Source organism: Aeromicrobium piscarium (assembly GCF_007421815.1).
In the GTDB taxonomy this organism is placed as follows: domain Bacteria; phylum Actinomycetota; class Actinomycetes; order Propionibacteriales; family Nocardioidaceae; genus Aeromicrobium; species Aeromicrobium piscarium.
The window spans coordinates 1-46,032 of sequence record NZ_VLNT01000019.1 but is presented as its reverse complement, the minus strand read 5'-3'; the positions used below and the strand labels follow the sequence as shown (position 1 = coordinate 46,032).

Genomic DNA, 46,032 nt, shown 5'->3' with positions numbered 1-46,032 from the left:
CTCGCCCACGAGCGACCGCGACCACGTCATCGCGGAACTCTTGCGGATAGGGAGCAGGCATAGCGACATCCTCTCCTCTGATGCTGCGCACCAGAAGTCAGTTGTCACCTACGGCTGCATCACGCCCCCCGGACCTGCCCATGCAGGTCCGGGTGTCTCCGATCTCTTGAGAGATCACACGGTGCTCCCGGTGGGATTCGAACCCACACTGGGACGGGTTTAAGCCGTCTGCCTCTGCCGTTGGGCTACGGGAGCGTGGCCTCGTCAGGTACGGACGGCCACGTTGATCGGCTTCTCCCCCGCAGCCAGGGCACGCACCTGACGATGCACCACCTTCTCGATGCGCGGACGCATCGCCGAGGTCATCCCGCCGACATGCGGGGTGACGATGACGTTCTTCGCGGCCCATAGCGGATGATCGTCCGGCAGGGGCTCGGGATCGAAGACATCGCTGGCGAACCGGATACGCGGCAGCGCCCGCAGCACGGCGTCGGTGTCGGCCACCTTGCCGCGCGCCACATTGACGACGATCGCGTCATCGGGCAGCGCCCCGAGGAAGTCGTCGTCGATGAGCCCCGTGGTCTGCTCGGTCAGCGGCACCGCCGCGATCACCACATCGGCACGCGGCAGCAGCTGCGGCAGCTCGCTAGTGGCGTGCACGTGACCCCGCTCATCGTCGCGGGCGGACGTGCCGACCCGGGTCAGCTCGCAGCCGAAACCGTCGAGCCGCTTGACGATCTCTCCGCCGATACCGCCGATACCCAGCAGGAGGACACGCTTGTCGATGAGACTCGAGGTGAAGGCCTTGACCCACTCCCCCCGCGACTGCTGATCGGCGAAGACATCGAGCCTGCGCGCCGACGCCAGCGCGAGCGTCACGGCCAGCTCGGCCGTCGACTCCTCATGCACACCGATCGCATTGCAGAACACCCCGCCGGCAGGCAGATTCTCCGCGACACCGTCGAAGCCGAGGGACTGCCCCTGGATGACGCCGACACGGCTCGTGTCAACCGACGCCATCGCGGACGGATCGAGGGTGTACGGCCAGACCACGAGGTCCAGATCGCCATCGGGCTGCGGGCCCTGCGTATCCCATACGAGCAGATCGAGCCCGAGCCCCAGATCGTTGAGGCTGTCGAGCCAGCTCGCGTCCGGCACGCTCACGCGCATCGCCATCAGTCACCCCTCCTAGTCGTGGCACCCCAGGCGATGCCATCGAGAATGTCGTGTTCGCTGACTGTCAGTGTGTCCGTCGAGAGGGGAAGAAGCTCGATGAGCCGGTCCAGGATCAACGCCCCCGCCCCGATGACGTCCGCACGCCCCGGGTGCATGAACGGCAGCGCCCGGCGATCGGCCACCGACATCGAGGCCAGCGACAGACAGGCCTCACGGACATCGTCGACGTGCAACCTCGCCCCGTGGATCGCCTCGGAGTCGTACGAGCCGAGACCCAGCGAGTGCGCGGCGATCGTGGTGACGGTGCCGGCCACGCCGACGAACAGATCGGCCGGCTCCAGGCGATCCACGATCGGCACGACGAGCGCGTCGATCGCCGTCATGCACTCGGTCATCTCGCCCACGGAGGGCGGATCCCCCGGAAGATAGCGTTCGGTCAGCCGGACGGAGCCGATGTCCAGCGAGGTGGCGAACTGGATGTCCTCCCCCTCGCCGACGACGATCTCCGTGGATCCTCCGCCGAGATCGACCAGCAATGTCCGTGCGCCGTCGAGCTCGCGCGTCGCGCCGTCGAAAGAGGCACGCGCCTCGCGGTCCCCCGACAGGATCTCCGGACGCACTCCGAGCACCGACTCGACGGCCGACGAGAACTCGTCGGCGTTCGCGGCATCGCGGACGGCCGATGTGGCACAGAACCGGATCGCCGTGGCGTCGAGCATCGCGATGAACTCGGCGTACTCGCGGGTGGCCGCCAGCGTGCGATCGATGGCCTCGGGACTGAGCCGACCAGACGTGTCGACTCCCTGGCCCAGCCGCACGATGCGCATCTCGCGCAAGAGATCGGTCTTGGACTCGCCGTCGACATCGCAGACGAGCAGGCGGATCGAATTGGTCCCACAGTCGATGGCGGCGACGCGCTCCGGCATGTCAACACCCTAGCGATGACCTTCGCCCAGGACACGCTCCCCCTAGAGTGTGGAGGTGTCGTCGCCGCAGTCTCGTATCGTCACCGTGCTCTCCCTGGTGCAGGTCATCGGTGGCATCGGCAACGGCGCCGGTCTCGCGATCGGTGCCCTGCTGATCGGTGATATCAGCGGATCGGACGCCTGGGCCGGCACCGCCACCGTCGCCCTGACCCTCGGCGCGGCGCTCTTCACGATCCCGTTGTCGACACTGGCCGCCCGTCGCGGCCGGCGGCCGGCCCTGACGGCCGGATGGTGGCTCGGGGCGGTCGGAGCGGGCGTCACCATCGGCGCGGCCGTGCTCGCATCCCTACCGCTCGCGCTGGCCGGACTCGTGTTGTTCGGCGCGAGCACGGCCGCCAACCTGCAATCGCGGTTCGCCGCCGCCGATCGCGCCGAGCCCGATCAGGTCGGACGGGCGATCTCGATCGTGGTCTGGTCCACCACGATCGGGGCGGTGACGGGACCCAATCTCACCGGCCCCGGCGCCGCCGTCGCCGAGTGGTTCGATATCCCGTCCCTCGCCGGCCCGATGGTGTTCTCGCTGGTCGCGTACGGCCTCGCCGGTCTCGCCACGTTCCTCTTCCTACGACCCGAGCCGTTGGCCCGGGCCACCGCGGCGACGCCCGAGCGAGGTGTCATCGCCCGCGCGCTGCCCCATGTGCGCGGGCGCGCCGCCGTCGCGGTGCTGACCGTCGCCATCGCGCACGCCATCATGGTCTCGGTCATGGCCCTCACGCCCGTGCACATGCAGGGACACGGGGCGGCGCTCGAGGTCATCGGGCTCACGATCAGCCTGCACATCGCCGGCATGTACGCCCTCTCGCCGGTCATGGGCTGGCTCACCGACCGGATCGGCGCGGACACGACGATCCTGCTGGGCATGTCCGTCCTCGTGGGCGCGACGGCGCTCGCCGGGACGGCCGGGCACTCCGAACCCCAGATCACCGCCGGTCTGATCCTGTTGGGTGTCGGCTGGTCCGCCTCGGTCATCGCGGGAGCCGCGCTGTTGACACGCAGCGTGGAGCGCGACGTCCGGCCCCTGGTGCAGGGGTTCAGCGACCTGACGATGAACCTCGCCGGCGCGGCCGGTGGCCTACTCGCCGGACTCATCGTCGCGACCCTCGGCTTCGGCATCCTCAATCTCGCGACCGCCCTGCTCACGCTCCCGGTGATCGTCGCCGTGCTCACCTCGCGACGAGTCTCCACCTCGCCCGGCGGCGGTAGCTGATCAACCTCATCAGCACCTCATGACGTTGCTGGCCTACCGCTGCCGGCGGGGAAAGGTTGATGGTCTACCGCCCCGGGGTAGGTGGAGTGACGACCAGCAGGTCGCCGACCTCGCAGCCGAGGACATCGCAGATCGCCGTCAAGGTGGAGAAGCGGATCGCCTTGGCCCGGTCGTTCTTGAGGATCGACAGGTTGACCACCGTGACGCCCACGAGCTCGGCGAGCCGGCTGAGCGTCATGCCGCGCTCGGCGAGCAGCTCGTCCAAGCGGCAGTGCACGCGCCCCGCCTCGTCCTCCGGTGGCATCAGACGAGCCCTTCGGTGTCCCGCTGCATCCGCTCACCGGCATGGAAGGCGGCGCCGAGCGCACCGACAGCCATCGCCGCGAGGACGGCGTACCAGTCGAGGTGGAACTGCACCGACTCGTAGACCGGCCTCGCCTCGATCTGCGCGAGCGCGCCGTTGCTGGCCATCACCGTGAACAGGAGCGTGATCACCCAGCCGAAGGCGATGACCATCGAGGTCGTGATGACCAGCCGCGTGTTGGTCCGGCTGAAGAACTCCCCCCGCAACAGATTGCGGCAGAGCAGCAGCACGCACACGGCCACCGCGATCACCGCGAGGCTCGGCACGATCGCCGCACCCATAGCCGAGACATGGGATGCCACGGGCAGGTCGCTCACGTGCACCGTGATCTCGTCGACCCCGGCCTCGACCGGTGCTCCGTCAGGACCGATCGGCAGGTCGAAGGTCTCCCCGACCAGCTGGACGCGAACCGGGACATCGCTATTGGGCACGATCTCGATGAGGCTCATGATGATCGACCACACCGACCCGAGCGCCACGGCCGCGCCCACGACGATCACCGCCCACAGATCGCCGCGCTCGGTGTTCCACAGTCCGTTGCTCCTCACGACAACTCCCTTCATATCGTTTCTCGATATTATCGAAACACGATATGGCGAGGAGGTCAAGCCGCCCGGCGGTAGGACATCGGCATCGCTCACCGGGCACCGGGACGGGCCCACCAGCAACCTTTGGCCGTGGAGAGAGGTAGGCCAGCAACGTTATCGGGGTGGCATGAGGTTGCTGGCGTACCGCCCGGGCGCGGGAAAGGTTGATGTTCTACCGCCCCGCGGTGAAAGTGCGGTCAAGTCGCATGCCGGCGGGGCATCGCCTTGGGCACCACACCCACGGCGAAGGCGACGACGACGGCCGCGATCAACGCGACCGTGTTGCTCGGCACCACGGCACCGCCCAGGACGCCGATCCCGACGTAGAGCACCGCCCACGCCCCCGCCGAGAACACGCAGGTCACGGCGAAACGATGCCACGGGTAGCCGCTCAACGCCGCCGCGATGAGCACCGGCAAGCGCCCCGCCGGGATCAGCCGCGAGACCGTCATCGCCGCAACGTCGTTCTCCTCGATACGCGTCCTCATCCGGGTGACCGCGGGGCGATCGGCACGCAGCCACGGGACCTTGTCGGCCACCCTCCCACCGGTCGCGCTGAAGACCACGAAGACGACGCAGTCGCCGAGATACGCACCGAGCCAGCCGGCCGCCAGCACCAGCAGCAGCTCCCACGGCGCCTCGTCGTGGGCGAGCACGGCGGCCGCGGCGAGGGTCGGACCGGTCGGCACGACCGGCACGACGGCGCCGAAGGCGATCACCGCCACCAGGACGACGAGATGCACCCATCCCAGGTCGTCAGCCACGATCGCCTCCCACGCGGATGGTCGCGCCGTGCCCCATCGACTCGACCTGAGCGGTCGTCACGGCCTCGGCGAACCGCTCCCCCGGCGTCCGGAACAACCGCTCGTAGACCCGCCCGCACCGGCGCACCCCGAGCGGCCAGAACGTGCCCCAGTGCACGGGAACGGCCCATCGCGCACCGACACGGCGTACCGCCTCGGCCGCGTCCCGGGGCCCCATGTGACCGGCACCCAGGGTCGGGCCCCAGCCCCCGATCGGCACGAGCGCCACATCGACCTCACCCACGTCGTCGACGTGATCGGACAGCTCCGTGTCGCCGGGGTACCAGAGCGAGCTCCCTCCCTGACGAACCACGAAACCCAGTGGGTCACCACTCAGCCGCGACACCACATGGCGCCGGTGCGGATGCACCGCGGGGGTGGCGCGCACCTCGATACCCGATGCCGAACCGGTATCGCCGGGGGCCAGCTCGTCGACATCCAGGCCGGCACCGCGCAGCAGATGCCCTCCCCCGCGCGGCACCAGCACCGTGGTGCCGCGACGCAGCCGGCGCAACGTCGGGACGTGGAAGTGGTCGGGGTGCAGGTGGGAGACGACCACGAGATCGGCGGTCAGCGCCTCCTCCTCGCGCACCGACGGCGCGAACCGGCGCAGGTGCGCGAGTCGATCGGTCACCACGGGATCGGTCAACAGCCGAACCCCGCCGGTCTCGACAGATGCCGTCGAGTGACCCCACCAGGTGATCTCCGTGGCACTCATGACGACCTCAGCCCCTGCTCCGCGAGACGCCCGACCAGGACATCGTGGACATCGTGCCCGCGCAGCGCCGGACGGTCGACCCGCCAGCTCGACGGATGGACGAAGACCGCCTCGGTCTGACCGCCCCCCATCCCGCCGTGGGAGCCCACCAGCTCCTCGAAGGCCACGACCTCGTCGAGGTCGGCATCGTAGCGGCCCATCACCACCAGATCCCCGGCGTGCGCGCGGGTCGCCACATCGCGGACATCGTCCTCGGCAAAGGGCCCGTAGTCCAGCAACGGGTCGATGCCGGACCCGTCGAGCACCGACCCGGATCCCGGCCTGAGCAACCGCCACCCGGTAGCCCCGTCCACGCGCAGGCCACCGTCGACATGCGTGACGACCAGGCCGATATGCGGGTGCTGCGCCAGCCCCTGGACGAGCAGGGGGTATCGCGCGTCCACCGCCTCGCGCGAGGCGGTTCCCTCGACATCGCGCAGGTAGAGATGCGCGAGACTGCCCGAGGCCATCACCACGAGCGGCCGGTTCTCATCGACGCCTCCACCACGCGGGGAGCCCGAACCTCCCGACCCCACCGCGACCGTCCGGGCCGCGGCACCGATCAGCCGTCCCGTCCCGGGTGCGGACTCACTCAGCATGTTCGCCGGACCCCAGAGCTCAGCGGGCTCGTCATCGTGATGGGCCCGACGAGCGGGAAGAGCGGCCAGCAGATCGACGACCTCGGCCAAGGTCGCACCACTCAGCTGACGGAAGGTCGGACCCTGCGACTGGCCGTGGTCGGAGACGATCGCGATCTCGTAGTCACGCCCGACCTCGTCCGCGACCTCGGCGAGGAAGCCGATCACCCGATCGAGTCCCTCCATCGCCTTGAGCGACTCCGGTCGCGCCGGACCCGCGTGATGGGCGACCTCGTCGAAGTCCACGAAATCGACGAAGATCACCGGCGCCCCGCGTGCCATGTGCTCACTGACCAGCTGAACGTTGAGGTCACGCAGGACCACCGTCGTCAGCCCGCGCAACAGCACGAAATTGCCGCTGCGCCTGACCCGAGGGACGACGGCGCGCCGGCGCTGTCTGCGGCCCTGGTAGATCTCGGTGATCATCTGGCCGACCATCAGGACGACCGACCGGGCGAACCCGGCTGAGGTCGTCATGAAGGCGGCGAGCCCACGATCGCGCGGGATGCCCGCGCTGCTCATGGTCAACAAGGACGTCGGGGCGTCCCCGGAGTACTGATTGGAGACGCTCACACCGTCATCGGCGAGTAGGCCCCGCCCCGTGGAGATGCGTTCCTGCACGACGGCGACGTCCTCGGGCCGGCTGCTGACGAAGGAGCGCCCGGCGGCCTTGTCGTACCAGCGGAAGGCCGGCACCTCGTGCGCGTCGCCGTGCAACAGCACGGCCTGTCCCGCCGGGGTCGTGGCGGGTACGCCGGTGTGCCAGGTGCGGAACCGGTAATCGCCCGAACGGAGCCACCGGCCGATGGTCGGCGAGGACCCCGCCGTGACCGCCTGGCGCAGCGTGTCGGCGCCGACCCCGTCGAGCTGGATCACCAGCAACCCCGGCCCCGATGCCGACTCGCGCCGCGCGATACGGATGGCCCGCCCGAGCACCTGGCTGAAGAAGGCCTCGTCGGTGGAGGAATCGAACAGCCAGTTCAGCACCGCGGCGACCGCCACGGCACCCCACGCGGCCAAGACGAGCTCGCTGAAGGAGAAGGGAGCGACCCCGGGCACCACCGCGAGCGCGGCCCCCAGGATCGCGGCATCGACCAAGAGCCCGGCGACCAGCAGGCCGACCGGCCCGGTGAAGACGACGAGCTGGGTCAGGAACGGGCGCAGGAGCGCTCCGATCGCCAAGACGCTCGCGGCGACCAGCAACACCGTCTCGGCATCTGCTCCGACCTGCTCGCCCGGCAGCAGCCACAGGCTCACCGCCAGGGCAGCAGCGGAGGTGAGGAAGAGACGCAGTACACCGAACAGCCAACGCCACGACGGCGTCCACCGCCGTAGGCGGCGCCGCACCGCCGCACCGTATCGCCCGATCACGCTCGCCACATCGGACGACTCTAGTTCGTGACACTCAGCCACGACGCCTGAGCAGGGCCTAGGTCGATGATCTCGCCGGGGACACTCGGCCTCGTATCCTGAGCTGGTGGCTCCTCCCCTAGCCCTGCTCGACGCCGTGCGGTGGCACGGCCGCGATGTCGTCGGCGACCGTCCGCGCGTACTGCTCGCGTCGCTGGTGGAGGCACGTGGGGCGACCGTCGGCGACACCACCTTGATCGACGACCTGTGGCCCGACGAGCCGCCCGCGGACCCGCACAAGGCGTTGCAGGTGGTGGTCTCGCGCACCCGCCGCATCACCGGGACCGATGCCGTCGTCCGCACGGAGTCCGGCTACCGGCTGACCCTTCCGGCCGAGCACATCGACGCGCTCGTCGTGGTGGAACGCGGCCGTGAGGCGACACGGGCGATGAACGACGGCGACTGGACCCGGGCACGCGATATCGCCACCACGCTGGCGGACACCGAGATCGGGGTCGAGGACGACGGCCCGCTCGGTCGGTTGCGCGAGCAGGCCGCTCGGGCCATCCGCGAGGCCACCCGGGTCCTTGCGCTGAGCCTGTCCGCGCTCGGGGAACACCAGGCGGCGGTACCGCTCCTGGAAGCCGAGTACGCCCGAGACCACGGCGACGAACGGGTCCTGACCGCGCTGCTGCGCTCGGTCGCGACCGAGCACGGACCGCCCGCGGCACTCGAACGCTACGAGCAGTACCGCCGGGGCCTGGCGGAGCGACTCGGCACGGACCCGGGCGAGACGCTCCGCCGGCTCCACGGCGAGCTTCTCGCGGCCGATCGCCCCGTCCGCGACGGCCTCCTGTACGACGCCACCTCCCTCATCGGCCGCGACGCGGACGTGGCACGACTGCGGGAGCTGTTGCACGTCTCCCGGGTCACCACGATCCTGGGCGCCGGCGGACTGGGCAAGACACGGCTGGCGCACATCCTGGGCCACGGCGCCGAGCAGCCGGTCGTGCACTTCATCGAGCTCGTCGGTGTCGTCACCGAGGCAGGACTGCTGCCCACGCTGGGCGCCGCCCTGGGCATCCGCGAGACCTCCGGTGGCACCGGCACCCGCGGTATGGACCTGGCCGCCCGGGTACTGGAGAACCTCGGCTCGGCGCCCACCCTGCTGATCCTTGACAACTGCGAGCAGATCATCGGCGCGGTCGCCGACCTCGTCGCCACGCTGGTGGCCAATACCCGCGACCTCACCGTGCTCACCACCTCACGCTCGCCGCTGGGCATCCGCGCCGAGCGGGTCTACGCGCTCGGCGAGCTCTCACCTTCCGATGCGATCTCGTTGTTCAGCGAGCGTGCCCGCGCCGCACGACCCGGCGTCGTCCTCGACGGGGAGACGGTGACCCAGCTGGTGCGGCGTCTCGACGGCCTCCCCCTCGCCATCGAGCTGGCCGCGGCCCGTGTGCGGGCCATGTCGGTGCGGGACGTGTTGGACCGTCTCGACCACCGATTCGCGCTGCTGCGCGGCGGATCGACCGCGGCCCCGGAACGTCACCAGACCCTGCTCGCGGTCATCGACTGGTCGTGGAACCTGCTGGACGACCGCGAGCGCGCGGCCCTGCGAAGGCTCTCGGTCTTCCACGACGGGTTCACGCTCGACGGGGCCGAGCACCTGCTCGGCGACGACGCGGTGGCCGTCGTCGAGGCTCTCGTGGATCACTCGCTGCTGACCGTGCACGAGGACACCGGCGTGCGGTACCGGATGCTGGAGACCGTGCGCGAGTTCGGCCGGGACCGGCTCACCGAGAGCGGCGAGCGCGAGGTGACACAGGCGAGGCTGCGCGCCTGGGCAATCGGCCGCAGTCGCGAGCTGCAAGGACGACTGATCGGCCCAGGTCAGATCGAAGCGGTGGACGCGATGCGTGCCGAGGAGGCGAACCTCTCCAACGAGCTGCGCGTGGCGATCGACGCCGGGGACGTGCCCGCCGTGCTCGGTCTCGCGGCGAGCCTCATGAGGTACTGGGAGATCACCGACGGCTATCGCCGGCTCCTGGTCTACCTGGACCGGGTGGCTCCCCTCATGACCGAATACGACGAGACCCCGGCCGAGCAGCACGCCATGCGGCGGGTGCTCTCGGCGATCGTCCTGGCGGCCGCGATGCGCGGCGACGGCGCAACACACCCGGCGACCCTCAAACTGACGGCACTGGGCCCGGGCGACGACCCGCAGCTGGCCGGCGACGTCCACGCCGTCCTGGCCCTGGTCACGGCCACCGATGAGGACGCGTTGACGGTGCTGACCCGGTTGAGCGAGGACGCTGATCTCCACACCCGGCTACGTGCCCTCCGCTGGCTAGCTCACCTGCGCGAGAACTCCGGTGACCTCGACGGGGCGCTCCGGGCGGCGTCATCGGCCGTCGGTCTGTGCCCGGACACCGACGGCCCGTGGCTTCCAGCGACCATGCGTGCTTTCCGGTCCCAGTTGCTCATGCAGTTGGGACGACGCCAGGAGGCCGTGCTCGACGCCGAGCTCGCCGTCGGCCCACTGAGTCGGCTGTACGCCGAGGACGATGCCGCGCGGCTGCGGCTCAACATCGCGATCGCCCACGTCGCCGACGGCCGGATCGATCGGGCCGGGGCCGTCATCGACGAGCTCGCCGACACCGGCCACGGCCTGTTCGGCGGGGCCGCCGGCGTGGAGGGCATCCGCGCCGAGATCGCGGCACGGCGCGGGGACGGCGACGAGGCCAGGCGTCTCATGCGACGTGGGCTCGCGGTCAACCGCAGCGTCACGGTGCCCGGCAGGCGTGAGCTGTCCGGCTTCGAGCCGTGGAGCCTCGTGGCTCTCTCGCTCTGTGTCGTGACCTGCGCCCGCTTCGGCACCCCCGACGACGACCTCGATCTCGTCCACGAGGCGGCCGAGCGGCTCTCGGCCCTGCTCGCACGCGGCCGCACCCGCATCGACGTGCCCGTGCTGGGCTGCCTGGCCTTCAGCCTCGGGCTCTGGGGGGTTGCGCACGGTGGGCTCGACCGCGATATCGCCGTGCGACTGCTGGCCCTCGCGCGCCGCTTCGGCTACAACCAGGCCCACCCGTCGATGGACTGGTCGGTCGCCGAGGAGATGGCGGACCGTGAAGCCCTCGATGAGCAGCTCGCCGACTGCCGGAACCGACCGGTCGACGAGCTGCTCGACGAGCTCGGAACCCTCACGCTCCTCCCCTGACCCTGGCCACTCGGTGGTCGAGTAGCCCCGTCCGCTCTGCGGGCGCGGCAATGGAGCCAGCGCATCAGGGGCGTAGCCGCGCTGAAGCGAGACCACGGTGCGCCCTCGATCACCGATCCCGTTCAGATCTTGCGGCTATAGGAGCGGACGGAGAGTGGCGCGAAGATCGCGATCACCACCGCGCAGCCCAGCAGCGCCCATCCCACCTCACCGGTGATCGCGCCGTCATTGGCCAGGTCGCGCGCGGCCGAGACCACGTGCGACACCGGGTTGACCGTCACGAAGGCCTCCAGCCAGGACGGCATCGTCTCGGTCGGCACGAAGGCATTGGAGAGGAAGGTCAGCGGGAACATGATCATCATCGAGATGCCCTGCACGCTCTGCGCGGACCGGGCGATCGTGCCGACCCAGGTGAACACCCAGGCCAGCGACCATCCGGTGATGATGAGCAGCAGTCCCGCCGCGACGACGCCACCGAAGCCGCCGCCGGGCCGGTAGCCCATGACGATGCCCATCGTCAGTGTGAGCACTGTCGCGATGGTGTAGCGGACCAGATCCGCGACCATCGGCCCCGCCAGCGGCGCGATCCGAGCCATCGGGAGGGACCGGAACCGGTCGAAGACCCCCTTGTCCATGTCCTCGCGGAGCTGAACGCCGGTGGCCATGCACGCCGTCATGGTCGTCTGCGCGAGGATGCCGGGCACCATGAGCGGCAAATAGCTCTTGACATCGCCGGAGATCGCGCCGCCGAAGACGTACGCGAACATCAGGGTGAACAGGATCGGCTGGAACAGCACGTCGAAGAGCTGCTCGGGATTGCGCCGCATCTTCAGCAGGGCCCGCCAGGCCATGCTGAAAGTCTGGTCCACGGTCTCGCGCAGGCTGACCCGGGGGTGCAGCTCACGGGCCGGGTCGTGTTCTGCGAGTACGTCATCGGGACGGACGTCGAGCGTGGTCATCACGCAGCCTCCTCGTGATCATCGTCGGTAGCGGTGTCGTGGCCGGTGAGCGCGAGGAAGACCTCGTCCAAGGTGGGCTTCTGCACGGAGACCGATGTGATGCTCACGTCCGCCTGACGCAGCGCGATCAGCACCTCGGCGGCATCATCGGCATCCGAGAGCGGCACGTTCATCCGGGCCAGTTCCGGGGAGAGGACCGGGGTCTGGCGGGTCGTCTCCCCGACGATCCGGGCGGCTCGGTCGAGATCCTCACCGGATGTGAGGGCCAGCTGCAGCGTCGAGTCGCCCACCTGGGTCTTGAGCTGATCGGGCGTGCCCTCGGCGACCTTGCGTCCGCGGTCGATCACCGCGATGGTGTCGGCGAGCTGATCGGCCTCGTCGAGATACTGCGTGGTCAGCAACACCGTGCAGCCGTTCGCCACGAGATCGCGGATGGTCTCCCACATCTGGCCGCGGGTGCGCGGGTCGAGCCCGGTGGTCGGCTCGTCGAGGAAGATCAACGGCGGCCGGGTGATGAGGCTCGCGGCCAGGTCGAGCCGGCGGCGCATCCCGCCGGAGAACTGGGCGATCGGCCGGTCCGCGGCCTCGGTGAGGCCGAACTGCTCAAGGAGCTCCGCCGCCCGCGCGCGGGCCTGGCGGGAGCGGATGCCCTGCAGGCGCGCGAAGAGCCGGAGATTCTCGGTCGCGGTGAGATTCTCGTCGACCGATGCGTACTGGCCGGTGACGCCCAGCAGCTGACGGATGATGTGAGGCTCGCGGCGGACATCGTGGCCGAAGATCTCCGCTGCACCGCCGTCGATCGACAGCAGGGTGGCGAGCATCTTCATGGTCGTCGTCTTGCCGGCCCCGTTCGGGCCGAGGACACCGAAGATCTCGCCGCGCCGCACGTCGAGGTCGACGCCGTCGACGGCGCGCGTCGAGCCGAAGGTCTTCACGAGGCCGGTCGCGTGGACCGCGAGTTCGTGGGATGCGGTGGTCATGGACCGATCGTCGTGGACGGTGGTTTCACGGCGCCTTCACGTCGGTGACGGGCGGGCTGTCACACGATGGGCGCGGCGCGTCGCCATCGGTTAGCGTGTCCTGACAGCTCGTCGACGAGGAGGCGGATCGTGAGCGAGGTAAGGCGCGAGGCGTGGGGCGGCCGGACCGCCTTCATCGTCGCGGCAGTCAGTTCGGCCATCGGACTGGGCAATATCTGGCGATTCCCCGGAGTCGCCTATGAGAACGGAGGGGGCGCCTTCCTCCTCCCCTATGTGATCGCCTTCCTCACCGCCGGCCTGCCGATCCTGTTCCTCGACTACTCGATCGGGCATCGGTTCAAGGCGGCTCCCCCGCTGGCCTTCAAACGCCTCGACCGCCGGCTCGAGCCGCTCGGCTGGTGGCAGGTCGCCGTCTGCTATGTCATCGCGATCTACTACGCGGTCGTCATCGCCTGGGCCCTCGCCTTCACCGTGTTCTCCTTCACCCGGGCCTGGGGCGACGACGCGGCGGGCTTCTTCTTCGATGACTTCCTGAGCGCCGCGGACGCCGGGTTCTCCCTCGACCTCGTGGGCAAGGTGCTCTGGCCGCTGCTGATCGTCTGGATCGTGACGATCGCCGTGATGGCGCTGGGCATCCGCCGAGGGCTGGAACGCGCCAATCGCGTCACGCTCCCGCTCCTGGTGGTGCTGTTCATCGCCATCGTCATCTACGCCGTCACCCTCGACGGCGCCGCCGACGGCCTGAACGCCTTCTTCACGCCCAGCTGGGAGGCCCTCGGCGACCCGGCGGTGTGGATCGCCGCGTACGGCCACATCTTCTTCTCCTTCTCGATCGCCTTCGGCATCATGATCACCTACTCCTCGTACCTGCGGCGCAAGGCGGATCTCACCGGCTCGGGCACCGTCGTGGCCTTCGGCAACTGCGGCTTCGAGATCCTCGCCGGCATCGGCGTCTTCGCCACCCTCGGCTTCCTCGCGGCCCAGCAGGCGACCACGATCGACGAGTTGGAGGGCATCACCGGGGTCGGGCTGGCCTTCGTGACCTTCCCGACCCTGCTGGCGGAGATGCCCGGCGGCGCCGTCATCGGCGTCCTGTTCTTCCTCAGCCTGGTCTTCGCCGGTTTCACCTCGCTGCTGTCGATCCTGCAGGTCGTGTCGGGTGCCGTGCAGGACAAGACCGGGTGGACCCCCGCCAAGGCCGGGATCGTCGTCGGTATCGGCGCCGCGATCCCCTCGGTGCTGCTCTTCGCGACGACGACCGGCGTCAACACGCTCGACGTCATCGACGCCTTCATCAACAACATCGGCGTCGTCACCTCTGCGGTGCTGACGCTGCTGCTCGTCGCCTGGGTCGCCCGGTCGACACCCCGGCTGGCCGCCCATCTCAATGCCGGAGGCAGCCTGCACGTCGGGCCGCTGTGGAGCGTCATGATCCGCTTCGTCTCGCCCGTCATCCTGGCCGCCGTCCTGGTGACGGGAGCCTGGTCGTACGCCACCGACGGCTACGGCGGCTTCCCGGGCTGGTACCTGGGCGTCGCCGGCTGGGGCGTCATCGCCGCTGTCGCCGTCTTCTCCTTCGCGATGAGCTACCGGCGCTACCGGCGCGAGGACACCGAGGACTTCGCTCCCGACGACACGACCGAGCTCGCCCGCGAGGTCGAGAACGCCCGCAGCACCAGCCGCAACGGAGGCGCATCATGACCCCCATCGCCATCGTCGTCATGATCCTCGCGATCGTGTTCTTCTGGGGCGGTCTCGCGTGGAGTATCGTCCGATTGCGTCGCCACCCCGATCTCGGTGACTGACCGACCGCACCAGTGAGACATGGCCCGAACCGTAGCCCCCGGGCCATCACCGGCTGACTAGCCGGACGACTCCTTCGGATGGTTCTGCCCCTCGCCCCTGGGATTCCGCGTCCCTTCGGTGATATCACCGGTGGGAGGGGGCGTCTGGGGGTTCGATGTTCGAGCGGAGTGCCCCGGTGGCAGGGGCGAAGAGCCACGGTGTCACAGCGCTGAGTCCTGACGTCGCGGCGGAGCATCTCAGCAGCATCGTCGCGGACGAGACCGAGGGGGCCACACTGCTCGTCGGCGAGCACGGTCTCGGCAAGAGCCATATCCTGCGGACGCTGGCGCGCGACCACGAGGCGCTGTGGGTACGTGCCGTGGCCTCCGAGCACGAGTTCGCCTTGTCGGGGATCGACGCCGTCGTCAGCGCCCTGCACCCGGAGATGGCCCATCAGCTCGGTCACCATCTGTCGCTGCGGCATGTCACCGACGGCGGCCTCTACGCCGCGGCCCACGACGTACTCGACGTCCTCGGAGGTCTCCGTCTGCCGCCGACCCTCGTCCTCATCGACGACCTCGACGTCATGGACGACCAGAGCATCGCCATCCTGACGGTCCTGCTGGCTCACCTGGGCGGTACCGGCGTGCGGGTGATCGCCTCCGTCACCGCCGTTCCTGCGGGCATGGACAGCCTGTCCTCGATCCGGCTCGGGCAGTTGAGCGCCGACGCCGCGGAACGCCTCCTGCGCGAGACCGGCCCGGTCGACACGACGACGGGACGGCTGCTGCTCGACTATTCCGGCGGCCATCCCGCGGTCCTGCTGCATCAGTTGAGCACCCTCGACCACCACCAGCGCCAAGGACACCGCCCACTCTGCCTACCCATGCGGTGGTCACCAGAGCTCGACGATGTCGTCCCTCGTCTCACCGCCGCCGTGTCTCCGAGAGAACACGAGGTCCTGCTGACCACCGCGCTGGGACCGGCCTGTCCCCTGGACGCACTGGTGGAGATGACCGGTGCCGAGGAGCTCGTGGCGGAACTGATCGACGAGGGAGTGCTCACCTTGCACGGCGATCACGTGAGCATGGAGGATCAGAACCTCCGAGCCGCCCTCCTGCGTCGCTCGCGTCGCGCGGACCGCATCTCCCGCCACGCCACGCTCGCCGAGCGGCTCGGCCCGGTCTCGCCCGAGCTGGCGAGCTGGCACCGCGGGTTCCTCAGCTCATCGCCGGCTGTGGTCCCGGAGCTGCTCGAGGCCGCCGCTGACGCCGCCGAGGCCGGCCAGCTGCGGATGGCCGTCGAGCTCGCCGAGAGCGGGTACGCGCGGCTCCGTCAGCATCCGAACGGCTCCGAACAGGCCCAGGCTCGGCTCGTCTGGGTCCTGCAGCGCGCGGGTGAGAGCGCGCTCGCGGCTCGTTACACGCAGTGGGCCCGCGCCCAGCAGCTGAGCCCCACCACCGAGTTGGCGCTCGCCACCGCCGAGCTGACGGCGACGCTGGTCTCCGGTCAACGCATGTACGACGAGGAAGTGGAGGCGACCACCGCGCTCCACGGCGATGTCTATCCCGATGACGCCTCGCGGCTGAGTCTCATCCTCGCTGCCGGCCATCTCTCCAGGTTCGAGCTCGCTTCGGCGCGGTCGGCGCTCACGGCGAGCGAGCGGCTGACGATCCATCCGCGGCTCAGCGACATCCGGGACGCCCTGGAGGACGTCGCCGATGCCCTGGACGGCCGCCGCGGCCGTCCGGTCCGACCGAGGCGAACCACCGACCCTCCCGAGGCCCTCGTGCTGCGCGCCCATGCCGCGAGCCTGCGCGAGGAGTACACCCGTGCTCGTCGCCTGTTGACGACGATGCTGCACCACCCGGGCCTCCGGGAGCGGTCGCTGGTGACCGTGGCACATCTCATCGGCGTGCGCAACGAACTGTCCGCCGGGGATTTCACGGCGGCACGGCGCGCCATCGAGCTGTGGGCAGCGGACCCGCCCTGGATCCGGCACGACTCCTCGACGACCGATCTCGTCGCGGCCTGGCATCACTACATCACCGGCGATATCGGTGCCGCCCATGAGGCGATCGCCCGTTGCCTGGAGCTCGCGGCCCACGAGAGCCATCCGGCCAACCGCGCCACCGCCCTGGCACTGCGCGGCGCCATCCATCTGATGACCGGAGACCCCGAGTCGGCCGTCGCGGATCTGCGCGCGGTGACGGTCCTGAGCCATGAAGTGCCTCATCCGAGCCTGCTGCGCCACTGGGGCGACTACGTGGAGGCCTGTCTGCTCACGGGTCGAGCGAGCGAGGCTCGCCGCGCCGTCACCTCGTTGGAACGCCTGCTGGCCACCCATCCGAGTCGGTGGGGCGACCATGTGCTGGCCAGGGTCAAGGGGCTGGTGTCGGCCGAGGCGGCGGTGACGCTCCTGGCCGAGCACATCGCCTCCCTCGCCGAGTCCTCGCTGCACTCCTACGAAGGTGCCCGCAGCCTGGTCTGCCTCGCGGACCGCCAGGCCGAGGTCGGGCGCACGTCCGAGGCACAGCGGACCGCCGCGAATGCCGCGACGATCTTCGACGCGATCGGCGCCAGCGGCTGGGCGGCCCACCTGCGGCTGCGGCCGTACCGCGAACCTGCCGCTGCCGCCCCCGCCTCGCCCCTGGAGAGTCTGTCCGCGGCGGAGCGGGAGATCGTCTCGCTGGTGCGCGAAGGGCTGCGCAATCGCGAGATCGCCGAACGCCTCTACGTGTCGGTGCGCACCGTCGAGCTCCGGCTCACCCATGTCTACCGGGCTCTCGACGTGCGTTCGCGCACCGAGCTCACCGCGCTGCTCGGCGAACGCCATCAGGCGGCCTGACCCTCGATCCGACGCTCGGGACTCCGCCACACCCCGCTGGAGCGCCGGGTGAGCGCGTGCACGAGAGCACGGAGGCAGAGCGCGGCGTCCAACACGCGTAAGGCCGTATAGGCCGGAGCAAAGACGATGATCGACGCGCGGCGGGTGAGCATCGCGACATAGGTCGTCGCGATGAGATCCACGACGACGATCCCGGTGACGGCCGCCACCACCACGTCGCCGAAGGGGAACGACAGGGCGGACCATTCGTCGACCCGGATGAGTCGACCGAAGGCGAGCGCGATCGCGGACGCCGCGAGGGCCAGGACCAGGACGCTGCTGAGCACCACCTCGACAGCGAAGACCGTGACCGAGGCCCAGAAGACCCGCGCGCGCGGTCGATGCCGGCGCAGGGTCTGCCAGAAGCCCAGATTCCAACGCCCCACCTGCCGCACGTAGTCGGTGAGCGTGGCCGGGTCCTGCGTGTAGGCCCGCGCCGACCAGGGTTGGAAGGCGATCCGTCCGAGCGACTTGGCGTGGATCTCGAAGGTCATGTTGTAGTCCTCGATCGCCAGGCCGGGGGCAGCGATATCCACCGTGTCGAGCACGTCGGCCCGGTACATGCTCGCGAATCCCGGCACGATCGCGACGGCATCGAGTCCGCGCGCGGCCTGCCCGTACTTGAGCAGGGTCTGGAACAGCACGTACAGGCGTTCGCGGTGGGCGACCAGGACCCGTGTCATCCATCCTGCCCCGCCGGGCCATCGGGTGGAGGCACGGCCGGCGACCGCGGCCACCGCGGGATCGTCGAACAGCGGCAGACCGCTGTAGAGATAGTCGTCGCTCGGGACGGTGTCGGCGTCGAGGATCATGATCACCGCGAAGCGACGGGTCAGCCCGAAGTGGCGCAACCCGGCAACGAGCGCTCCCGCCTTGCCGTGGCTCGTCACGAGTTCCACCACGTTCGCGCCGCAGGAACGGACGATCTCAGCCGTGCGGTCGGTCGAGGCGTCCGATGCGACGAACACCTGACCGGCCGGCACGAGACGGCTGACCGCCGTGACGGTGTCCTCGATGACCGTCTCCTCGTTGTGCGCGGCGATGAGGACGCCCACCTGACCGGGCCGGATCCGCGACTCGCGGATCGGCAGGGGGTGGGTCCGGCCCAGCACCCAGCGCAGGCCGCCCACACACCCCCATACGGTCGTGCTGAGGCCCGCGAACAGCACGACCGTCGCGATGAAGACCGCGAGATCGCTCATCGTCCACCTCCCGGCCTGATGCAAGCGCGCCATCATGCTAAGCCAGCCCGGACCGTCCCGGGAACGCCTGGAACCGTAAGACATATGGCGGTCCATTGCGGGCCTTTGCGGATCGATTGCGGGAGTCCACAGCGTTCCGCCGATGCCGTTGACCGGGCCTTCGCTCCTCCCCGAGGTTGAGCCTCAGGCGGTGCTCGGCGACCCCATCCGCTCGACCGGGCGCCGCCGCCCGATCACCTGCGTAGGAGAGACGACGATGAGCACACTCGACCTTCCCGATCAGGGAGCCCTCACCCGCCGCCGTATCGGCCGTATCGAGGACCCGCCCCGACCAAAACCCTCCTTCGACGCGGATGTCGCGATCGTCGGCCTCGGCTATGTGGGACTGCCGACCGCGCTGGCCTACCACCACGCCGGCACCCGCGTCGTGGCCCTGGACATCGCCGCCCCGCGGCTGACCGCGATCCGCTCCGGTGAGGTCGACCTCGTGCCCGATGACCGCACGCGGCTGCGCCACGCCCTGGACGACCCGGGATTCGTCCTCACCGCAGACGTCTCCGCGCTCTCCCGGGCCCGTGCGGTGATCGTCTGCGTCCCCACGCCCGTCGACCGCTATCTCGTGCCGGACCTGAGCCTGCTGCGCGCGGCCTGCGCATCCGTCGTGGCCCACGCGGTGCCCGGCCAGCTGCTGATGCTGACCTCCACCACCTACGTGGGCTGCACGGAGGATCTGCTCGTCCGCCCGCTGCTGCGCCGCGGTCTCGTGGCCGGAGACGACGTGCACGTCGCCTTCAGCGCCGAGCGCATCGACCCCGGGTCCGCCGGCGTCAAGACCGAGACCGTGCCGCGCGTGGTCGCCGGAGCGACACCCGCCTGCACGGAGGCCGCCGCGAACGTGCTGGGCTCCTATGCCGAGAGCGTGCACCGCGTCTCGTCGCTCGCCGTGGCCGAGATGACCAAACTGCTGGAGAACACCTTTCGTGCGGTCAACATCGCGCTGATCAACGAGTTCGCCGATATCTGCCGGACCCTCGGGATGGAGGTCGGCGATGTCATCGACGCCGCCGCCACCAAGCCCTACGGATACATGGCCTTCCGCCCCGGGCCCGGAGTCGGCGGCCACTGCATCCCCTGCGATCCGCACTACCTGCTGTGGCAGCTGCGCCGCGAACGCATGGACGCCCCGATGATCGCCACCGCCATGCAGCAGATCGCCGGCCGGCCCGGACGCGTCGTCGATCGCATCCGCGACGTGCTCTCCGCCCGGAGGAGGGGACTGCCTGGCACCCGCGTTCTCGTCTCGGGCATCACCTACAAGCCCGATGTGGCCGATCTGCGGGAGTCCCCCGCGCTGGAGATCCTGCAGAGCCTGCTCGAGGCCGGTGCCATCGTCGGCTACACCGATCCGTATATCCCGGTGGCCACGCTGCCCGACGGTATCGAGCTGATCGGAGTCGACGAGCCCGGCGCCTTCGACCCCGAGGTGGTGCTGCTGCACACCGCGCACACCGGGGTCGACACCTCCTGGATCGGCGACGCCCTCGTCGTGGACGCCACCTACGGCGCCCGCGGGTTCGCGAATCGGGTGGCACTGTGAGCGCCGGCGCCCGGCGCAGCGTCGTCACCGGCGGTGCGGGCTTCATCGGCAGCCACCTGACCGAGTACCTGCTCGACCGAGGCGACCACGTCGTCGTGGTCGATGACTTCTCCACGGGACGCCGCGAGAACCTCGCGGCCCTCGCGGAGCATCCCCGCCTGACGGTCGTCGAGGGATCGATCCTCGACCGCGACCTGTTGCGCGGGGCGATGACCGGCGCCGACCGGGTGTTCCACCTGGCCGCCGCCGTCGGCGTGCACCTCATCATCGACGAACCCCTCCGCAGTCTGCGCACGAACATCCACGGAACCGAGAACGTGGTCGATCTGGCGCACGAGCTGGGGCTCACGATGCTGCTCGCCTCGACGAGCGAGGTGTACGGAAAGAACACCGCCGACCGGCTCGACGAGGGAGCCGACCGCATCCTGGGTTCCCCCCTACTCTCCCGGTGGACCTATGCTGCGGCGAAGGGCATCGACGAGGCCTACGCTCACGCGTACTGGTCGTCGCTCGGCCTGCCGGTCACCATCGTGCGGTTGTTCAACACCGTCGGGCCGCGGCAGACTGGCCGTTACGGCATGGTCCTGCCGCGGCTCGTCGGCCAGGCACTGCGCGGCGAGCCGATGACGGTGTACGGCGACGGGCGACAGACCCGCTGCTTCTCCTTCGTCGGCGATATCGTCCCCGCGCTGGTCGCCCTCGTCGAGAACCCGGCGACCCACGGACTCGCGGTGAACCTCGGCGGCGCCGAGGAGGTCTCCATCCTCGAGTTGGCTGAGCGGATCAAACACGTCACCGCCTCCGAGAGCCCGATCCGGCTGGTGCCCTATGCCGATGCCTACGCGCCTGGATACGAGGACATGCGCCGGCGCGTGCCGGACAACTCGCTGGCCGGATCGCTCATCGGATTCGTCCCCCGCACGCGCGTGGACGAGATCATCCGTCGGGTCGCCGGCCAACCGTCGCGATCCGCCACCACGATGGCGAGCCGGTGATGTGCGGGATCGTGGCGTGCTCGGGCGAGAGCCCGGTCGCGCCCCTGCTCGTCGAGGCACTCGAACGCCTCGAGTACCGCGGCTACGACTCCGCCGGGATCGCGGTACCGGCTGTCGACGGCCATGTGGAGGCCCTCCGTTCGATCGAGCGGGTCGACGACCTCGGACGTCGCGCGGCCGGGTGGGCTCCTGCCGTGAGCGCCACGACAGGCCTGGGTCACACGCGCTGGGCGACCCACGGAGAGGTCTCCGTGGTCAACGCGCATCCGCATCGCGACTGCTCAGGGCGCGTCGCGGTGGTCCACAACGGTGTCCTCGAGGACGTGACGGAACTGCGACGTGCCCTCACCGACGCAGGTCACATGATCGTCTCGCACACCGACTCCGAGCTGATCGCGCATCTGATCGAAGAGGCCATGAGCGAGGACACCGATCTCGCCGGGGCCGTCGAAAGGGTCGTGGGCGGGCTCCGGGGCTCCTGGGCGCTCGTGGTGCTCGACGCGCGCACCGATGAGCTGGTGGCGACATGTCACGGGTCGCCGCTCGTCGTCGCCGAAGGTCCCGAGGGCGTCTTCGCGGCGAGCGATATCGGCGCGATCGCGCCCTGGGTGGAGTGGTATCACGTGCTCGACGACGGGGATGTGGTGCGGCTGCGAGCTGGACTGCCGTGGCATCGCGGCGGCGTGCCGGTCGCTCCCCCGCCCGCTGTCGCCTGCTCCGTGGGGGTCGCCGACCTGTCGCTGGGCCTGTATCCGGACTTCATGGCCAAGGAGATCGAGCAACAGCCCGATGTGGCCGAGCGTCTCATCACCACCTGGTCGGGATCGATCCTGCACGGCCTGTGGCCCTCGTTCTCCCTGCCGGTCCCCCGCCACGTGACGGTGGTGGGCTGCGGCACGTCCCTCAACGCCGGGCGGGTCGTCGCCGATCTCCTCGCCCGGCTCGGGTCCATCCCCTTCGCTGCCGTGGAGGCGAGCGAGCTCACGTCGACGGCCACGGTCCCGGGCAGCCTCGCCCTGGTCCTCAGCCAGTCCGGCGAGACCGCCGACGTGCTGACGGCTCTCGACGTCCTGCACGGACGTGGCCATGCCGTCGTCGCGCTCACCAACAATCCCCACTCGGCGCTGGCTCGCCGCGCCGAGGCGGTCATGATGTGCCACGCGGGCCCGGAGATCGGGGTCGCGGCCACCAAGACCTTCGTCGCCCAGGTACTCGGGGGCACCTGTGTCGTGCTGTCCCTCCTCGGGTGCAGCGGCGCGGTCGAGCAGCAGCGGGCGCAACGCCTGGTCCGCGACCTCGACCGGGTCCCCGACGCCCTCGCCCAGGCGATCGGCGCGTCACGGCGCACCATCCCCCAGGTGCTCGAAGGACTCACGAAGGCCTCCGGCTACGTCTTCCTCGGCCGCGGGCCCGGACGGATCTACGCCGACGAGGGAGCCCTGAAGCTCAAGGAACTCACCTACCGCTGGGCCGAGAGTCACGCCGCGGGCGAGCTGAAGCACGGTCCGCTGGCACTCGTCGAACACGGCACCCCGGTGATCGTCGTCGACGACGGCAGCGCCCGGATGCACGCCACGATCGCCGAGGTGAGCGCTCGCGGAGCCGAGATCACCTCGATCGGCGGCCACGGGACCTCCGTGCCCGCGCTGGGCTCTCCGCTGGCCGTCGCCCTGGACACCACGGTCGACTGGCTCGGCCCCCTCGCCTCGGTCGTCGCCCTGCAGATCATCGCGCGTGAACTCGCTGTCGCTCTGGGCCGCGATGTCGACAAGCCGCGCAATCTCGCCAAGTCGGTCACGGTCGAATAGGAGACCACCATGCCCAGCTCCTCCCTCACACTCCCGAGAAGACGGCGTACGCCCACGCAGCTCGCCGCGCTGGTGCTCGCCGGCCTGACCGCCATCGCGACGGCCTGGCTGACCACGCCCGCGATGGAACCGGCCGATGCCGCGCCGCGCACGATCGTCAGCCTCACCTTCGACGACGGCAACGCCAACCAGCAGGCCGCGGTCGACCTGCTGGACAAGTACGGCATGAAAGGCACCTTCTACATCCCCTCGGGCTATCTCGGTGCTCCCGGCTATTTCACGATGGACCAGGTCACAGCGATCGCGGCCAAGGGCCACGAGATCGGCGGTCACACCGTCTCACATCCGGACCTCACGACGCTCTCGGCGGCCGAGGCCACCCGCCAGGTCTGCTACGACCGCGTCCGCCTGAGCGAGGCCGGCCTGTCCGTCCGCAGCTTCGCCTACCCCTTCGCGGCGGTCAACGACATCGCGAAGCAGGCGGTCGTCGACTGCGGCTACAACAGCGCCCGCGGCCTCGGCGACCTCGACATGAAGCGCGGCAAGAACAAGATCAACGCCGAGTCCGTGCCGCCACCGGACCCCTTCGAGCTCCGGGCCCCGCCGCAGGTGGAGACCTCGTGGAAGCTCGCCGACCTCAAGGGGCTCGTCACGCGCGCCGAACGCACGGGCGGCTGGGTGCCGATCACCTTCCACAATGTGTGCGCCTCCGGCTGTGAGATCTCGGTGACGCCGAAGGTGTTCGAGCAGTTCCTCAAGTGGCTGAAGCCGCGCGCGGCGCAGGGCACAGTCGTGCAGACCGTGGGCGACACCGTGGGCGGTGACGCGAAGCCGACCGTTCCCGGTCCGCCGATCGACCCCGTCCCGAGCGACGGCAACGGCGTCGTCAACGGCGGGGCCGAAGAGATCGGCGCCGACGGGACACCACGCTGCTGGATGCGCGGCGGATACGGCGCCAACACCGCCGAGCTCAGCACCGTCGATGCCGCACACACCGGCACGAAGGCGGCCCGGGTGACGGTGTCCGGCTATACCGACGGGGACGCGAAGTGGCTCCAGGCCTTCGACCTCGGCGAGTGCGCCCCCGGGGTCACACCAGGACACACCTACTCGCTGCGCAGCTGGTACACCTCCGATGCGGTCACCCAGTTCGCCGTCTACCTGCGTGACGCCGGCGGCGGCTGGCACTACTGGACCTCCAGCCCGTGGTTCGCCGCCTCGGCGACGTACGCCCAGGCCGTGTGGACGACGCCGGAGATCCCGGAGGGCATGAGCGGCATCAGCTTCGGACTAAACATGTTCGCCAACGGCACGATCACCACCGACGACGTCGAGATCTACGACACGCAGGACGCGCCACCTCCCGGCAAAGCGGCCACCGAGGCATCCGGGCTCCAGGAAGCGCCGGCGGTCAGCGCGCAGGTCGAGCCGCAAGGGGACACTGAAGGGTGAGAAGTCGCCGCGTGGGTGTGGCGGGCGCCGTGGTGGTGGTCCTCCTCGGACTGCTGCTGACGAGCCCGCCACGATCTCTGCTGGCCGACCCGGCGGCCCCTGAACCACCGGGTGTGTTCGTCGACCCGGGTCCGCTGCCCCGCAGCTACCCCTGGCATACCGATATCGTCGCGGCGACCTTCTGGGTCGGCGAGATCCTCGACCCGGACGCCCCCGACGGTTCGCAGCGTGTCTCCACCTACGACTCACGCTGGATCGAGCGCTATGGTGGTTGCGACGGCCGACAGGTCGGCCGTGAATGCCACACGGAGCAGAGACATGCCGCGGACGGCTACTGGCCTCGTTCGATGGAGCCGCGGATGAATCCCTTCTATCTCGACCTGCCCTATGACGACGTCAACGACGAGCTCGGCTTCGCCTGGCGCGGCGAGGTGGTGCCATGGGCGCACGATCCGGGGTACGCCGAGCACGTCGACGATCCCGCGTTCAGCCTGATGAAGAACCGCTGGGTCGAGATCCGTCACGGTGACCGGACCTGTTTCGGGCAGATCGCGGACGCCGGACCGGCGAAGTATCACGACACCGCCTATGTATTCGGCGCGGACGACACTCCGCCCTCGACCACCAAGTTCCGCGGCGCCGGCATGGACGTCTCCCCCGCCCTCAACGCCTGCCTGCACCTCGCCGGTCTGGACATGTTGCAGTCGCGCGTGGACTGGCGGTTCGTCGAGGCCGACGAGGTACCGGACGGCCCGTGGACCCGCCTCGTCGATGACGACCCGCGGGTCCGTTGACCCGTCTCACCTCGCCGACCCGCCGGGATCCGCTGCTCGCCGCGCTCCTCGCTCTGAGCGCGCCTGTGGATACTCGCAGCCGTCTTCTCCGCTGATGACTATCGTCGCGCCTATGCCGGCCCATTCTCAGCCCTACGATTGAGTGTCAACAGCTATTGACTTGATTCGTCTATGGGCATGGACGACACTATGAAACGACGAGAGTTGATGAAGAAGCTCGCCGCCCTCGCTCGCGCCGAAGGAAGTGCCATGCAGATCCTCGAGGGCGCGAAACACACCAAGGTCAGCATCGGCCAGCGGCAGGCCGTGGTCCCGCGCCACACTGACATCAACGAGCTGACCGCGCGGGCGATCCTGCGACAGATGGAGGCGAACTGATGGAGGTCACCGCCAGAGCCACCCGGGTGGGCGAGTGGTGGGCGATCGAAATCCCCGAGGTGCCGGGCGCTTTCACGCAGGCTCGACGTCTCGGCCAGATCCCCGGCATGGTGCGTGACGCCGTCTCGCTCCTGTGCGACGTGCGCCCGGACGACGTGGACGTGAGGCTCTCACCTGTCACGGACTACGACAGCAAGGTCGCCGAGGCGTTGGAGGCGAAGCGGGCCGCCGAGGCCGCTCAGGAACGGGCCTCGACTGCCATGCGGGCCGCCGCCTGGGCGCTCGTGCACGAGGGGCACCTCACCGTGCGCGATGCCGGGCAGGTGCTCGGCCTGACTCCGCAGCGCGTCTCTCAGCTCGCCAAGTAGGCAGGCCGCCACCCGTCCAGCCAGCCCCCGCGAGTGGTGAAAATTCGTCCCGAAGTCAGCCGCGCGAGGGCGAATGTGCACCACTCGCGGGCACGATTGCACCACTCGTGGAAGATGCGAGAGCACATCTCCAACTCATCACATCGCCACCGTCACGACGGGGCAGGACCAGGCTTGAATCAATACCCCATAGGGGTATAGCGTAGGATTCATCGCATCCACCGAGAGGAGCCGACCATGAGCACGACCGAGTACCAGGTGACCGGCATGAGCTGCGGACACTGCGAAGGAGCCGTCCGCGAGGAGGTCTCGCAGGTCCCCGGCGTCACCGGCATCGAGGTCAGCGCCGCCACGGGCCGACTGGCCGTGACCGCCGATCAACCGGTCGACGATGCCGCGGTGATCGCCGCGGTCGACGAGGCCGGCTACCAAGCGGCCCGGGCCTGACATGCGGGCCCCGGCACGACTCGGCCTGTACGGCGTCGGTCTCATCGCCGTGTTCGCCGTGGCCTTCGCCACCGCGAGCGCGGTCGTCCCCGACGATGCCGCAGAGGGCTGGGCGCAGGACACCGAGGGACACGGCGGCCACGACGCCCCGACGTCGCACGATGGCTCTGACGCCCACGAGACGGCGCCGGGGCTCGGCCTCGCCCAGGACGGCTACCGGCTCGCCGAGGTCACCTCACCGGGCACCGTGGGCGAGGAGGGCGAGCTGTCCCTCGTCGTCATCGATCCCCAAGGCGAACCGGTCACCGACTTCGACGTGGAGCACGAGAAGGAACTGCACCTGATCGTCGTGCGCGCCGACGGACAGCTGTTCCGCCACGTCCACCCCGAGCGCGCCGAGGACGGCACCTGGTCCCTCCCCTGGGAGTGGACCGCCGGCGGCACCTACCGGGTGATCGCCGACTTCGTCCCCGCCGCCACCGGCGACGGGCTCACCCTCTCGACCACTGCCCAGGTCGCGGGCGACTACTCTCCCGTCCCGGCCCAGCCCACGACCAGCACGACCGTCGACGGCTACACCGTGGAGGTCGCCGGCGAGCTGGTCGCCGGCGAGTCGACCGAGCTGACGATGACGATCACCCGCGACGACGAGGCCGTCACCGACCTGGAGCCCTATCTCGGCGCCTTCGGCCATCTGGTGGCGCTGCGCGAGGGCGACCTCGCCTATCTGCACGTCCATCCCCACGGGGATGTGCCCGAGACCGGTGAGACGTCCGGCCCGGAGATCGTCTTCGAGGCCACCGCGCCGACCCCGGGGCGCTACCTGCTCTACCTGGACTTCCGCATCGGCGGCGAGGTGCGTACCGCTCCCCTCGTGATCGACACGGCGGACCACACCGACGGCCATGACGACGACCACGCGAACGGAGGCGACCATGACCACTGAGGACATCGTCGACACCGGCAGCATCGAGCTGCGGATCGGCGGCATGACCTGCGCGTCCTGTGCCAACCGCATCGAGAAGAAGCTCAACAAGCTCGACGGGATCACCGCCAGCGTCAACTACGCGACCGAGAAGGCCAGCGTGACCGGGCCGGCCGGCCTGGACCCTCAGCTGCTGATCGCGGAGGTCGAGAAGACCGGCTACACCGCCGAGCTGCCCGCTCCCCCGCGCGATGAGGATGAACCCGGCGAGTCGCCGGAGGATGCCGAGCTGCGCGGCCTGCGCCAGCGGCTGATCGGATCGGCGATCCTCAGCGTCCCGGTCATCGCGATGGCGATGATCCCCGCGCTGCAGTTCGACTATTGGGGCTTCGCCTCCCTCGTGCTGGCCGCACCGGTCGTGGTCTGGGCCGGCTGGCCGTTCCACCGCGCGGCGTTCATGAACCTCCGGCACGGCGCGGCCACCATGGACACGCTCATCTCCGTCGGCACGACCGCGGCGATGCTGTGGTCGATCGTCGCACTGTTCTTCGGCACCGCCGGCGAACCCGGCGTGGTGCATCCCTTCGAGCTGACGATCTCGCGCACCGACGGACTCGGCCACATCTATCTCGAGGTCGCGGCGGGGGTCATCACCTTCATCCTGATGGGCCGCTACTTCGAGAAACGGTCCAAGCGCCGCGCCGGTGCCGCGCTGCGGGCGCTGCTGGAACTCGGCGCCAAGGAGGTCTCGATCCTGCGCGACGGCCGGGAGCAGCGGGTCCCCGTCGAGCAGCTGTCCGTCGGGGACGAGTTCGTCGTCCGGCCCGGCGAGAAGCTCGCCGCCGATGGCGTGATCGTCTCGGGCAACTCCGCGATCGACGCCTCGATGCTGACCGGCGAGTCGGTCCCCGTCGAGGTCGCTGAGGGCGACACGGTGACCGGCGCGACCGTCAACGCCGGGGGCAGGCTCGTGGTCGAGGCGACCCGTGTCGGGTCCGACACCCAGTTGGCGCAGATGGCCCGGATGGTCGAGGACGCCCAGTCGGGCAAGGCCGAGATCCAAAGGCTCGCCGACCGGGTGTCGGGCGTGTTCGTCCCCATCGCGATCGCTGTCGCCGTCGCCACGCTGGGCGCCTGGATCGGCGCCGGCTTCCCGCTCTCGGCGGGGTTCACGGCCGCCGTGGCGGTGCTGATCATCGCCTGCCCCTGCGCTCTCGGACTCGCGACGCCCACGGCCCTGCTGGTCGGGACCGGCCGGGGCGCACAGCTCGGCGTGCTCATCAAGGGCCCGGAGATCCTCGAGTCCACGCGCCGGGTGGACACGATCGTGCTGGACAAGACCGGCACGGTCACCGCCGGGAGGATGACGCTGACCGATGTCATCGCCGCAGCGGGGGTCGAGCGCGCCGACCTGCTGCGCCTGGCAGGTGCCATGGAGGACGCCTCGGAGCATCCCATCGCGCAGGCGATCGCCACGGGGGCGCGTGATGAGCTCGGCGACCTGCCGGTGCCCGAGTCCTTCGAGAACATCGAGGGTCGCGGCGTGCAGGGCGTCGTCGAGGGCCATGCCGTGATCGTCGGGCGCGAGGCGCTCCTCGATGAGTGGGCACAGCCCCTCGACGAGGATCTGCGCCGGGCCAAGCAGGACGCCGAGGCTGAGGGCAGGACCGCGATCGCCGTCGGCTGGGACGGCCGCGCCCGTGGCGTGCTCGTCGTGTCCGATCAGATCAAGCCGACCAGCCCGGAGGCGGTCGCCCGGTTCAAGGAGCTGGGTCTGACCCCGGTGCTGTTGACCGGGGACAACCGGGCCGTCGCGGAGCAGGTCGCAGCCGAGGTCGGCATCGAGCGGGTCATCGCCGAGGTCATGCCGCAGGACAAGGTCGACCTCGTCGCGCGGCTGCAAGCCGAGGGCAAGGTCGTGGCGATGGTCGGCGACGGCGTCAACGACGCCCCCGCGCTCGCGCAGGCCGACCTGGGCCTCGCGATGGGGACGGGCACCGATGTCGCGATCGAGGCTGCCGACATCACGCTCGTCCGGGGCGACCTGCGGGCCGCCGCCGATGCGATCGCGCTCGCCCGCCGGACGTTGCGCACGATCAAGACCAATCTGTTCTGGGCCTTCGCCTATAACACCGCCGCGATCCCGCTGGCCGCCTTCGGGCTGCTCAATCCCATGCTCGCCGGAGCCGCCATGGCGCTCTCCAGCGTCTTCGTGGTGAGCAACAGCCTGCGCCTGCGCACGTTCACGGGCATCGCACGCTAGGAGGTCGACCCTATGACGATGACACACCACGACGAGCACGATCACACCCAGCACGACGATATGGGCCACGACGAGCACCACGATCATCACGACCACGTCGGCCAGTTCCGCCGGCTGTTCTGGATCATGGTCGTCCTGGCCGTGCCGGTCGTCGGCTTCAATGCGATGTTCGCCGACCTCATCGGCTACGAGCTCGCCGACGCCGGCTGGGTGCGGTGGGTCTCGCCCGTTCTCGGCACCGTCATGTACGTCTGGGGAGGCCGCCCGTTCCTCACCGGCGGCGTGAGCGAGATCCGCTCCCGGCAGCCCGGCATGATGCTGCTCATCGCCTTGGCGATCACGGTGGCGTTCGTGGCCTCGTGGGGCGCGAGCCTGCACCTGCTGCATCACGAGCTGGACTTCTGGTGGGAGTTGGCGCTGCTGGTCGTCATCATGCTGCTCGGACACTGGATCGAGATGCGCTCCCTGGCGCAGACCACCTCGGCGCTCGACTCACTGGCCGCGCTGCTGCCCGATGAGGCCGAGCGAGTGGACGGCGACGACATCGTCACCGTCGCGCCCGCTGACCTCGCGGTCGGCGACGTGGTCGTCGTCCGCCCCGGGGCCTCGGTGCCCGCCGACGGACGGATCGTCGACGGCAGCGCCAGCATGGACGAGTCGATGGTGACCGGCGAATCGGCTCCGGTGCGCCGGGAGACCGGCGATCAGGTGGTCGCCGGCACCGTCGCCACCGACTCCGGTCTCCGCGTCGAGGTCACCGCGATCGGAGACGACACGGCGCTGGCCGGCATCCGCCGGCTGGTGTCCGATGCCCAAGCGTCGTCCTCGCGGGCGCAGCGGATCGCGGACACCGCGGCCGCCTGGCTGTTCTGGTACGCGCTCGGTGCCGCGGCGATCACGGCGATCGTGTGGAGCCTCCTCGGCATGCCCGACTCCGCAGTGGTCCGCACGATCACCGTCCTGGTGATCGCCTGCCCGCACGCCCTCGGGCTCGCGATCCCGCTCGTCGTCTCCATCGCCACCGAACGGGCCGCGCGCGGAGGCGTGCTCATCAAGGACCGGCTCGCGTTGGAGTCCATGCGCACCGTCGACGCGGTGCTCTTCGACAAGACCGGCACCCTCACCAAGGGTGAGCCCACGGTGACGGCGGTCGAAGCGGTCTCCGGACGAGACGAGCACGGCGTGCTGGCTCTCGCCGCGGCAGCGGAGTCCGGCAGCGAGCACCCGCTGGCCGAGGCGATCGTCCGCGCCGCCGGCGACCGCGAGCTGGAGGTGCCCGCCGCACGTGACTTCTCCTCCTCCCCCGCCGTCGGCGTCGAGGCCACGGTCGGCGACACCGTGGTGCGCGTCGGCGGTCCGTACCTCCTCGACCAGCACCAGCTAGACGAGCTGCCGGTGGCCGAGACCTGGCGCGACGAGGGCGCGATCATCCTGCATGTGCTCGCTGGCGACGAGGTCATCGGCGCGCTGCGGCTGGCGGACGAGGTGCGCGAGGAGTCCCACGAGGCCGTCGACGCCTTGCACGCGATCGGGGCGCAGGTCGTCATGATCACCGGGGATGCGCAGGCCGTGGCCGATCAGGTGGCCGGTGAGCTCGGCATCGACCGGGTCTTCGCAGGCGTCCGTCCCGAGGACAAGGCGGCGAAGGTCGCCGAGCTGCAGCACGAAGGCCACCGGGTGGCCATGGTCGGCGACGGCGTCAACGACGCTCCCGCACTGGCGCAGGCCGATGTCGGCATCGCCATCGGTGCGGGCACCGACGTGGCGATCGGCTCCGCCGGCGTGGTGCTGGCCTCCTCCGATCCGCGCTCGGTGCTCTCGATCGTGGAGCTCTCGCGCGCCACCTACCGCAAGATGAAGCAGAACCTGTGGTGGGCGGCGGGATACAACCTGCTCGCCGTCCCCCTGGCAGCCGGCGTACTGGCTCCGGTCGGCTTCGTCCTGCCGATGAGCGTCGGTGCGATACTCATGTCGGCCTCCACCGTCGTGGTCGCACTGAACGCCCAGCTGTTGAGGCGACTCGACCTGCGCCCGCGGAGCAGCGCCGCCGCCTTCTTGACCTCTTCGAACCACCGTCCCGGAGGATGACATCATGACCGCTTCGCACGAGGGCGCTCACGCTCACGGCTATATCGACGACAAGGCTCGCTACCTTGCCCGCCTCAAGCGCATCGAGGGGCAGGCTCGCGGGATCCACCGGATGATCGACGAGGACACCTACTGCATCGACATCCTCACGCAGATCAGTGCGCTCACCAGCGCTCTGGAGAATGTCGCCCTCGGCCTGCTCGACGATCACCTCAAGCACTGCGTCGTGGACGCGGCGAAGGCCGGCGGTCCGGAGGCCGAGCAGAAGATCAAGGAGGCCTCGGCCGCCATCGCCCGGCTCGTCAAGTCCTGACCGGTCAGCCGGTCACCACGACCACGGTGTCGGCGGCGCCGTTCGAGCATCGCTGAGGGATCCCGCTGACAGCGGCGCGATCGACCGAGGCCGCCGTCAGCTCTACCGGCTCGCCGACCTGGACGGTGCCCAGGTCATCGGTGGTGACCGAGGGCCGGTCGCCACGGAGGGTGAACTCGGCACCGTCCTCGAAGACCACCAGCTCGGGCTGCCGGTCGGCCGTCATGGACAGACATCCCCCGGGCCCGACGATGAGCTTGCCGCTGACCGACGCGACCTCCCCGGCCGGAGTGCCGGCGGTCGTCAGGCCGATCGGGCCGTCGCCGGTCGGCTGCACCTCGATCGTGTCCGAAGCGTCCTGCGTCTCGGTGTTCTCCGTCTCCGTGGCCTCGTCCTGCGGGGTCGCGGCGCCGTCGTCGTCCGGATCGCCCCCGCATGCGGCGAGCAGCGTCACCATCGCGGTCGCGGTGACCAAGGACGCGGTCCCACGTCTGCTGGAAGTCATGGTCTCCTCTCTAACGGACGTCTGGTGACGGCCGGTCGATCTCGACATCGACACCGTGACGAAGGCGCGCGCCGCGACGCCCCAGGCGCTCCATACGCCGCATGGTCCGCGTCAGCGGAGCCGCTCTGTTCCAGCCGTCCCGTGAGGCGACGGCCGCCAGTTCCGCGATCTCGTGCACGGCCTCCAAGCGCGGGCCCGAGTCCAGGAACAGCAGGGCCATCCCCGCGTGATCGGCCGCCGCGACGAGCGACGCGTCGTCGGCACCGGTCTCACGTTCCTCGCGGGCGATCGCCTGCTCTCGCCGCAGCTCCGCCAGCGCCGGCTCAACCCTCGACCGCGCGGCGGCATACCAGCGCCGGGTCGCCCGGCGCAGCCACAGCCGCTTGCCGAGGACGATCAGCGATCCGAGCAGGCCGGCGATGGCCACAGCCGCCGCGGGCCCGGCAGCCGAGATCAGGTCGTTCCAGGAGCGGACGGTGGCGGCCACGTAGACGAGCGAACCGAGCATGCCCGCGACGAGGAGCGCGACCGCCAGCCGAGCGCGCCATCCCGTCCAGGTCTGATCCAGCGTCCCCGGGTCTCGGCGGGCCTCTCGCTCGCGTCGCAGCAGATAGCCGAGCGGGACCACTCCGCACCAGCTGAGACCCAGCAGTGGCTCGCCCTGGACGGCCAGCAGCGGGCCGACGAGCACGACGAGGGTCATGCCCATCAGGAGATCGCGGCGGGGACGATCCCGGCCTCGCATGCCGTAGGTCAGCACGATCGCCGCGGTGGCTATGGCACCCGCCCGCAGCGGAGACATCTCCAGCGCTACCGGTACGGCGATCGAGCCCAGGGCCACCGCGATCGCGGCGAGGATCTGCCAGCGGGGTGCCCGGGCGGACGAGCCCATGTCAGTGGCCCTCGCGCGGAACCGGTCGCACTGCGGCGACGGTATGGACGAGCGCGGAGGCCTGCGCCGTGCCCCGGCAGGTGAGCTGACGCGGTGGCGAGTTCGTGACGTCGATGTCGACCGCGAGCACGTCACGTCCGGGAACACGGCTGGCGACGTGGATGGTCCAGCGGCCGGCGTCGCGCGAGGCGGAGACGATGGAATAGTCGTCGCGTCCGGCGGGGCCTTGCGACTCCAGCGCGGCGGCGACCGCGACCTGCTCGACGGGAACGAGATCGGTGTAACCCCGCAGGTAGCGCGCGTCGATGCGGTCGGCCAGATGCCCCGCCACGACCTCGACGGCCGATGCAGCGTCGAGACGCCCGTAGTAGACACCGTCGGGCACCACGAGGATGTTCGCCGCGAAGCGGTCGCCCCCGACGTGCGTGCATTCCCACACCAGATCGGGCCATCGTCCGCTCAATGCCTCGGCCACCGGGCGTCCGCGGACCGCGCAGCAGACATCGTGCAGGCCGTGGGCACAGACCAGCACGACGGGATCGTGGGGCCCGTGGGCGGTGAGTTCGGCGGGCTCGTCCAATACGCGCACGATGCCCAGCAGATCACGTTCCTCACGCCAGGTGCCCCAGTGCTGCCGCAGACGGTCGTTCCCAGCGCGATGGAGCACCGCCCAACGCCCCGGCCCCTCGCGCCGGCGGCGTCCGTGACGGCGGATCAGCAGGATGCGGGCCCGGCGCGCCTGGGCCGCCGCGAACACGGCCGCGTGCACCTGCGGGTCGAGGTCGAGGCCGTCGAAACCGTTGACCGGCCAGCCTCCGCGATGCTCGATGAGGATCCAGTACGTGCCGCGCGGCGCCGTCCCCGCCATCGGGTCCCCGCGGTCGTCGGCAGCCTGTGCGCAGAAGAACTGGTCGGTCGTCACCGGCGCCTCAGGACTGGACGGGGACGACGACTCCGGCCCGTAGCAGCCGGCGGGTCAGGTGGGTGCCGAACTCGCCGCATGTCAGCACCTCGCCATCGAGGAGCCGTCGGACGGCGGTCAGCTCCTCATCGGTGAGATCCAGCCATCCGACGCGGGTCATCAGCCGGGATCCGGTGACGGTGGAGTCCAGTCCGCCCCGCCAGCTCACAAGCGTGTCGGGACCCAGATCGTTCACCGCCCGCAGCTGCGCGAGGGGCCCGAGGGGAGCCGGCCGTGCCTGCGACCGGCGAGTCCGATGGAAGGCGGGCCGGGGATCGGCCTGATCGAGGGCGTCGGCGAAGCGCTTCTTCACCAGGTCGACGATGTCCTGATCGAGCTCCTCCACGCCCAGCGGAAGGCTCGCTCTGATCTCGGGGTCGTCGCGAAGGATCGTGGTGACGGCCTGGGCGAGCTGTTCCGCGACCGCATGCCCGGTCCAGGTGTGCACGCCGAGGGTGAGGTGGATGGAGACCTCACCTTGTGCCGTGGCCGCGTGCAGCCAGCCGCGCGGGAGGTAGAGGACATCGCCGGGCTCGAGCACCGCGTCGATCGCCGGGGCGTCCGCGGCCGCCGCCGCCACCTCGTCGCGGCGATCGGTCCAGGGCTGGTCGCGTAGTGGATGGTCCACGACCGGCTCATGGATGATCCAGCGCTTGGTCCCGCTGATCTGCAGGACGAAGACGTCGTGCACGTCGTAGTGATCGTCGAAGCCCTGGTTCTGCGGCGGGGTGATGTACGCATTGGCCTGCACGGGGTGACCGAGCTCCTCGGCGAGGCGCGTGACGAAGTCGCCGATCGGCTCCCAGGTGCGTTGAAGGGCCTGCAGGACGAGCGTGGCGCCCGCGTCGAGGTGCCGCCACAGGGCGGTGTCGTCGAGCTGGTCGCCGATGGTCGCGCCCACTCCGCCGGGCGATGTGAAGGACGAGACGGGAAGCGTCTCGCCGTCCTTCGCGACGCGCAGGAACGGCGAGCGCAGGCCGCGCCGGGAGATCAGCTCATCGACGGCGGCCGGCGAGAAGAGATCGGCGAAGTCGCCGGCCCGGTGCGTGAGCAGAGCCTTGCGCCCCCAGTGCTCTTCGGCGAAGAGCTGCTGGGGGATGTCGATGAGACGCGATGTCAGTACCCCGGGGCCTGGGGCGGCTCCGGGGTACTGACCAGCGTCGTCAACTGGGCTCAAGAGCGGTCCGCGCCGCCGTCGGCACCACCGTCATGCACACCCGGCGTACCCGCCGCGCCACCGTCGGCCGGACCCTCAGCCCCGCCATCGGCACCACCATCGTGGACACCGGGCGTACCCGCCGCGCCACCGTCAGCGGGACCCTCAGCCCCGCCATCGGCACCACCATCGTGGACACCGGGCGTACCCGCCGCGCCACCGTCAGCGGGACCCTCCGCCCCGCCATCGGCACCACCGTCATGCACGCCCGGCGTGCCCGCGGCACCACCGTCGGCGGGTCCTTCAGTTTCGTTGGGATCGTTCGGATTGCTCATGCGTCCTCCTCGGTCTCGGCTGTCGAGTCCCACCTCTCCCATCAAAACAGCCCCGCCCCGCCGCCGCATGCCGAGAGAACGACCGTCTCGGCGCCCGCTTCCGGGACGGATGATGATGCGTTACGGCGGCCATAGCAGCCGTAACGCATCGTCATCGGCGCGGGACGCACTGGAACATGATGCGTTCAGGTCGCCCTGGCAACCGATACGCATCATCATCCGTCCGTTCAGCCGTCGGCGATGGAGTCCTCGCTCCAGCCGACCAGGTCGGCGACCTGCCGAGCCAGGCTCATCGGATCGAAGGGTTTGGCGATGACACCACGGATCGCCACGCCCGCCCACGGCGGGTCCTCGTCCCCGAAGGTCGGACGGGCGGTGAGCAAGACCACCGGGATGTCGGCGGTGGCCGCATCCCCGAGCAGGATGCGAGCGGCCTCCACGCCGTCCATCTCCGGCATCATGAGGTCCATCAAGATCACCGAGGGCCGATGCTCTCGGGCGAGCTCGATCGCCGTGCGTCCCCGTTCGGCCGTGATGACCCGCCAGCCGGCGAGCCGTGTCAGAGCGATCTCGGTGAGAGCACGGATGCTGGAGTCGTCTTCGACGACGAGAGCGAGGGGTGACGTCATCAGGTATCTCCGCGATCCAAGGTCCGGCGACAGCGCGAGCCGCTGTGCCAGATGTTCAGCCTACCGGCCGGAGCGCCGCGCGGCCGTTCCGCTCGATAGAGTCGCGCATGACAAGACTGCGTCGGCCCGTCGGGTTCGCCGCGATGCTAGGAGGAGTCCCGTGCCGGACGTACAACCTGATGAAGGACGCCTACGGATCACCGTACGCACCGCGACGGGCTCCGGGCGGACGCCGATCTCGGCATTCGACGATGCCTTGCACGGCGCGAACGTCGCCGACTTCAATCTGATCGCGCTGTCCTCGGTGGTACCGCCGCGCACTGATGTGGTGGTCGCCGATGAGCCGCTTCCCGCCGAGCACGGCGACAAGCTGTACTGCGTGATGGCGACCGCCAATGCGGAGCTGCGCGGAGAGTCGGCCTGGGCCGGGCTCGGCTGGGTGTACGACGAAGAGCTCGGCGGGCTCTTCGTCGAGCATCACAGCGGGAGCGAGGAGTCGGTGGAGGAGCTCATCGAGCTCTCGCTGCAGGACATGGCCCGGCGACGTGGTCGTGACTTCGGTCCCACGCACAAGATCGTGGTCGGAGCGCACTGCGTCGACAGCCCGGTGTGCGCGCTGGCCATCGCCACGTACGCGGTCGAGTCGTGGGGTACGGCTCGTGGGTGAGGACGTGACGGGCACGGAGCCGGTCGACCGTCGAGCCCCCGGCGTCAGGATCGAGCGGCGGACCGTCGTTCCCACGGCCGAGGCCGAGCAGCTCTATGCCTACTATGAGAGCTCCTTCGGCCCTCTCCGCGAGGCGGCCGCCGCACGGCATGTGGTGCCGCTGGAGGAGTTCGTCGAGGAGATGGCCGACCCGCGCATCGACAAGCTGGTGGCGCTGTCGGAGGCCGACGGCTCCTTCCTGGGCATGTCGACGCTCGCGCGCGATCTCGATGCCGTGCCGTGGGCCAGCCCGGAGTTCTACCTGGCTCGCTACCCCGAGCACGCCGCCCGCGGCGCGGTCTGGTATCTCGGCTTCACGATGACCGTGCCGGGTGTGCAGCGCAACGGGGTCTTCGCCACCATGCTCTCGGCGGTCGTCGAGGCAGCGCTCGCGGAGCGGGCGGTGGTCGGCTGGGATATGTGCGCCGCCAATGTCGGCGCGGGCTTCAACGAGGCCGTCAAGGCGCAGCTCGGCGGCGACGACGTTCCCGTGGCGCAGGTCGACGTGCAGACGTACTACAGCGCGGACTTCGCCGGCGGCCGCTGACCGGCATCGGGGGCGACCGGCAGGGTGAAGCGGAAGGTGCTGCCCTTGCCCCAGTCGCTCTCGGCCCAGACCCGGCCTCCGAGCTGGGTGACGATCGCCCGGGTGATCGCCAGGCCGAGTCCGGTTCCTCCCTCGAGACGGGCATCGGAGGAGTCGACCTGGCGAAACCTCTCGAAGATGTCCTCCAGACGGTCGGCCGGGATGCCACGGCCCTCGTCGGCGACAGCGAAGACCACCTCGTCACGCCCCGGAGCGGTGCTGATGCGCACAGTGTCTCCCGGCTCGGAGAATTTGATCGCATTGCCGATGAGGTTGCCGAGGACCTGCGCCACCCGGTCCGGGTCCGCGACGACCCATCCGCCGACGTCCCCGACTTCGAGTGTGACTCCGGCGCGCTGGGCGAGGGAGGCGAGCTCGGTCGCGCTGGTCTCGATCAGTGAGGCCGCGGAGTGGGGCACGGGACGGACCTCGAAGTTGCCCGAGGCGAGGCGTTCGACGTCGAGGATGTCGTTGACGAGTCGTCCCAGACGCTCGGCGCTCTCCTCCGCGCTGGCCGCGATCACCTCGATCTCGGGCGGCAGTGCGCCGAGGGCACCGCTGTTGATCAGGCCCAGGCCTCCGCGGATCGAAGTCAGCGGGGTGCGCAGTTCGTGGCTGACCACCGAGAGGAACCGGTCCTTCATCCGCTCCACCTCGCGTCGCTCGGTGACATCTCTGAACGCGACGACCGCTCCGGTGACCTCCGAGGTCGCCGGATCGACGATCGGGGACGCCACGATCTCGACGGCGACCTCTGTGCCGTCGCTGCGCAGGTAGACATCGTCCTCGCTGCGGGCGACGGACGCGTGCCGGATCGCCTCGGTGACGTAGCACTCCTCGATCGGATACGGGGTGCCGTCGGGGGCCGGCGCGTGGAACAGTTCATGCGGGTGCGCCGTCCCGATCACCCGGTCGTCGAGACCGAGCATCTCTCTGGCGGAGCGGTTGATGACGGTGACCCGGCCGGACACGTCGACCCCGTAGATGCCGTCGGCGACACTGTCGAGGAGCGCGCGCGTCTGCTCGGCCCAGTGCCGCAGGTCCGCGGTCTGGGCGGCGACCCGATGCTCGAGGTTCAGGCGCAGCTCGTAGCTGTCGCGACTGATGATCAACTCCCGACCGCAGGCGGCGGCCACGAGCACCATCCACAGGATGACGCGGCCAGGTGTCGTCGGTCCCCCGGAGTTGACCGTCTGCAGGACTCCGGCCGCCAACAGCACGGCGAAGATCGTGACCGTGCCGACGATCTCGGCGACACGGGGACGGGCGACCGCGGGATTGCCCTTTCGGACCGGCGCCCACGCGGCCAGTCCGATGAGGGCGTATCCGCTGACCCATCCCAGGTCGGTCCAGGTGCCGAACACATAGCCGCCCTCGGCCTGGCTGATGGCGTAGTTCAGGTCGCTCATCATGTAGAAGAGGTAGCCCGATGCGATCAGAGCGAGTGTCAACCGGTCGGCGGAGTTGGAGCGCACGAGCAGCAGCACGGCGATCATGGCCACGACGACGTCCAGTACCGGGATGACCAGGACCGTCAGCCCGCCCAGTCCGCCGCTGGTGGTGAGCAGCAGATTGTCATAGATCAGCGAGCTGGCGATGATCAATACGGCGGAGCCGGCCACGACACCGTCGAGGACCAGCACGGCGAGCCCTCGACGCGACCGGATGGCCGGGAACATGAGCAGCGCGATGATCGACAGCGTCAGAGCGGCAGCGATCGTGAGGTCGTTGAGCGGGATGGAGAGCCCGGCGGGGCCGCCCGAGGCGGCCCCGATCAGATTGCCGGACACGGCGACCAGAGCGGCGGTCCCGATCAGCCGCCATGAACCACGGCGACGCCGCTGTGACCGGCGCGACCGCAGGAAGCAGCTCACGGCGGTGGCGCCACCGGCGAGCAGCAGTCCCGCGGATGCCGCGACCGCGGCGGCGTCGGTCCCGGACTGCAGACCGAGGAAGACGGTGAGGGCGACGACCGCCGCGACGACCACGGCGGCCGCGCACGTGAACGCACGGAATCCCGAGGGCAAGACGGCTGTGGTGGGCGCTGCGCCGTTAATGGGAACCCTCCGATCGTGTCCTGACCGGGGCGATCCGTCGCATGAAGGCAGACCTCGATCCCCCGGTCACCACAGACGATAGCCAAGGCAGCGCTCATCCGGCGCCGGACCTGCCGGACGGGCCGGGACGTGGCGCGCGCTCGCTCGGAGCGGCGAGCGCGCACAGGAGCACGCCCACGCCGCACGCCGCGACCCAGACCCACCCCGGCAGAAGGCTCCCGGCGAGACCACCGGAGTCGCGAGCACTGGCGATCAGGCTGCCGGCCAGCGCGATACCGACGGCCGTAGCGACCTGGCGTGCGGTCGATGCCATGGCGCTGGCGACCCCCGCGCGGTCGGGCGGGAGACCGTCGATCGCGGTATTCGTGATCGGAGCGTTGGCGAAGCCGATACCGGCGCCGATCGCCACATAGGCGGCGAACAGCAGGGGCAGCCTCGTGTCGGCGACGAGGCTGGTCAGCAGGGCTCCGCCGACGATCAGGCAACCGCCGGCGATCAGCAGCAGCGGGCGAGCCCCCACCCTGCTCACGAGATGACCCGACAAAGGCGCGCAGGCGGTCGCGGCGGCTGCCATCGGTAACGTCGCCGCCCCCGCGGCGAGCGGCGACCAGCCCTCCTGCTGGAGGAGCGTGGTGGTGAGCAGCAGGGTCGTGCTGAAGGCGACGAAGACGATGATCGCACCGAGGATCGCGGCGGTGAAGCTCACGACCCGGAACAGGGCCGGCTCCACCAGAGGCACGGCGCGGCGCGATTCCACGATGCCGAGGCCGACGACGGCGGCGAGCAGGAGGACGTAGGCGATCCGCCATCGGTGGTGCTGACCAGCCGAGATGCGGTCCCTCGATCAAGATCCCCACGCCCGCGGCGAGAGAGACGGTCAGCAGCAGCTGACCCGGGCGGTCGAGTCGGCGTGGGACGGCGGACCGCGACTCCGGGACGAGCCACGCCGTGAGCAGCAACGCGGCCGCCACGACGGGAGCGCTGCTCCAGAACACGGCCCGCCAGTCGAAGAACGCGATGAGGGCGCCGCCGGCGATCGGCCCCGCGGCCATGCTGAGGCCGAAGACCGCACCCCAGACACCGATCGCCCGTGCTCGCTCGCGCGGGTCGGGCATCGCGTTGACCACGATCGACAGCGCCACCGGTGTCAGCATCGACGCGCCGACTCCCTGCACGGCCCGCGCCGCGATCAGGACCTCGAGCGAAGGCGCCGCGGCGCCCATGAGCGACGCGAGTCCGAACACGACCAGACCCGACTGGAAGACGCGTCGTCTGCCGTAGCGGTCGGCGAGTGCCCCCGAGGTGATGAGCAGGCTCGCGAACGGCAGCGTGTAGGCGTCGACGACCCAGGCCAGGCGGTTCGCCTCGACACCGAGAGCCTCACCGATCTGCGGCAGGCCGACGGTGACGATGGTGGGGTCCAGTCCCACGAGGAAGAGGGCGAGGGCGCAGATCGCGAGGATGGTCCAACGCCGTCTCCGGGTCGGGGCACAGCGTTGTGCCCCGACGCTCGTCGTGTCCGCTCTCACCGGTCGATCCCTTCACGCTCCCTGCGGGTCGGGACGATCCTCCCCGGCCCAGCACATCCCTTCCAGCAGGTTTTGCAGACTCTGCAAAAATCCGGGATGTGGAGGAGGACACACTCAAGACCGTGCGGGCCGTCGGACCACGACTCAGGTCACTGCGCACGAACCGGGGACTCACGCTGCGGGAGCTCGCCCAGGAGACCGGACTCTCGGTCAGTCTGCTGTCCAGACTCGAGACCGGCCATCGCCAACCCACCCTCGATGCCCTCATCCCGCTCGCCCGCGTGCACCGCGTCTCGCTCGACGAGCTCGTCGGCATGCCGCCGGCCGGCGACCCTCGGGTCCATCTGCGGCCCCAGCGGCTCACATCCGGCGGCGTCGCAGTGCCGCTGACCCGGCACCGCGGTCGCCTGCAGGTCTTCAAACACGTGCTCGGTCCGCGGGAGCCCCGCCTCGTGAGCCATGTGGGGCACGCCTGGCTCTATGTGCTCGCGGGACGGCTGCGCCTGGAACTCGACGGCGAGGAATACGAGCTGGTCGCGGGCGAGACCGCGGAGTTCGACTCGATGACACCGCACTGGTTCGGGCCCGTCGACGACGACACCGTGGAGATCCTGCACATCTTCGGCTCACAGGGCGACGCCCCGATCAGCCGCGTGACGGAGCCTTCGACGGGGACACCTCGACACTGAGCGATCTCGGTGGGAGCGTGTCCCCTTCCTGGAGATCCACCCGCTGCGTCCCGCAGTCGGCGCATCGCACATAGAGGACGTACCCGGCCGAGGTGGCGTGCCGGGACTCGACGCTCCAGCCGTGCTCGTGGGCTTCAGTCGGGGTGGTGCTCCACTCTCGGGAGCCGTGCGCTGCGGCGGTCATGGCTCCACAGTGATGTAATGACCTTATGCATCTCAACCCTTACGGTGAGTACGCGGTCCTCCTGGCCGCGTCACTGGCCAACGACTGGCCTGCCGACCGGGCCGGGATCGTGGCACGCACCCGGGATTTCGGCATGACGGTCGACTTCCCGGCGGCCAGCGAGGACCACCTGCGGGTCCGCGGCGTCATCGACGACTGGTTGACCGTGGTCGATGAGCCCGACCCCCATCGGCGAGCCGACATCCTGAACGATCACATGGCTACCGCCTCTGCCTACCCGCGACTGACCGACCACCATGACGAGGGCTGGCACCTGCATTACCGCTCCGATGACGCGCGGTCCTTGCCGCACGTGCTGTTCGCCGTCATCAGCGTCGGCACCGCCTTGCATGTCAGCACCCGGGGCATGCACCGCCTCCGCCGCTGCGCCGCGGGAGAGACCCCCGGCGACCCCTGCAGCGCCGTCGTCGTGGACATCACCCGCAACGGCCGACAGCGATACTGCTCGGTCCGCTGCGCGAACCGCGCCGCCGTCCGCCGGCACCGGGCCCGCGGGACCGCGGACGGCTGAGCACTGGCGGGCAGAGACGTATCGCCGGGTGGCACCTATTGACACTTTCCGATATGGGAATATGATGCTTCCATGGCACGGGCAGCAACCACCTCGGACGTGTTCAACGCGATCGCCGAGCCGCAACGGCGGGAGATCCTGACCCTTCTGCGCGACGGCGAACGAGCGGCCACGGAGGTGGCGCGGGAGCTGGGGTTCACCCAGCCCGGGGCATCCAAGCACCTGCGGGTGTTGCGCGAAGTCGGGCTCGTGCGGGACCGGAGGGCCGGCAAGCAGCGCCTCTACAGCCTGGACGCGCACGGACTCCGGCCGATCCACGAGTGGACGGGCGGGTTCGAGCAGTTCTGGAACGAGAGCTTCGAGCGACTCGATGCCTATGTACAGGACCTGAAGCACACACGAGAGAAGGAATAGCCGATGGGCGGAGCACGGCACGAGGATTCGACGACGGCCGACCGGGAGATCGTCGTCTCGCGAGTCATCGACGCACCCCGAGAGCTGGTGTTCGAGGCGTTCACCGAGGAGCGCCACCTCTCCCGCTGGTGGGGACCAGAAGGCTTCACCACGGTGACCAGGTCCTTCGCGTTCGACGTCGGCGGGGAGTGGGTCTTCACGATGCGGGGGCCGGACGAGACCATCTACCCCGAGTGGATCACCTGGACCGAGATCGTCCCGCCCGAGCGGATCGCCCTGGTGCACGGCGAGCACCGCGATGATCCGAACGCCTTCGACTCCTTCCTCACCTTCGAGACGGTCGGGTCGTCGACGCGGGTGGAGCTGCGCACCGTGTTCCCCACCGCGGAGCAACGCGACGAGGCCGCCGAGAAGTACCGCGCCGTCGAGGGCGGCCGGCAGACCTTGGCGGCCCTGGACGCCTATGTCATGGACGGGGCTCGCAAAGGGGTCGGGAACTGATGTCCGGGAAGGTCTTCTTCAGCGTCTCGATGTCCCTGGACGGGTACATCGCACCCGAGTCCCCTGAGGAGTTGATGGGCAAGCAGTGGATGGAGCTCCAGGCGTGGGTCTTCCCGCTGAGGTACATGCGGGAGCGCCTGCAGCTCGGCGAGGGCGGCGAGGAAGGTCGCGACGACGACCTCCTGCGCGCGACCTTCGAGCGCACCGGTGCGCAGGTGATGGGCAAGCACATGTTCGACGCCGGCGAGCACGCGTGGCCGGAGACGCCGCCCTTCCGCTCTCCGGTGTTCGTCGTGACCCAGGAGGAGCGTGACCCGTGGGAACGGCAGGGAGGGACCACGTTCCACTTCGTCAACGACGGGATACGCAGCGGGCTCGAGCAGGCCCGTGAAGCCGCCGGCGACCGCGACATCCGCATCTCCGGTGGGGGTGAGACGATCCTGAGCTACCTCAACGCCGGACTCGTCGACGAGTTCCACCTCGCCCTCTCCCCCGTGCTCTTCGGCGCCGGCGTCCGGCTCTTCGAGGGCATCGACGCGGGCAGCATCGCCCTGGAGCAGATCGGCTCCGAATCCTCCCCGCGGGCGACGCATCTGACCTATCGCGTGCGTCCGCGCGACTGACGCTCACGCACCGTCGAGGCGCTGCGCCCATTCGATGAAGAGTCGCGTCTCCGTGGGCCCCAGGACCTCTGGGCGGGAGGCCGCCCGCTCGATGAGGTCACGCACCGCGTCGGAGTCTCCGCCCAGGGCAGCCGCTCCCGTGATGGCGGCGATGACGCCTTCGCGGATCGCCACCGACAAGACGCGATCCTCCTCATCGAGCACGATCTGTCGCAATGTGACGCCGATATTCGCCACCAGCACATGGGCGGCCGCCTGCTCGGGCGTGACGACCAGGCGACCCCGTTCGGCGGCCTGCCGGGTGATCGAGCGCAGGATCTCACTGGGCCGCGACTGGGCGGCCGGTGAGTAGCCGGGCTGGACGGTGCCGTACATGAGCGTGTAGAAGCCCGGGTTCTCCAGGCCGAAGGCGACATGGCCGGCCCGAAGCGGAGAAGACGCTCGCGGCCGTCGAGGCCGCCGGCGCCCGCGGCGTGATCCTCTCGGGCGACCTGACCAGGCCCGCCAACATCGAGCGGCTCTTCAGCGATGCTGAGACAGCCCTCGGCACCATCGACATCGCCGTGAACACCGCCGGCAAGGTGCTGCGCAAGCCGATCATGGAGACCACCGAGGACGAGTACGACTCGATGTTCGACATCAATTCCAAGGCGGCCTACTTCTTCATCAAGGAGGCCGGCAAGCACGTCGCCGATGGCGGCAAGATCATCACGATCGTCACCTCGCTACTGGCCGCGTTCACCGACGGGTACTCCACCTACGCCGGTGGCAAGTCCCCGGTCGAGCACTTCACGCGGGCCGCGGCGAAGGAGTTCGCCGACCGAGGCATCTCCGTCACCGCGATCGCTCCCGGGCCGATGGACACCCCGTTCTTCTACGGCCAGGAGACCCCCGAGCGGGTCGAGTTCCACCAGTCGCAGGCCATGGGCGGCCAGCTCACTCAGATCGAGGACATCGTCCCGATCGTCCGTTTCCTCGCCACCGAGGGATGGTGGATCACCGGACAGACGATCTTCGCCAACGGCGGCTACACCACCCGCTGAGACACCGCAACGAAGCAAGGAGCAACACCATGGCAGACATCACCCTTCCCGAGCCCGTCGCCTCCTTCATCGATGCCGTCAACCGGCACGACGAGGCTGAACCGCCCCAGGTTTGATGCCGCATCCTTGTGAGTTGGAAGGATGCAGACCATGCCGAAGAAGATCGATCAGAAGGTCAAGGAGCGGTGCGTGCGCCAGGTGCTGGAGCATCTGCCGGAGTATCCGTCGCTGACCGCAGCTGCCGAGACCGTCGCGCGTCGCGAGGGGGTCGGGAAGGAGTCGGTGCGCCGCTGGGTTGTCCAGGCCCAGATCGACGGCGGCC

At 69.8% G+C, this 46,032-nt stretch carries 43 protein-coding genes, 1 tRNA gene and 3 pseudogenes; 26 read left to right on the top strand and 21 right to left on the bottom strand.

The annotated features are described in order from the left end of the window. Positions 1-182 precede the first annotated feature (182 nt). From FNM00_RS16155 to FNM00_RS16145, 3 genes are all read right to left on the bottom strand, one after another. Positions 183-255 (bottom strand) — tRNA-Leu (locus tag FNM00_RS16155). A 9-nt stretch (positions 256-264) separates the two neighbouring features. Then, a complete protein-coding gene (locus FNM00_RS16150; RefSeq protein WP_143914574.1) occupies positions 265-1,176 on the bottom strand; it encodes an NAD(P)-dependent oxidoreductase in 912 nt (303 codons plus the stop codon). Beyond that, positions 1,176-2,102 (bottom strand): Ppx/GppA phosphatase family protein, encoded by a 927-nt coding sequence (locus tag FNM00_RS16145; protein ID WP_143914573.1) that lies wholly within the window; start codon positions 2,100-2,102, stop codon positions 1,176-1,178. Before FNM00_RS16145 ends, FNM00_RS16150 begins: the two co-directional genes overlap by 1 nt. Positions 2,103-2,157: 55 nt before the next feature. Between FNM00_RS16145 and FNM00_RS16140 the strand changes: the two genes are divergently transcribed. Then, positions 2,158-3,369 (top strand): MFS transporter, encoded by a 1,212-nt coding sequence (locus FNM00_RS16140; RefSeq protein ID WP_246065204.1) that lies wholly within the window; start codon positions 2,158-2,160, stop codon positions 3,367-3,369. Between the two features lie 64 nt (positions 3,370-3,433). On the opposite strand, the gene FNM00_RS16135 is transcribed toward FNM00_RS16140, so the two are convergent. The 5 genes from FNM00_RS16135 to FNM00_RS16115 all read right to left on the bottom strand — a co-directional run bounded on the left by FNM00_RS16135 (position 3,434) and on the right by FNM00_RS16115 (position 7,898). Then, positions 3,434-3,673, bottom strand: a complete 240-nt coding sequence (locus FNM00_RS16135) for a helix-turn-helix domain-containing protein (RefSeq protein WP_143914571.1) — start codon at positions 3,671-3,673, stop codon at positions 3,434-3,436. Next, positions 3,673-4,281, bottom strand: a complete 609-nt coding sequence (locus FNM00_RS16130) for a DUF2975 domain-containing protein (protein WP_185973193.1) — start codon at positions 4,279-4,281, stop codon at positions 3,673-3,675. Before FNM00_RS16130 ends, FNM00_RS16135 begins: the two co-directional genes overlap by 1 nt. A 236-nt stretch (positions 4,282-4,517) precedes the next feature. Beyond that, positions 4,518-5,084: a DedA family protein gene (locus FNM00_RS16125; protein WP_185973192.1), complete on the bottom strand. Its 567-nt coding sequence runs from the start codon at positions 5,082-5,084 to the stop codon at positions 4,518-4,520. Next, complete coding sequence (locus tag FNM00_RS16120) at positions 5,077-5,841, bottom strand: MBL fold metallo-hydrolase (protein ID WP_143914568.1); 765 nt, start codon at positions 5,839-5,841, stop codon at positions 5,077-5,079. Before FNM00_RS16120 ends, FNM00_RS16125 begins: the two co-directional genes overlap by 8 nt. Continuing rightward, positions 5,838-7,898 carry a phage holin family protein gene (locus tag FNM00_RS16115; RefSeq protein WP_185973191.1) on the bottom strand — a complete coding sequence of 687 codons (2,061 nt, stop codon included), beginning with the start codon at positions 7,896-7,898 and terminating at the stop codon, positions 5,838-5,840. The genes FNM00_RS16120 and FNM00_RS16115 overlap by 4 nt, the downstream gene beginning before the upstream one ends. 97 nt (positions 7,899-7,995) lie before the next feature. On the opposite strand from FNM00_RS16115, the gene FNM00_RS16110 reads away from it, so the two are divergent. Next, positions 7,996-11,088 (top strand): ATP-binding protein, encoded by a 3,093-nt coding sequence (locus tag FNM00_RS16110; protein WP_185973190.1) that lies wholly within the window; start codon positions 7,996-7,998, stop codon positions 11,086-11,088. Between the two features lie 122 nt (positions 11,089-11,210). Here the strand turns inward: FNM00_RS16110 and FNM00_RS16105 are convergent, their stop codons facing one another. Continuing rightward, positions 11,211-12,047, bottom strand: a complete 837-nt coding sequence (locus tag FNM00_RS16105; protein WP_143914565.1) for an ABC transporter permease — start codon at positions 12,045-12,047, stop codon at positions 11,211-11,213. Next, positions 12,047-13,027: an ATP-binding cassette domain-containing protein gene (locus tag FNM00_RS16100; RefSeq protein ID WP_143914564.1), complete on the bottom strand. Its 981-nt coding sequence runs from the start codon at positions 13,025-13,027 to the stop codon at positions 12,047-12,049. Before FNM00_RS16100 ends, FNM00_RS16105 begins: the two co-directional genes overlap by 1 nt. Before the next feature lie 129 nt (positions 13,028-13,156). Between FNM00_RS16100 and FNM00_RS16095 the strand changes: the two genes are divergently transcribed. The 3 genes from FNM00_RS16095 (at position 13,157) to FNM00_RS16085 (ending at position 17,660) form a co-directional block, all read left to right on the top strand. Further along, a complete protein-coding gene (locus FNM00_RS16095) occupies positions 13,157-14,728 on the top strand; it encodes a sodium-dependent transporter (RefSeq protein WP_221933781.1) in 1,572 nt (523 codons plus the stop codon). Then, a complete protein-coding gene (locus FNM00_RS16090) occupies positions 14,725-14,832 on the top strand; it encodes a methionine/alanine import family NSS transporter small subunit (RefSeq protein ID WP_143914562.1) in 108 nt (35 codons plus the stop codon). Before FNM00_RS16095 ends, FNM00_RS16090 begins: the two co-directional genes overlap by 4 nt. Before the next feature lie 155 nt (positions 14,833-14,987). Beyond that, entirely contained in the window at positions 14,988-17,660 is a 2,673-nt protein-coding gene (locus tag FNM00_RS16085; RefSeq protein WP_185973189.1) for a helix-turn-helix transcriptional regulator, read from the top strand. Here FNM00_RS16085 and FNM00_RS16080 read toward each other — a convergent pair. Further along, on the bottom strand, positions 17,648-18,901 hold the full coding sequence (locus FNM00_RS16080) for a glycosyltransferase family 2 protein (RefSeq protein ID WP_143914560.1): 1,254 nt from the start codon (positions 18,899-18,901) through the stop codon (positions 17,648-17,650). The genes FNM00_RS16085 and FNM00_RS16080 overlap by 13 nt on opposite strands. Positions 18,902-19,157: 256 nt before the next feature. Between FNM00_RS16080 and FNM00_RS16075 the strand changes: the two genes are divergently transcribed. From FNM00_RS16075 to FNM00_RS16020, 12 genes are all read left to right on the top strand, one after another. Continuing rightward, positions 19,158-20,498, top strand: coding sequence for a nucleotide sugar dehydrogenase (locus FNM00_RS16075; protein ID WP_143914559.1), 1,341 nt, complete (start codon positions 19,158-19,160; stop codon positions 20,496-20,498). Next, positions 20,495-21,493, top strand: coding sequence for an NAD-dependent epimerase/dehydratase family protein (locus tag FNM00_RS16070; protein WP_143914558.1), 999 nt, complete (start codon positions 20,495-20,497; stop codon positions 21,491-21,493). The genes FNM00_RS16075 and FNM00_RS16070 overlap by 4 nt, the downstream gene beginning before the upstream one ends. Continuing rightward, positions 21,493-23,301, top strand: a complete 1,809-nt coding sequence (gene glmS / locus FNM00_RS16065; protein WP_143914557.1) for a glutamine--fructose-6-phosphate transaminase (isomerizing) — start codon at positions 21,493-21,495, stop codon at positions 23,299-23,301. Before FNM00_RS16070 ends, glmS begins: the two co-directional genes overlap by 1 nt. Before the next feature lie 9 nt (positions 23,302-23,310). Next, entirely contained in the window at positions 23,311-24,753 is a 1,443-nt protein-coding gene (locus FNM00_RS16060) for a polysaccharide deacetylase family protein (protein ID WP_143914556.1), read from the top strand. Between the two features lie 11 nt (positions 24,754-24,764). Further along, positions 24,765-25,547, top strand: coding sequence for a hypothetical protein (locus tag FNM00_RS16055; protein WP_143914555.1), 783 nt, complete (start codon positions 24,765-24,767; stop codon positions 25,545-25,547). 177 nt (positions 25,548-25,724) lie between these two features. Further along, positions 25,725-25,925 carry a type II toxin-antitoxin system HicA family toxin gene (locus FNM00_RS16050; protein ID WP_221933780.1) on the top strand — a complete coding sequence of 67 codons (201 nt, stop codon included), beginning with the start codon at positions 25,725-25,727 and terminating at the stop codon, positions 25,923-25,925. Continuing rightward, complete coding sequence (locus FNM00_RS16045; protein ID WP_143914554.1) at positions 25,925-26,293, top strand: hypothetical protein; 369 nt, start codon at positions 25,925-25,927, stop codon at positions 26,291-26,293. The genes FNM00_RS16050 and FNM00_RS16045 overlap by 1 nt, the downstream gene beginning before the upstream one ends. 237 nt (positions 26,294-26,530) lie before the next feature. Beyond that, positions 26,531-26,740, top strand: coding sequence for a heavy-metal-associated domain-containing protein (locus FNM00_RS16040; protein WP_143914553.1), 210 nt, complete (start codon positions 26,531-26,533; stop codon positions 26,738-26,740). A 1-nt stretch (position 26,741) separates the two neighbouring features. Beyond that, positions 26,742-27,686, top strand: a complete 945-nt coding sequence (locus FNM00_RS16035; RefSeq protein ID WP_143914552.1) for a heavy-metal-associated domain-containing protein — start codon at positions 26,742-26,744, stop codon at positions 27,684-27,686. After that, entirely contained in the window at positions 27,646-29,928 is a 2,283-nt protein-coding gene (locus FNM00_RS16030; protein ID WP_221933779.1) for a heavy metal translocating P-type ATPase, read from the top strand. The genes FNM00_RS16035 and FNM00_RS16030 overlap by 41 nt, the downstream gene beginning before the upstream one ends. 18 nt (positions 29,929-29,946) lie before the next feature. After that, positions 29,947-32,016: a heavy metal translocating P-type ATPase gene (locus FNM00_RS16025; RefSeq protein WP_246065203.1), complete on the top strand. Its 2,070-nt coding sequence runs from the start codon at positions 29,947-29,949 to the stop codon at positions 32,014-32,016. Positions 32,017-32,020: 4 nt separating this feature from the next. After that, a complete protein-coding gene (locus FNM00_RS16020) occupies positions 32,021-32,329 on the top strand; it encodes a metal-sensitive transcriptional regulator (protein ID WP_143914550.1) in 309 nt (102 codons plus the stop codon). Between the two features lie 4 nt (positions 32,330-32,333). Here the strand turns inward: FNM00_RS16020 and FNM00_RS16015 are convergent, their stop codons facing one another. From FNM00_RS16015 to FNM00_RS15990, 6 genes are all read right to left on the bottom strand, one after another. Beyond that, the gene (locus FNM00_RS16015) at positions 32,334-32,834 is read right to left on the bottom strand and encodes a hypothetical protein (RefSeq protein WP_143914549.1); all 501 of its coding nucleotides are present in this window, start codon (positions 32,832-32,834) and stop codon (positions 32,334-32,336) included. Between the two features lie 10 nt (positions 32,835-32,844). After that, positions 32,845-33,726: a hypothetical protein gene (locus FNM00_RS16010; protein WP_143914548.1), complete on the bottom strand. Its 882-nt coding sequence runs from the start codon at positions 33,724-33,726 to the stop codon at positions 32,845-32,847. Position 33,727: 1 nt separating this feature from the next. Then, complete coding sequence (locus tag FNM00_RS16005) at positions 33,728-34,648, bottom strand: sucrase ferredoxin (RefSeq protein ID WP_221933777.1); 921 nt, start codon at positions 34,646-34,648, stop codon at positions 33,728-33,730. 7 nt (positions 34,649-34,655) lie between these two features. After that, a complete protein-coding gene (locus FNM00_RS16000; RefSeq protein ID WP_143914547.1) occupies positions 34,656-35,864 on the bottom strand; it encodes a cupin domain-containing protein in 1,209 nt (402 codons plus the stop codon). Continuing rightward, positions 35,861-36,178 carry a hypothetical protein gene (locus FNM00_RS15995; protein ID WP_143914546.1) on the bottom strand — a complete coding sequence of 106 codons (318 nt, stop codon included), beginning with the start codon at positions 36,176-36,178 and terminating at the stop codon, positions 35,861-35,863. The genes FNM00_RS16000 and FNM00_RS15995 overlap by 4 nt, the downstream gene beginning before the upstream one ends. A gap of 227 nt (positions 36,179-36,405) precedes the next feature. After that, on the bottom strand, positions 36,406-36,807 hold the full coding sequence (locus tag FNM00_RS15990) for a response regulator (RefSeq protein WP_143914545.1): 402 nt from the start codon (positions 36,805-36,807) through the stop codon (positions 36,406-36,408). Between the two features lie 160 nt (positions 36,808-36,967). Here FNM00_RS15990 and FNM00_RS15985 point away from each other — a divergent pair, with 160 nt between their 5' ends. Continuing rightward, positions 36,968-37,474 (top strand): pyruvoyl-dependent arginine decarboxylase, encoded by a 507-nt coding sequence (locus tag FNM00_RS15985; protein ID WP_185973188.1) that lies wholly within the window; start codon positions 36,968-36,970, stop codon positions 37,472-37,474. Further along, a complete protein-coding gene (locus FNM00_RS15980; RefSeq protein WP_185973187.1) occupies positions 37,467-38,060 on the top strand; it encodes a hypothetical protein in 594 nt (197 codons plus the stop codon). Before FNM00_RS15985 ends, FNM00_RS15980 begins: the two co-directional genes overlap by 8 nt. On the opposite strand, the gene FNM00_RS15975 is transcribed toward FNM00_RS15980, so the two are convergent. The 3 genes and pseudogenes from FNM00_RS15975 to FNM00_RS19570 all read right to left on the bottom strand — a co-directional run. After that, complete coding sequence (locus FNM00_RS15975; protein WP_143914542.1) at positions 38,030-40,126, bottom strand: PAS domain-containing sensor histidine kinase; 2,097 nt, start codon at positions 40,124-40,126, stop codon at positions 38,030-38,032. The genes FNM00_RS15980 and FNM00_RS15975 overlap by 31 nt on opposite strands. A 124-nt stretch (positions 40,127-40,250) precedes the next feature. Beyond that, on the bottom strand, positions 40,251-40,913 hold the full coding sequence (locus FNM00_RS19075; protein ID WP_221933776.1) for an MFS transporter: 663 nt from the start codon (positions 40,911-40,913) through the stop codon (positions 40,251-40,253). Between the two features lie 181 nt (positions 40,914-41,094). Then, positions 41,095-41,586: pseudogene (locus FNM00_RS19570) on the bottom strand (MFS transporter); the annotation flags it as partial. Between the two features lie 197 nt (positions 41,587-41,783). Between FNM00_RS19570 and FNM00_RS15965 the strand changes: the two are divergent. The 5 genes from FNM00_RS15965 to FNM00_RS15940 all read left to right on the top strand — a co-directional run bounded on the left by FNM00_RS15965 (position 41,784) and on the right by FNM00_RS15940 (position 44,667). Further along, positions 41,784-42,374, top strand: coding sequence for a helix-turn-helix domain-containing protein (locus FNM00_RS15965; RefSeq protein WP_143914541.1), 591 nt, complete (start codon positions 41,784-41,786; stop codon positions 42,372-42,374). Between the two features lie 209 nt (positions 42,375-42,583). Next, positions 42,584-43,129, top strand: coding sequence for a CGNR zinc finger domain-containing protein (locus tag FNM00_RS15955; RefSeq protein ID WP_143914539.1), 546 nt, complete (start codon positions 42,584-42,586; stop codon positions 43,127-43,129). Positions 43,130-43,201: 72 nt separating this feature from the next. Beyond that, complete coding sequence (locus tag FNM00_RS15950) at positions 43,202-43,543, top strand: ArsR/SmtB family transcription factor (RefSeq protein WP_143914538.1); 342 nt, start codon at positions 43,202-43,204, stop codon at positions 43,541-43,543. Positions 43,544-43,546: 3 nt separating this feature from the next. After that, a complete protein-coding gene (locus FNM00_RS15945) occupies positions 43,547-44,044 on the top strand; it encodes an SRPBCC family protein (protein WP_143914537.1) in 498 nt (165 codons plus the stop codon). Beyond that, positions 44,044-44,667, top strand: a complete 624-nt coding sequence (locus FNM00_RS15940) for a dihydrofolate reductase family protein (RefSeq protein ID WP_143914536.1) — start codon at positions 44,044-44,046, stop codon at positions 44,665-44,667. The genes FNM00_RS15945 and FNM00_RS15940 overlap by 1 nt, the downstream gene beginning before the upstream one ends. Positions 44,668-44,670: 3 nt before the next feature. Here FNM00_RS15940 and FNM00_RS15935 read toward each other — a convergent pair whose 3' ends face one another. Then, positions 44,671-45,042 (bottom strand): hypothetical protein, encoded by a 372-nt coding sequence (locus FNM00_RS15935; RefSeq protein WP_143914535.1) that lies wholly within the window; start codon positions 45,040-45,042, stop codon positions 44,671-44,673. A 38-nt stretch (positions 45,043-45,080) separates the two neighbouring features. Between FNM00_RS15935 and FNM00_RS15930 the strand changes: the two are divergent. After that, a pseudogene (locus tag FNM00_RS15930) lies at positions 45,081-45,710 on the top strand (SDR family oxidoreductase); the annotation flags it as partial. A gap of 150 nt (positions 45,711-45,860) precedes the next feature. Next, a pseudogene (locus tag FNM00_RS19285) lies at positions 45,861-46,032 on the top strand (IS3-like element ISPfr13 family transposase); the annotation flags it as partial.

Coding starts and splice junctions, on each gene's coding strand:
- FNM00_RS15950 (WP_143914538.1), top strand. CDS start 43,202: ATGGCACGGGCAGCAACCACCTCGGACGTGTTCAACGCGATCGCCGAG.
- FNM00_RS16025 (WP_246065203.1), top strand. CDS start 29,947: ATGACACACCACGACGAGCACGATCACACCCAGCACGACGATATGGGC.
- FNM00_RS16105 (WP_143914565.1), bottom strand. CDS start 12,047: ATGACCACGCTCGACGTCCGTCCCGATGACGTACTCGCAGAACACGAC.
- FNM00_RS15990 (WP_143914545.1), bottom strand. CDS start 36,807: ATGACGTCACCCCTCGCTCTCGTCGTCGAAGACGACTCCAGCATCCGT.
- FNM00_RS16035 (WP_143914552.1), top strand. CDS start 26,742: ATGCGGGCCCCGGCACGACTCGGCCTGTACGGCGTCGGTCTCATCGCC.
- FNM00_RS15935 (WP_143914535.1), bottom strand. CDS start 45,042: ATGTACGGCACCGTCCAGCCCGGCTACTCACCGGCCGCCCAGTCGCGG.
- FNM00_RS16045 (WP_143914554.1), top strand. CDS start 25,925: ATGGAGGTCACCGCCAGAGCCACCCGGGTGGGCGAGTGGTGGGCGATC.
- FNM00_RS16100 (WP_143914564.1), bottom strand. CDS start 13,027: ATGACCACCGCATCCCACGAACTCGCGGTCCACGCGACCGGCCTCGTG.
- FNM00_RS16120 (WP_143914568.1), bottom strand. CDS start 5,841: ATGAGTGCCACGGAGATCACCTGGTGGGGTCACTCGACGGCATCTGTC.
- FNM00_RS15940 (WP_143914536.1), top strand. CDS start 44,044: ATGTCCGGGAAGGTCTTCTTCAGCGTCTCGATGTCCCTGGACGGGTAC.
- FNM00_RS16145 (WP_143914573.1), bottom strand. CDS start 2,102: ATGCCGGAGCGCGTCGCCGCCATCGACTGTGGGACCAATTCGATCCGC.
- FNM00_RS16085 (WP_185973189.1), top strand. CDS start 14,988: ATGTTCGAGCGGAGTGCCCCGGTGGCAGGGGCGAAGAGCCACGGTGTC.
- FNM00_RS15995 (WP_143914546.1), bottom strand. CDS start 36,178: ATGAGCAATCCGAACGATCCCAACGAAACTGAAGGACCCGCCGACGGT.
- FNM00_RS16020 (WP_143914550.1), top strand. CDS start 32,021: ATGACCGCTTCGCACGAGGGCGCTCACGCTCACGGCTATATCGACGAC.
- FNM00_RS16030 (WP_221933779.1), top strand. CDS start 27,646: ATGACGACGACCACGCGAACGGAGGCGACCATGACCACTGAGGACATC.
- FNM00_RS16015 (WP_143914549.1), bottom strand. CDS start 32,834: ATGACTTCCAGCAGACGTGGGACCGCGTCCTTGGTCACCGCGACCGCG.
- FNM00_RS16080 (WP_143914560.1), bottom strand. CDS start 18,901: ATGAGCGATCTCGCGGTCTTCATCGCGACGGTCGTGCTGTTCGCGGGC.
- FNM00_RS16090 (WP_143914562.1), top strand. CDS start 14,725: ATGACCCCCATCGCCATCGTCGTCATGATCCTCGCGATCGTGTTCTTC.
- FNM00_RS15955 (WP_143914539.1), top strand. CDS start 42,584: ATGCATCTCAACCCTTACGGTGAGTACGCGGTCCTCCTGGCCGCGTCA.
- FNM00_RS16150 (WP_143914574.1), bottom strand. CDS start 1,176: ATGGCGATGCGCGTGAGCGTGCCGGACGCGAGCTGGCTCGACAGCCTC.
- FNM00_RS16010 (WP_143914548.1), bottom strand. CDS start 33,726: ATGGGCTCGTCCGCCCGGGCACCCCGCTGGCAGATCCTCGCCGCGATC.
- FNM00_RS16050 (WP_221933780.1), top strand. CDS start 25,725: ATGGACGACACTATGAAACGACGAGAGTTGATGAAGAAGCTCGCCGCC.
- FNM00_RS16060 (WP_143914556.1), top strand. CDS start 23,311: ATGCCCAGCTCCTCCCTCACACTCCCGAGAAGACGGCGTACGCCCACG.
- FNM00_RS16040 (WP_143914553.1), top strand. CDS start 26,531: ATGAGCACGACCGAGTACCAGGTGACCGGCATGAGCTGCGGACACTGC.
- glmS (WP_143914557.1), top strand. CDS start 21,493: ATGTGCGGGATCGTGGCGTGCTCGGGCGAGAGCCCGGTCGCGCCCCTG.
- FNM00_RS16075 (WP_143914559.1), top strand. CDS start 19,158: ATGAGCACACTCGACCTTCCCGATCAGGGAGCCCTCACCCGCCGCCGT.
- FNM00_RS16135 (WP_143914571.1), bottom strand. CDS start 3,673: ATGCCACCGGAGGACGAGGCGGGGCGCGTGCACTGCCGCTTGGACGAG.
- FNM00_RS15945 (WP_143914537.1), top strand. CDS start 43,547: ATGGGCGGAGCACGGCACGAGGATTCGACGACGGCCGACCGGGAGATC.